The sequence below is a fragment of the Chromobacterium sp. Ag138 genome (assembly GCF_055181315.1).
This window is the reverse complement of sequence record NZ_JBUPWA010000001.1, coordinates 4,745,123-4,800,508: the sequence shown is the minus strand read 5'-3', so window position 1 is coordinate 4,800,508 and position 55,386 is coordinate 4,745,123. Positions and strand designations below refer to the sequence as shown.

Here is a 55,386-nt window from a genome sequence, read left to right as displayed (position 1 = left end):
TCAGCAACGTGCTGCCGGCCGGCAACCCCTCCAACCCCAACGCCTCGCCGACGCCGTTCACCGCCAACCTGTTCGACCTGGGCCAGCGCAACAAGACCGACAGCGTGTCGTTCCGCCGCCTGCTGCTGGGCGTCAAGGGCAGCGGCGACGCCTGGGACTGGGACGTGTCCGGCCTGTACTCCGACAGCCGGCTGCGCGAGTACGCCTACAACTTCGTCAACCGCTACGCCTACGAGCGGCTGCTCGCCAACGGCGGCTACAACTTCATCGATCCCTCGCGCAACAGCGAGGCAGTGCGCGACAGCCTGCGCATCAGCACCATGCGTCCGGCCTGGTACCGCGTCGCCAGCCTGGACGCCACCGCCAGCACCGAGCTGGCGCAGCTGCCGGCAGGCCCGGTGGGCTTCGCCGCCGGCTACCAGCTGCGGCGCGAGATGATGAACGCCGGCACCTCGGCTGAAGTGGCCAGCGGCGCCGAGCTGCGCCCGGCACTGGACCTGATCCGCGGCGGCCGCACCATACAGGCGGCTTACGGCGAATTCAACGTGCCGCTGCACAAGACGCTCAGCCTCAGCGCCGCCGCCCGCGCCGACCACTACAGCGATTTCGGCAACGCCTTCTCGCCCAAGCTGGGCCTGCGCTACCAGCCGCTGCAAAGCCTGACCCTGCGCGGCTCGGTGTCGCGCGGCTTCCGCGCGCCGTCGCTGCCGGAAATCACCAGCAGCACCGCCGTCAGCTACAGCTCGGCGCAAGACCCGTACGATCCGCTGACGCCCGGCCAGAACGTCGCCTTCACCCACCTGATCACGGCGAATCCGAACATCAAGCCGGAACGGTCCACAAACGCCAACCTGGGACTGGTGCTGGCGCCCAGCGCCGACACCAGCGTCAGCCTGGATTACTACCGCATCCGGCAACGCGACGTGATCGGCCTGGAGGACGTGGGCAACATCATCCGCAACCCCGGCGCCAATCCCGGCGCCATCGTCCGCGACGCCCAAGGCCGGCTGCAAACCATCACCCAGCACTTCACCAACCTGGGCGACCGCGAGACCTCGGGCTTCGACATCGAGCTGCGCCAGGGCTGGAAACTGCCAGGCGGCAAGCTGACCCTGGCCGCGCAATGGAGCCGGCTGCTGTCGTTCCGCCAACCGCTGCAACAGGGCGGCGACATGCAGGAAGGCGCCGGCAGCAACCTGCTGGGCGCGCTGCCGCGCTGGAAAGGACAGACCTCGGCCAGCTGGGACGCCGGCAACTGGTCTTCCACTCTCACCTGGTACCACACCGACGGCTACACCCAGACCGGCAGCGACACCACCCAACAGCGGGTGGACGGCCTGGACACCTTCAACCTGAGCGCCAGCTACGCCGGCATCAAGCGCACCACGCTGACCGCCGCCGTGCAGAACCTGACCAACCGCCGCCCGCCCTGGGACTCCAACGCCAGCCACTATTACGACGCCACCCAGTACGATCCCGGCGGCCGCGCCTTCACCCTGGGCGTGCGCTACAAGCTGGACTGAACCTCAAGCCACCGGCATGACGGCGCCCGCAAGCGGGCGCCGTTTTTATTGCCGCGGTATCAAAGATCAGTAAATCTACCTATTCTGTATTAATCTGCACTAGACAGTACCCATAAGACCGCCTGCCCAAGGACGGCTTGAACACGCTACTCGCCCTAGTTTTGATTGAAGGAATGCAGGAATGGTCTTTTTCACCCGATCTCTCACCCGACAGCTTGAAACCACCCAGCACAGTCTGGCGCAAGTCCACAGCAGGCTGGCCGCCATCGAGCGCTCAATGGCGGTGATCGAATTTTCCGCCAATGGCGACATTGTTCAGGCCAACGACAACTTTTTGAACGCAATGGGCTACCGCGCCGACGAAATCGTCGGCCGCAACCACCGCATGTTTTGCCCGCCCAGCTTTGCGAACAGCGCGGACTACCGGGAGTTCTGGCAGAAGCTAGGCCGCGGGGAATTCCAATCCGGCCACTTTCTCAGGCTGCGCAAGGACGGCGGCGAGATATGGCTGGAGGCCAATTACTCGCCCATCGTCGACGAGGCGGGCAAGGTGACCGGGGTGATCAAGGTGGCCTCCGACATCACCGCCCAAGTGCAGGCGGAGCAGGACAGCAAGGCGCTGCGCCAGGCGATAGACCACTCCATGGCCCGGATCGAGTTCGATCTGGACGGCAACATCCTGGACGCCAATGACAATTTCCTCAAAGTCTTCGGCTATCAGCGCGCCGAGGTGCTCGGCAAGCAGCACCGCATGCTGTGCGAGGCCGGCTACGCGCAAAGCCCTGAGTACGGCCAGCTGTGGCAGCAACTGCGGCAGGGGCGCTTCCTGGAAGGACAATTCCGCCGAGTGAACCGCAACGGCGACGTGATCTGGCTGCAGGCCACCTACAACCCGGTACTGGACCCGAACGGCCGGCCGGTGCGGGTGGTGAAGTTCGCCAGCGACATCAGCGAGCAGATGACGAAGCTGCGGCAGCAGGCGGAAAACGCCCAGTCGGCGGTGCACGCGTCGGAAAACACCGAGCAGCTGTCGATACAGGGCAGCTCGGTGCTGGAGCAAGCCACCACCGAGATCAACCGCGTGGCCGGCAGCGTGGAAACTTCGTCCGGCATCCTGTCCAAGCTGGGCGACAGCTCCGACCAGATCGGCAGCATCGTCAACACCATCAGCGACATCGCCGACCAGACCAATCTGCTGGCGCTGAACGCGGCGATCGAGGCGGCGCGCGCCGGCGAGATGGGCCGCGGCTTCGCGGTGGTGGCCGACGAAGTGCGGAAACTGGCCGAGCGCACCAGCCAGTCCACCGGCGAGATATCCGGCATCGTCAAGAGCATCCAGGACGATTCCCGCTCGGCCATCGACGCGATGCGGCAGATGCAGGAGCTGGCCGGCAACAGCCTGCAATTGGCCGACCAGGCGCGCAGCGCGATCCAGGAGATCCGCACCGGCGCGCGCGACGTGGTGCTGGTGGTGAAAGAAGTGTCGGAACTGCTGCAGCAAAGCTGAAACGCCGAAACGGCGAAAAAAAACGGGCCGCGATCATGCGGCCCGTTTTTTCATTCCATCCGGCTGCGCCGGAGGCGGCTCGGCATCAATAGCCGAGGCCCAGCGCGGCGCGCACGTCGTTCATCGTCTCGCGCGCCACCTTCTCGGCGCGGGCGCTGCCGTCGGCGAGGATTTCGGACACCAGCTTCGGATTGCTCAGGTATTTTTCCGCGCGCTCGAACATCGGCTGCTGCTCGCGCACCACGGCGTCGATCACCGGCTGCTTGCAGTCCAGACAGCCGATGCCGGCGGTGGTACAGCCTGCCTTCACCCACTCCTTGGTCTCGCCGTCGCTGTACACCTCGTGCAACTGCCACACCGGGCACTTGGACGGCGTGCCCGGATCGGTGCGGCGCACGCGGGCCGGATCGGTCGGCATGCCGCGGATCTTCTTGCTCACCGTCTCCGGCGCTTCGCGCATGGTGATGGTGTTGCCGTAGGATTTCGACATCTTCTGGCCGTCCAGGCCCGGCATCTTGGACGCGGCGGTCAGCTTGGCCTCGCACTCCGGCAGGATGGTCTTGCCCTTGTTCTCCAGCCAGCCGTGCAGCCGCTCGCGATCGGCGCTGCCCAGGTTCTGGCTGGCGGCCAGGATGTCTCTAGCCTGCATCAGCGCTTCCACTTCGCCGTCTTGCAAATAACGGTTGCGCAGCTGCTCGAACAGCTTGCCGGCCTTGCCGATTTTCTTCGCCGCGGCCTTCGCCAGCTCTTCGAAGTTGGGCTCTCGGCCGAACATGTGGTTGAAGCGGCGCGCCACTTCGCGCGTCAGCTCGATGTGCGGCACCTGGTCCTCGCCCACCGGCACCAGCCCGGCCTTGTACACCAGGATGTCGGCCGCCTGCAGCAGCGGGTAGCCAAGGAAGCCGTAGGTGGTCAGGTCCTTGTGGCTCAGCTTCTCCATCTGGTCCTTGTAGGTCGGCACCCGCTCCAGCCAGCCCAGCGGCGTCACCATCGACAGCGCCAGATGCAGTTCCGCATGCTGCGGCACCTTGGACTGGACGAATACGGTGGACTTCTCCGGATCGACGCCGGAGGCCAGCCAGTCGATCACCATCTCATTGATGGACTTGCCGATGATGGACACATCGTCGAAGTTGGTGGTCAGCGCGTGCCAGTCGGCCACCATGAAGAAGCACTCGTGGCTGTGCTGCAGCTCCACCCAGTTCTTGATCACGCCGTGGTAGTGGCCAAGGTGCAAGCTGCCGGTGGGGCGCATGCCGGAGAGAATGCGGTTGGCGGACATATTGTTATGCTCTCGGTTGCGCGGGAAATGAAAAGCCGCCGGCTCCATCCGGCGGCCAGGCCCGCTCAGGGTTCTAGAAAAACAATTGCAGCAGATGATACATCAAGACATACAGCGGCTGCAGGATGACGCCCAGCAGGCCGCTGGCCACCAGGATCAGCAGCAGCCACATGCCCCAGCCCTCGGTCTGCGCGTAGCGCCAGGCGACGCCCGGCGGCAGCAGGCTGTAGACGATGCGCCCGCCGTCCAGCGGCAGGATGGGCAGCAGGTTGAGCAGCATCAGCGAGATGTTGATGCTGATGCCCGCCTTGCTCATCAGCATCAGCGGATCGCGATAGGCGCCATCCATGCCCAGCGCCAGCTTCAGCAAGGCCACCCAGGCCAGCATCATCGCCAGATTGGCCAGCGGCCCGGCCGCCGCCACCCAGCGCATGTTCTGGCGCGGCTTGCGCAAGGCGTTGAAGTTGACCGGCACCGGCTTGGCCCAGCCGAACACGAAGCTGCCCAGCCAGATGGTCAACAGCGGCAGCAGCACCGTGCCTATCGGGTCGATGTGCTTGAATGGGTTCAGCGTCATCCGCCCCTGCAGATAGGCGGTGTCGTCGCCGAAGCGGCGCGCGGCGTAAGCGTGCGCCGCTTCGTGCAAGGTGATGGCCAGCAACACCGGCAAGGCATAAATCGTGACCTGCTGCACCAGCTGATTGGGGTCGAACATGTCCGCTCTCCGCGCTCTGCCACGCTATGAACATGACAGCCCCGCGCGGATTTGGCAAATCCGGCCGCAATCTCGCCGTTACAGCACCAGGCTCAGAATCAGCAGGTTGACCAGTTTCAGCAGCGGCATCAGCAGGCCGCCCAGCACGCCGCTGAACATCAGCAGCAGCAGGATCCAGAAGCTGTAAGGCTCCACCTTGGAAAACTGCCAGGCCGCGCGCGCCGGCAGCAGCGACTGCAGGATGACGCCGCCCGGCAGCGGCGGCAGCGGGATCAGCGTGAAGATCATCAGCGCCACGTTGACCTTGATGCCGATCAGCCCCATCCATTGCATAGGCGACCGGAAATAGTCCGGCGCGTAGGCGGAGGCGGCGATCGCGCTGGCCCACAGCAACGCCATGGCCAGATTGGCCAGCGGGGTGACCGCCGCCACCTTGGCCAAGGCGGTGCGCGGCTTGCGCATCGCGCCCGGATTCAGCTGCAGCGACTTGGGCCAGCCGATGATGAAGCCGCCCATCGCCACGCCTATCATCGGCAGCACGATGGAGCCGATGGGATCGATGTGGGCGAAGGGACTGAAGGTGCGCCGCCCGGTCATGTAGGCGGTGCGGTCGCCCAGGCGGTCGGCCATGAAGGCCTGGGCGCCGGCGGGCATGGTGATGGCGAACAGCACCGGCAGTATCGACACCGCCAGCGTCTGAATCAAAGAGAGTTCCTGCATGATTTCCTAACAGACAAAAAATGAATCAAAAACCGAACGGCGCGAGCGCGCCCTTGCCCTCGCGAACCAGTTCCACGCCGTCGGTCATGTCGATCACGGTGGTCGGCTCGGTGCCGCACCAGCCGCCGTCGACGACGGCGTCCACCCGGTGCTCCAGCCGTTCGCGGATTTCGTAAGGATCGGAAATCGGCGCGTCGTCGCCCGGCAGCATCAGGGTACAGGACAAGATGGGTCCGCCCAGCTCTTCCAGCAAGGCCAACGCCACCTTGTGATCGGGCACGCGCAGGCCGATGGTGGCCCGCTTCGGGTGCAGCGTGCGGCGCGGCACCTCCCGCGTGCCCTGCAGGATGAAGGTGTAGCTGCCCGGCGTGGCGCTCTTCAGCAGCCGGTACTGGCGATTGTCCACCTTGGCGTAGTTGGCCAGCTCGGACAGATCGTGGCACACCAGCGTCATCATCCGTTGCTTCAGGTCCACCCCGCGGATGTCCAGAATCCGCTCCATCGCTTCCTTGTCGCCGAGCGCGCAGCCCAGCGCGTAACAGGAATCGGTGGGATAAGCGATCACCCCGCCCTCGCGCAGGATCTTCACCGCCTCGCGGATCAGCCTGGCCTGGGGGTTGTCGGGATGGATCACGAAGAATTGCGCCATGTTATTGTCCTTGTTGTGTCAGCCCGCCGGCCTCAGGACGCGCGCTTCCAGCTCGCGCCAGATCGGCTTGCAGATGGGCGGCAAGTCCTCGGTGTGGCCGACGTCGCGCCCGCCCTCGCCTGGCGCGTGGAAATCGCTGCCGCTGCTGGCGTAAAGCCCGTGGCGGTCCGCGTGCAGCGCGAACTTGTGCATGTCGTCCAGGCTGTGGCTGCCGCAAGCCACCTCGATGCCCTGGCCGCCGGCGGCCTGGAAGTCCAGGATCAGCCGCTCGATCAGCGTCTTGCCCATATCGTAGCGGCCGGGATGGGCGATCGCCGCCATGCCGCCGGCGCCGACGATCCAGCCGACGGCGTCCGCCAGGCTGGCCCATTCGTGCGCGACGTAACCCGGCTTGCCCGGCGTCAGGTATTTGCGGAACACGGTGCGCATGTCCTTGACCATGCCGCTGTCCACCAGGTGGCGGGCGAAATGGGTTCGGCTGATCATTTCCGGATTGTCGCACCAGCGCATCGCGCCCTCGAAGCAGCCGGGAATGCCGGCGGCCTCGAGCGAGGCCCCCATCTGCCGCGCCCGCTCCAGCCGGCCGTCCCGTATCGATTTCAAGCCAACCGCCAGCGCCGGCTCGTCCGGATCTATCCCCAGGCCGACGATGTGCACCGTGTGCCGGCCCCAGGTCGCCGAGATTTCCACGCCGTTGAGAAAGGGGATGCCGTGCCGCGCGGCGGCGGCGGCGGCCTCCGCCAGGCCGGCGGTGCAGTCGTGGTCGGTCAGCGCCAGCAGCGCCGGCGCGCGCGCCGCCGCGCGGTCTATCACTTCGGTCGGCGTCAAGGCGCCGTCCGACGTGCGGGAATGGAAATGCAGGTCAATGTTGGCCATCGTCGCCTCCCGCCTCCTGTCGCTCCGCCCGGCGCTTCTCCCAGGCGGCCAGCCGCGCGCGGTAGGCGCGCAGCTCCTGCTGGTGGATATCCAGGATGCAGGGTTCGCAGCCGCTGCCGCAGCACATGTCGTCGCCCACGTCGAACGGCGGCTCCGGCATGATGTCGGCGGGGTCTTCCATGTCAGGCCGCCTCGACCGCGATCAGGAAGCCGTCGCCGCTGACCTGCTGTCCGGCGCGGATCTTGCAGGTCTTGCGCAGTTCGACCTGTCCGTCCACCGACACATTGCCCTCGGAGATGAAATGCTTGGCCGCGCCGCCGGAATGGCAGACGTTGCAGGCTTTCAGCAGATCGCACAGCGCGATGTACTCGCCGGGAAGTTGGTAAGTTTCCTTCATGTTTTGCACACTCGTCCTGGACAGGCTTGTGAGCGGCCTGTGGACAAGGCCGCCAAGCCCTTAATCTGTCAGATGTTTTCTTGGCTGCCTGTTTTTTAGGCAGCCCCGCCGGACTATCCACGCCGCCGGCGAACAATATTGTGGAGCCGTTGTGGACAAGCGCGGCAAACCGCTGATTCGCTTGCCCATTTCCGGACTGATTATTTTTTAGGCAGGCAACAGCGGCAAAAGTGCCGCCATCGCCCGCGCCAGCCGCGCCTCGTGCGCGCCGGCCAATTCCACCGCCGCGATGCCCTGCCGCGCCAGCTCCTGCCGATGCAGATCCAGCAGCCAGTCGCGCTGGGCAGGGTGGCTGCGCAGCGGGTCGGGCTCCCAGGGAATGTCGGGACAAGCGAGCACGGTCAGCGCGTAGTCGCGCGGCCGGTACAGGGCCAGCAACGCGTCCGACGCCTGCCCGTGCGCCACTTCGGCCCAGATCTTGCAAGTCAGCGCCGTGGTGTCGCACAGCAGGATGCTAGCCCCGGCCTCCGCCGCCCTCGCCTCCGCCGCCAGCTGTCCGGCGGCGATCGCCTCGATGTCGGCGAGGCTGGACACATAGGGCCTGTCCGCATAATAGGCCCGGGAGTACTCCTCCACCCACGCGGCGTTGATGCCCGACTCCCGCAATCGGCGCGACCAATCCCGCGCCAGCGTGCTTTTGCCGCTGGATTCCGGCCCGACGATCGCCACCCGGATAGGCCCGGCGGCCCTTTGCTGCCCCATCATCCGTCTTTCCTGGCCTTCGCCGGCCATTGTTCAGGCCAAGTCGGATATTATACCCCGACGGACCGCGCTTTCCCGGATTTTCACAAGCGCCGGGGACAGCCCTGTGAGCCGGCTGTGGACAAGGACCGCAAGACATTGAAAGCCTTGGTCTTTCCAGCAGCTGATTATTTTTTAATCATTCCAATATTTTTTTCCCCACCGCCGGTGCAGAGCCGTGTGGACCGGTTGTGGATAGGCGCGGCAAGCCGCTGTACGGGAAGGGAAAACCAGAGCTGCCTTTTTTTTAGGCAGTTTTGCGCGCCGGCGGCATGGAGCCATCCCCCGCGCCGGTATACAAAGCTGTGAGCGGCATGTGGACAAGTCCGCCAAGCGCCTGATTTTCCATGGCCTGCCGCCGATTGATTATTTTTTAAGCAGAAACGCCGCCCATTCCCCCTGAAGGCAAAGCCGGCTCAACGCGCGGGTTTCCCACATTCGCGGTGTAAAGCCATGTGGAAGCGTTGTGGACAAGCCGCGCAAGTCACTGAGCGCAAAGCATGAAAAAAGGCTGCCTGTTTTTTAGGCAGCCTTTCGTCGCGATGGAAAAACTCAAACCGTCATTTCGCCGCGCAGCGGACGAACCAGCTGCTTGCGCAGCTCGTCGCCGGACATCCCCGCCGACAGCAGCGCCTGCAGTTTGGCCAGCGCGGCTTCCGGCGTCAGATCCGCGCCCGGCAGCGCGCCGGCGCGGGCCAGCGGCTGGCTGGCGGCGTAAGCGCCCACCTCCACCGCGCCGCCGGGAGCCTGGGTCAGCGTCAGCACCGGCGCGCCCCGCGCCGTCATCGTCGCGATGCCTTGCAGCAGGATGGGGTCGGCCGGCGCGTTGCCGCTGCCGTAAGCCAGCAGGAGGGCGCCGTCCAGCCCGCCGTCGCGCAGCGCCTGCCCCGCCAGCGCGCTGCCGTAGCCCGGCGTCAGCATCAGCGCGGCCAGCTTCAGGTCCTCATTCATCCGCAGCGGCCGCCAGTCGCCGTCCGGCTTCAGCCAGCGCTCCTTGCGCCAGTGAGCGTGGATGGCGAACTCCGCCAGCGGTTCGGCGTTGGGGCTGTTGAAGCCGGCGAAGCGCTCGACGTCGATCTTGCGGGCGCGGCTGCCGCGCAGCAGCAGACGGTCGAAGGCGATCGCCACTTCATTGAGGTCGGGCTGGCAGGCCGCCTCCAGCGCATCGGCCAGATTGCTCCAGCCGTCGGAGCGCGGATGCACCAGCGGCAGCTGGGCGCCGGTCAGCACCACCGGCTTGGCCAGGCCCCGCAGCGCGAAGGCCAGCACGCCGGCGGTGTAGGCCATGGTGTCGGTGCCATGGATGACGACGAAGCCGTCGTAGTCGTGATAGCGGGAAACCAGCGCGTCCAGTATCTGGTTCCATTGGCGCGGCGTCAGCGCCGATGAGTCGATCAGCTGTTCGAATTCGACGATGTCGAACTCCAGGCCCGGACGGGCCAAACGCTGCAGCAGCCGCGGCAGCAGGCCCGGCACGGGGGCCAGGCCTTCGGGGGTGTGGTCCATGCCTATGGTACCACCGGTGTAGAGCACCAGGATTCGGCTCATTGCATACTCCATCGCACTTGGTCTGCGGACGATGGTAGCGCAAGCCTCAGCCGGCGTCACACGCCGGCGGAACAGGCGGGATCAGCGCAGCGCGTCTGACACCGCCACGTCGATGGCGCGGCGCGCCTCGTCGATGTGGTGGACGATGTCGCGCTGCAGCGAGCGCAGGTAGGGATCGTCCTCGCGGTGGGCGGCGTCCTGCCGGGCTTTGTCCAGCAGCATCTTGGCCTGATGGAAGCGGTCTTCCGGCCGCCAGCGCGCGTCCGGCGGCATGCGGTCGTAAATGTCCTTGCCGTCGTCGATGGCGGCGTCGCGCATCTTGCGCAGCGCCTTGTTGATTTCATCGACGGCATGGCGCTCGTCGTCCATCACCTGCGGATAGTCCGGACGGGCCAGCAGATCGCGCGCCTGGCGCAGATCGCTCATCGCGTGCAGATAGTAGGGATGCTCTTCCGGATGCCACTGGTGCTGCTGCCAGGTCCACGCATCGCCGTCGCGCCAGCCGTCGGCCAGCGCCGGCGCGCTCAGGATCGCGTTGCCGGCGGCGGCCAGCGCCAGAATGGCCAGAATTCCGCGCAGTTTCATGATTGTCTCCTCGTATGATCGAAAACGGTCCGGCGCTCAGCGCAGGGCGTCGTTGATGGCTTGCTGCACGGCATGGCGCGCGGCGTCGACGTGATGCAGGATGCGGCGCTGCAGATCGTGCACCCAGGGGTCGTCTTCCTGGTGGCTGGCATCGCGGCGCGCCGCGTCCAGCAGCTCCAGCGCCCGATGGAATCGGTCGGTCGGACTCATATGGGCATCCGGCTGCTCGTAGCGCCAGGGATCTTTGCCGTCCTCGAAGGCGGCATGCTGCATCTCGCCCAGCGCCGCGTCGATCTCGGCCACCGCGCGGCGTTCGTCGTCGGCGATCTGCGGATAATCCGGGCGCGCCAGATAAGCCCGGGCCTGCCTCAGATCGCTCATCGCGTGCAGGTAATACGGATGTTCCGCCGGGCGCCAGTTGCGCGGCGCCTCCACTTGCACCGTCACCGGGCGGTACGCCCCCGCCCGCGGCGGCGCCACCACGCAGGCGCTGAGCCCGCACACCGCCAGCAGCGGCGTCAACTTCATGACGCCGATAATCGTCGTTTTCACCATTCGTCTCCTGGATTTCGGGCCGGATCGGCTCAGCCGTCCGGCCTGCTGTATTCAGTTCCTTGCAAAACCGATTACAGCTTGACCGCTCCCGGAAATGAATTCAGCAGCATTCAGGTTTCGGTGTGTAAGCGTTTGTAGCCAGCCAGGCCTAGCTGCATAACCGCTTTTCCCGACGATGTCCGAATTTCCATTCTTGGTTAACGAACATGAAGCGCGTTTGGACTGCATATATACAGTCGGCAAAAAAGTAACAGACAGACTGTCTGATTGTCATTTTTATAGAGTTTAAATTCAAAAATTGACATGAGTTAAACAAATAGCAGTTTCATAATGCTAAAACGAACTTTGCTTGCACATAGCAAGTCCATATGCATCAAATGTGAAAATCATTTAGCCGACAAGCGAACAAAACCTGTATCGCGATCATGAACCGGAGCGATGGCGGAACCCCGGCTTCACGGTAAGAAACCGCCAGCTAGCCAAAACCAGCAAGGTGCACCATGTCCTTACACCGCAGTCACGATATCCAGGCATTGCAGGGGCAGACCCTGACCATACACATCAACGATCAACCGGTCGTAGCGGCCAGCGGCGAAACCGTGCTGAGCGTGCTCAGCGCCGTCGGCCTGCGCCAGCTCAGCCGCAACGACAACCAGCAGATCGCCGGCTCCTATTGCGGGATGGGCGTGTGCCATTGCTGCCTGGTCAAGATAGACGGCCGCCACAAGCGCCGCGCCTGCCAGACCGTGGTCAGCCCCGGGATGAAGGTGGAAACGGCCCATAACCGCCTGAACACGGAGGGCCTGAGATGAGCGCGAAACCGGTGATCGTCGGCGGCGGCCCGGCCGGCATGTCGGCCGCCATGGAACTGGCCCGCCACGGCGTGGACAGCGTGCTGCTGGATGAAGCCTCCCGCGTCGGCGGCGTGGTCTACCGCGGCCCGCTGCGCCAGGGCGTGGTGCTGGACTACCTGGGCGAGCGCTACCGCGAGAACATGCAGGCGCTGCACCGCGAATTCGAGCAATACCGCAGCCGCGTCGACATCCGGCTGAATACCCGCATCGTCGGCGGCGGCGACGGCGAACTGTTCGCCCTGACGCCGGACGAGCAGGTCGAAGCCATTCCCTACTCCCAGCTGTTGCTGGCCGCCGGCTGCCATGAGCGCAGCGTGCCTTTCCCCGGCTGGACCCTGCCCGGCGTGATCATGCTGGGCGGCCTGCAGCTGCAGATCAAAAGCGGCGTGGTCAAGCCGCTGGGCCGCACCGCGCTGGTGGGCACCGGCCCGCTGCTTCCGCTGGTCGCCTGCCAGCTGCACCGGGCCGGCGTGGAAGTGGCCGGCGTCTACGAGGCCAGCGCCTTCGGCCGGCTGGCCAAGGAGGCGATCGCCCTGCTCAACCAGCCGCAGCTGTTCCTGGACGGTCTGAGCATGGTGGCCTACCTGAAGCGCCACGGCGTCCCGCTGCACTACGGCTGGGGTGTGGTCGAGGCCCACGGCGACACCGAACTGGGCGAGGTGACCGTCGCGCCGTACGACGCCGAATGGCACGCCGACCTGACGCGCAGCCGCCGCCTGCAGGTGCAGACGCTCGCCGTCGGCTACGGCTTCATCCCGCGCACCCAGCTGACCCAGCAGATGGGCCTGGAACACCGCTACGCCGACGACGGCTACCTGAAGCCGGTCAACGACGACTGGCAGCGCAGCAGCCGCGGCCACATCCACCTGGCCGGCGACATCGGCGGCCTGCGCGGCGGCGACGCCGCCATCGTCACCGGCCGCATCGCCGCGCTGTCCATGCTGCTGCAGCTGGGCAAGCTGGACCAAGCGCAGGCGCTAAGCCGGCGCCAGGCCTGCCTGGACGAACTCGCCTCCATCCTGCGGTTCCGCAAGGGCATAGACAGCTTCACCCGCCGCGGCCGCGGCCAGCTGGCGCTGCCCGCGCGCGACACCGTGATCTGCCGCTGCGAGCACGCCACCCGCCAGGACATCGACACCGCGCTGGAACAGGGCGTCAACGACCTGATCAGCCTGAAGATGCGCACCCGCGTCAGCATGGGCGACTGCCAGGGCAAGATGTGCGTCGGCTATTGCAGCGATCGCCTGCGCGAACACACCGGCAAACGCGACGTGGGCTGGATACGCCCGCGCTTCCCGCTGGACCCGTTGCCGTTCTCGGCTTTCTCCGCAATCGACGCCCAACAGACTGAAGAGATTTGACATGAGCAAGCAATACGACATCGTGATCGCCGGCGGCGGCGTGATCGGCGCCTCCTGCGCCTACCAGCTGTCCAAGAACCGGGACCTGAAGATCGCGCTGATCGACAGCAAGCGGCCCGGCAACGCGTCGCGCGCGTCGGCCGGCGGCCTGTGGGCGATCGGCGAGTCGGTGGGCCTGGGCTGCGGCGTGATCTTCTTCCGCATGACCTCGGCCAAGCGCAAGCGCGACGCCGCCGGCGCCGCGGTGGCCGTGGACGCCACCACGCCGCACATCCTGCCGCAGAGCTTCTTCGACTTCGCGCTGGCCTCCAACGCCCTGTACCCGACGCTGCACCAGGAGCTGATGGAAAACCACGGCATGGACTTCAAGTTCGAACGCACCGGGCTCAAGTACATCATTTACGATGAGGAAGACCAGCTGTACGCCGAGCACATCGCCGCCCAGATTCCGCATCTGGCCAGCGAAGTGCGCTGGCTGGACCGCGCCCAGCTGCGCGCGGACGAGCCCTATGTCAGCGGCCAGGCGCAAGGCGCGCTGGAGTTCCTGTGCGACCACCAGGTCAGCCCCTTCCGCTTGACCGACGCCTACACCGAGGCGGCGCGCCAGAACGGCGTCGACGTGTTCTTCAACGTCAACGTCACCGGCGTCGCCCGCCAGGGCAGCCGCGTCACCGGCGTCAGCACCGCCGAGGCCGGCGACTTCTCTTGCCACACGCTGATCAACGCCGGCGGCTCCTGGGCCGCCGAACTGTCGCTCTGGGCCACCGGCCGCACCATCCCGGTCAAGCCGGTCAAGGGCCAGATCGTGCTGTCGGAGAAAATGCCCAAGCTCTTGCGCGGCTGCATCACCACCAGCGACTGCTACATCGCGCAGAAGGACAACGGCGAAATCCTGATCGGCAGCACCACCGAGGACAAGGGCTACGACACCGCCATCACCTATCCGGAAATCAACGGCCTGGTGCAGGGCGCGATCCGCTGCGTGCCCGAGCTCGCCAACGTCAACATCAAGCGCTGCTGGGCCGGCCTGCGTCCCGGCACCCCGGACGAGCTGCCCATCCTGGGGCCGGACGGCGTGGACGGCTATCTGAACGCCTGCGGCCACTTCCGCACCGGCATCCTGACCTCGGCCATCACCGGCGTGCTGCTGAACGGGCTGGTGCGCGGCGAGCCGCTGCCGCTGGACATCACGCCGTTCCTGGCCGGCCGCTTCCCCAACCGCACCGAAAAACAGATGGATTTCGCGCTGCACGCCTGATCAAGTTCCTCTCACTGAGCCGCCACGGCCCGATGGCCTGGCGGTTTTTTTTCGCCCGCGCGGGCGGACATCGACGCCTGAAACCGTTTTGTCATATTAATGACGTCGTTTTGTCATCAATCCCTCATACCATCGCATCAGTTTTTCGATAGATAGGCCACCGGCCGCAGAAGGGGAGCAATGATGAAGCACAAACTGGGTTACATCGCCGTCGCCGGCGCCTTGAGTCTGATCGCCAACGCGGCCAGCGCCGACAATCTCGCCGCCCTGGTCCAGGCCGCCAAGAAGGAAGGCGAGCTGAACACCATCGCCCTGCCTCACGACTGGTGCGGCTACGGCAACGTGATCGCCGGCTTCAAGGCCAAGTACGGCATCAAGGTCAACGAACTGAATCCGGACGCCGGCTCCGCCGACGAGCTGGAGGCCATCAAGGCCAACAAGAACAACAAGGGACCGCAGGCGCCGGACGTGATCGACGTCGGCCTGTCCTTCGGCCCGCAGGCCAAGGCCGCCGGCCTGCTGCAGCCGTACAAGGTGTCCACCTGGAAGAGCATTCCCGACAACGTCAAGGACAAGGACGGCTACTGGTACGGCGACTACTACGGCGTGCTGACCTTCCAGGTCAACCGCGACCTGATCAGCAAGGCCCCCGCCGACTGGTCCGACCTCTTGAAGCCCGAATACAAGAACGCCGTGGCGCTGGCCGGCGACCCGCGCGCCGCCAACCAGGCCATCCAGGGCGTGTTCGCCGCCGGCCTGGCCCAAGCCAAGGGCGACGTGGGCAAATCCGCCGACGCCGGCCTGAAATTCTTCTCACAGCTGAACAAGAACGGCAACTTCGTGCCGGTGATCGGCAAGGCCGCCTCGCTGGCCCAGGGCACCACCCCCATCATCGTGCGCTGGGACTACAACGCGCTGGCCGACCGCGACACGCTGAAGGGCAACCCGAAAGTGGACGTGATCGTGCCTAAGAGCGGCGTGGTGGCCGGCGTCTACGCCCAGGCCATCAGCGCCTACGCGCCGCACCCGAACGCCGCCAAGCTGTGGATGGAGTACCTGTTCTCCGACGAAGGCCAGGTGGCCTGGCTGAAGGGCTACTGCCACCCGATCCGCTTCAACGACCTGACCGCCCGGAAAAAGATCCCGTCCGAGCTGATCAGCAAGCTGCCGGACGCCGCCGCCTACAAGAAAGCGGTGTTCCCGACCATCGAGCAGCAGGAAGCCTACAAGGCCGGCATCACCAAGCAGTGGGACAGCGTGGTCGGCAGCAACGTGAAGTAACGCGATCACCCAGTCTCACCTCGGGGCCGCCGCTGGCGGCTCTCAGACTGTTGACAGCCTCTCTCTCGCCTCCACGAAGGCGAGGCTCCCTTGCAGGGCAAGGGCGGGGGGATTGGGATTCGACGTTCAGGCTGCGGACTCAAGCGCTTATGTCGACAGGCCCGGCTTTGCCGGGTCCTGTAGAGCCTGACCGAATCACTTTGCCAACAGCCTGAAGCCGCCGCTGGCGGCCCTTTTATCTGACGAGAAATATCGATGTCCGCATCCTCAGAATCCATGCCGACGCCCTCCTCCCGCACAGCCAGTCCCCCAAGCGCCGCCCGCGCCTTGCTGCTGTCGTGGGTGGGCGTCGCGCCCTTCCTGCTGTTCGCGCTGCTGTTCCTGATCCTGCCCACCGGCATGCTGATGGTGGGTGCCTTCCAGGACGCGCAGGGCCATTTCACGCTGAACAACATCGTCCGCCTGTTCGACGACAACATCCTCAGCGCTTACAAGATCAGCCTGCAGATCAGCGCCGCCTCGGCCATCCTGGGCACGCTGCTGGGCCTGCTGCTGGCGCTGGCGGCGATACGCGGCGGCTTGCCCGCCTGGATCCGCCCGACGCTGACAACCTTCTCCGGCGTCGCCTCCAACTTCGCCGGCATTCCGCTCGCCTTCGCCTTCCTGTCCACGCTGGGCCGGATGGGCCTGGTGACCATGCTGCTGCGCAAGTATCTGGACTTCGACCTGTACGCCAGCGGCTTCTCCATGCTCAGCTTCGCCGGCCTGACGCTGACCTATCTGTACTTCCAGGTGCCGCTGATGGTGCTGATCATCGCCCCGGCCGTGGAGGGGCTGAAGGATGAATGGCGCGAGGCCTGCGAGAGCCTGGGCGGCTCGGGCTTCGCCTACTGGCGGCACATCGCGTTGCCGGTGCTGTGGCCCAGCATGGTCGGCGCCGCGCTGCTGTTGTTCGCCAACGCCTTCGGCGCGGTGGCCACCGCCTACGCGCTGACCGGCAGCTCGCTCAACATCGTCACCATCCTGTTGTACGCGCAGATTCACGGCGACGTGCTGCACGACCAGAACCTGGGCTACGCGCTGGCGCTGGGCATGGTCCTGATCACCGGCAGCGCCAACGCCGGCTACATCTGGCTGCGCAAGCGCAGCCAAAGGGAGGCCGCATGAAACCCACCGCCACCTCGCGCCTGGGCGCCTGGCTCGCCATTCTGCTCGGCAGCGGCTACTTCCTGCTGCCCTTGATCGCCACCTTCGAATTCAGCCTGAGGATGAAGCGCGAAGGCTACAGCTTCGAAGCCTATAAAACGGTGCTGACCGACCCCGGCTTCCAGGCGAGCTTCGGCTACTCCGCGCTGCTGGCGCTGCTGACCATCGCCGTCGGCATCCTGCTGGTGGTGCCCACCGCCTTCTGGGTGCAGCTCAAGCTGCCGCAATTGCGTCCGCTGATCGAATTCATCACGCTGCTGCCGCTGGTGATTCCCGCCATCGTGCTGGTATTCGGCTACCTGCGCCTCTACGGCAGCGGCGGCTGGCTGCCGTTCACCGGCAGCGAGCGCGGCACCGACGCGCTGCTGGTGTTCGGCTACGTGACGCTGGCCCTGCCCTACCTGTACCGCTCGGTGGACACCGGCCTGTCGGCGATAGACGTGCGCTCGCTGACCGAGGCGGCGCAGAGCCTGGGCAGCGGCTGGTTCGACATCCTCAGGCTGGTGATCTTCCCCAATCTGAAAACCGCCATCCTGTCCGGCGCCTTCCTGACCTTCGCCATCGTCATCGGCGAGTTCACGCTGGCCAGCCTGCTGGCCCGCCCGGCCTTCGGCCCCTATCTGCAGCTGATCGGCGCCAACCGCGCCTACGAGCCGGCCGCGCTGGCCATCATCGCCTTCCTGGTCACCTGGGCGGCGATGGGGCTGATGCAGGTGGTCAGCCGCAACCGCGCCGCCTTCGGCGCCGACGAACATTGAATTGGAAACGGAAAGCATCATGGCATTTCTGCACATCGACCATCTGAACAAGCGCTTCGGCCAGCAAGCCGTGGTCCACGATTTCAACATGCAGGTGGAGGCCGGCGAATTCGTCACCTTCCTCGGCCCGTCCGGCTGCGGCAAGACCACGGTGCTGCGCATGATCGCCGGCTTCGAGACGCCCAGCGGCGGCGCCATCCGCCTGGCCGGCGACGACATCACCCTCCAGTCGCCGCAGAAGCGCGGCATCGGCATGGTGTTCCAGAGCTACGCGCTGTTTCCCAACATGAACGTGGCCGACAACATCGCCTTCGGCCTGAAGATGCAGAAGCGCTCCGCGGACGAAATCCGCCGCAAGGTGGGCGAGGTGATCGCGCTGGTGGAGCTGAACGGCCGCGAGAAGCACTTCCCGCACCAGCTGTCCGGCGGCCAGCGCCAACGCGTGGCTCTAGCCCGCGCGCTGGTGGTGGAGCCGCGCGTGCTGCTCCTGGACGAGCCGCTGTCGGCGCTGGACGCCCGCATCCGCAAGAACCTGCGCGAGCAGATCCGCGACATCCAGCGCCGCCTGGGCCTGACCACCGTCTTCGTCACCCACGATCAGGAAGAGGCGCTGACGATGTCGGACCGCATCTTCGTGATGAACCAGGGCAAGGTGGAGCAGGAGGGCGCGGCCGAGACCATCTACACCCAGCCGGCCACCGAATTCGTCGCCCGCTTCATGGGCAACTACAACCTGCTGTCGGCCGAGCAAAGCCACGCGCTGCTGGGGCTGGAAATCCGCGGCCATCTGGCGGTGCGGCCGGAATCGATCGAGCTGCTGGGCAACGATGACGCCGCCGACGATCAGGCGCTGCCGGCGGTGATCCGCCAGCACCAGTTGCTGGGCAACATCATCCGCTACCAGGTGGATGCCGGCGGCGCCACGCTGCAGGTGGACCGGCTCAACCGCCACGCGGCCGACCTGCTGCCGGGCGGCACGCCGGTGCGGCTGCGCTTCGACCGCGACAATCTGCGCGAAGTGCGCTGAGCGTCAATCCGCGGGGCGCTGCGCGCCCTGCTGGAAGTAATGCATCTGCTGGCGCAGGCTGTCGGCGCGCATCGCCACCTCCTGCGCCGCCGCCGACAGCTCCTCGCTGGCCGCGGCATTGTCCTGGGACAGCTGGTTCAGCCGCCGCATCGCCTGGTTGATATTGCCGACCCGCTCCGCCTGCGCGGTCGCCTCGCAGGAAATCCCCTTCACCAGATCCAAGGTCTGGCGGCTGGACTCGACGATATCGCTCAGTTGCTGGCCGGCGCTCTCCGCCAGCTCCACGCTGTCTATCGCCACCCGGCCGATCTCCTTGGCCGCGGTCTGGCTGCGCATCGCCAGCTTGCGCACCTCGTCCGCCACCACCGCGAAGCCGCGGCCGTGCTCGCCCGCCCTCGCCGCTTCTATCGCCGCGTTCAGCGCCAGCAGATTGGTCTGGTAGGCGATGTCGTCGATGATGTCGGTGCGTTTGGCGATCTGGCGCATCGCCGCTATCGTCTGCTGCACCACGCGGTTGCCCTCGGCCGCCTGCGCGCTGGCGGTGTCCGCCATGCCGCCCGCGTGGTTGGCGTCGCCGGCCATGCTGAACATGCTGCGGGCGATGTCGTCGATCGCGCTGCTGCTTTCCTCCGCGTCGGACGAGGTGCGCGCCGCCCCCTGCGACAGGCCCTGCGACGCGGCATTCAGCTCGATGGACGCATTGGCCACCGCGTCCGCGTCCTGTTTCACCTGCAGGATCACGCCGGACAGCCGCTCGCCCATCTGGCGGATGTGGGCGGCCAGGCTGTGGTCATCGCCGCGCCGCAGCGGCAGGAAGAAGTCCAGCCGGCCGGCGGACAACTCGCGCATGCCCCGCGCCACCTCGTCCGGCTCCGCGCCCAGGGTGCGGATGATGTTGCGGCTCACCAGCACGGCCAGGCCGATCGGCAACAGCAGCAGCAACAGCCCCAGCAGCACCAGGTAGCCGTACACCCGCGCGCTGCTCGCCTGCGCGTCCAGCTGGCCGCGGATCTGCTGCAACAGCTGGCCTTGCAGCTGGTACAGCTCCGCCACCCGCAGGCCGGCGACGCGGAACCAGTTATCCGGCGTCTCGCTCTGCATCGCGCCGGCGCCGCGCGCCAGCACCGCGTCGCGCGCCGACTCGAACTGCCGGCTGCGGTCCATCGCCGCCCGCAGCGCCGCCTCGTCGCCGCCGTACTGCCGGTACTGCGAGCGGCACAACTCCTCCTGCGACACCACGCCGCTGACCAGCCGGAAATTGGTGATGCTGAAGCTGCCCACGGTCAGCACGCCGGTCACCAGCCCGCGAGTGCGGCTGGTGAACTCCTTCTGGCAATTCACCGCCAACCACTGCAACAACAGCGCCTGCACCTCGGGGGTCTGGGCATTGAACAGGGTGATGATGCCGGATAGCTGCTCGATCATGTCCGAATAGCGGTTGAACTCCGGCGCGGGCGAGATATGGCGGGCGTCGATGTCGCGGCGCAGCTGGTCCAGCTCATTCTGCGGCGGCACGCTGTGGCCCAGATAGGCGCGCAGGCCGTCGGACAGCTCGTCCTGCGGCTGGGTCCGCAGCTTCTGCAGCACGGCATCGGCCGCCGCGCGCGCCTGGACCAGCTCGGAAGGCAGCGCCTGATGGCGGTTGAGATAGCCGTAGCCCAGCCCGCGCTCCACCTGCAGCTGCTGGATCAGTTGGCCGACCATCTCGATATTGGCGCTCAGCACCTGATCGCGGTCCAGCACCTGCAACAACTGGCGCTGATGCCAGGCGTAGCCTATCGCCACGCAGGACAGGGCCAGCACCAGCGGCGCGATCAGCAACACCAGCTTGTGGGCAACCGTGAAGCGAACCCGCATATCCGTCATCCACCCCGAGCCGGAACACTTCCCACTATAGGGGAGAACGGTTGCCAAGCGTAAATGCCAGGGCGCGGCGCTCAGCCGAGCGTCTGCAGGTCCTCCGGCATGTCGATGTCGATCAATACGCCCGGATCGTCCAGCTCCAGCCTCAGCGCCGCGCCCCAGTCCAGAACGTTCCTCGCGCCGGCATCGCCCCGCAAGTCGAGCAATGCAGGCAAGCAGTCCGCCGGCAATCCGCGCGGATGGCCGGGCTGGCCGTGGTAGCAGGGCAGCACCAGCCGGCCGTGCGACAGCGCCGCCGCCACCTGGCTGACGGTATGCGGCCGCACCGCCGGCATGTCCGCCAGCCCCAACACCAGGCCGCGGCAACCCTGCAGGCCCAGCGCCCAGGCGGCAGCGCAAGCCAGCGAATGCCCGATGCCGCCGCGGTTGAGCCGGCAGGCCAGCGGCTGCAGGCCCAGCCGGCCGCACAGCGCCAGCCCGAAGGCGTCGTCTTCCGGCAGCACCAGCGCCAACGGCTCGAGCCGGCCGATAAACGCCGCGGCGCTGGCCTCCAGCAGCGTGCGCCCGTCCGGCAGCCGCGCCTGCCGCTTGTCGGCGCCGAAGCGGCTTCCCTGGCCCGCCGCCAGCAGCGCGCCCGCCATCATGCCCGGCAGCTCCTTTCCTCGCCATGAACCCCCTCCCGGTGACAAGCGCTGCGGCTGGCGATCAGATCGGCGGCGATGGAGACCGCGATCTCGGCCGGGGTGCGCGAGCCTATCGCCAGCCCCACCGGCCCGTGCAGCCTGTCCAGCTCTGCCGGCGTCAGGCCGAAGTGCTCGGCCAGCCTCGCCTTTCGTTTCATGGTAGTCGTGGCCGAACCCAGCGCGCCGACATAATGGCAGGGCAGCCTGAGCGCCTCCATCAGCGCCAGGTCGTCCAGCTTGGGATCATGCGTCACCGCCACCACCGCGGTGCGCTCGTCGCAGCCGAAAGCCAGCACCAGGTCGTCCGGCATCTCGGCCGACAGCGCGACGCCGGCCGGCTCCCAGCCCGCCGCGTACTCCTCGCGCGGCTCGCACACCGTCACCGCGTAGTCCAGCGTCAGCGCGATCTGCGCCAGGTAGCGGCCCAGCTCGGCGCCGCCTATGATCAGCAGCCGCCAGCGCGGGCCGTGCAGCGCGAGGAAGCCCGCCTCATCCTCGGCGAAGCTTTCGGCAGGCCCGCTATCCAGTAAAGTGGCCGCGCCGTCCCGGTAGTCGACCCGCCGCCACAGGCAGCGGCGCTGCCGCACCGCGGCCAGCAGCGCCTCCAGCTGCGCCGGGTCCGGCATCGTTTCCACCGCCACCCTGAGGCTATTGCCGCAGGGCAGCCGGTAGCGCTGCCTTTCCTCCACGCTGGCGCCGAAGCTGCGCACCCGGGCCGAGGGCGCCGCGCCGAACACGCCGCCTTCGGCGATTTCCCGCCGCAGATCGTCCTCGACGCAGCCGCCGGACACCGAGCCGCAGATCACGCCGTCGTCGCGTATCGCCGCCAGCGCGCCCGGCGGCCTGGGGCTGGCGCCGTAGGTGCCCAGCACCGTCAGCAGCGCGACGCGGCGGCCCTGCCGCAGCCAGTCCAGCGTCTGCGCCAGCACGGTCTCGTCGTTGCCGCGCACCGCCGCGCTCATTTCGGACAGTAGGCGCCGGTGTCGGCCCAGCGCCCCACCGCGTCGTGGAAGTCGTTTTGCGACAAGGGCGGCAACGTGCGCCGCCCGCCCGGATGCCAGGCCCATTGCACCAGCGGGTCCGTGGTCATGTGGGCGACCAGCGCTGGAACGTCGCGGTTGCCGTTGCGCTTTTTGTCCACCAGCCTGCGGCACATCTGGCCGTCGCTCAGTCCCTCCCAGCCCATGCTCAGCGGCGCCAGATGCCAGTTGGGCGCGCCCGGCACCGCGCCGTCGGCCGAGTTGGCCGCCTGATGGCAGGCCAGGCACATCAGCGACGGATGGCCCATGCCGGCCGGGCCGCGCTTGATCATCTGCGCGTGCGGATGGCGGTCGTCGCCCTGGCGCGGAAAGTCGGTGACGGTGTGGCAATTCAGGCAGCGCGGCGATTGCAGCACCCTGGCCACGTCGCCGAAAGCCTGCCGCGACGCGGCCGGATCGTCCGCCGCCCATGCGGCCGGCAGCCAGGCGACCAGCGCCCAGCACAAAACAGTCGAGATTTTCATGTCCGCCTCCTCACACCATCTGGTAGCCGTGCCGGCTCAGCGGCAGCTCGCGCCGCCTTTGGCCGGAAGCCGCGTGGATGGCGTTGGCCAGCGCCGGCGCGACCACCGGCACCGCCGGCTCGCCGGTGCCGCCCGGCGCTTCTTCGCTGGCGACGATGGAAACATCCACCTTGGGTGCCTGGAACATCCTGACGATGGGGTAGCCGTCGAAATTCTTCTGCTCTACCTCGCCGTCCTTGAAGGTGATCTCGCCGAACAGCGCCGCGGACAGGCCGAACATGATGCCGCCCTCCATCTGCGCCGCCACTTGGTCGGGATTGACCACCACGCCGCAATCGATCGCGCACCAGACATGCACGACCTTGAGCTCCTTGCCCTTGAGCGCCACCTCCACCACCTGGGCGACATGGGAGCCGAAGGAAGTGTGCACCGCCGCGCCCAGACCGTGGCCCTTGGGCAGCTTGCGGCCCCAGCCGGCCATCCGCGCCGCCTCGCGCAACACCGCCTGCTCCCGCGGCGCCTTGTCCATCAGCGCCAGCCGATAGGCCACCGGATCCTGGCGCGCCAGTCGCGCCAGCTCGTCGATATAGCTTTCCTTGACGAAGGCGCTGTGGGAATGGCCGACCGAGCGCCACCACAGCACCGGCAGCGGGATCTCCGGCGTGTGCAGGTCCAGCGAGACCACCGGCAGCGCGTAAGGCATGTCGTCGGTGCCCTCCACCGATACCGCGTCGATGCCGTTCTTGATCATCATCGGCGCGAACGGCGTGCCGGCGATGATGGACTGGCCGACCCCGGTCTGCAGCCAGGCGGCAGGCTTGCCATCGGCGCCGATGCCGCCGCGCACGCGGTCCAGCCACATCGGCCGGTAGTAGGCGCCGGCCAGGTCGTCGTCCCGCGTCCACATCAGCCGGACGGGCACGCCCTGGCCGTGATGCTTGGCTACCTCCATCGCCTCCTTCAGCCAGTCGGAACCGACCGGCACCGCGCGCCGGCCGAAGCCGCCGCCCAGCAAGGTGGTGTGCAATGTGACCTGTTCCGGCTTCAGCCCCGCCATCGCGGCCGCCATGCCGGCGTCTATCGTCTGCGACTGGGTGCCGCTCCACACCTCGCAGCTACCGGGCTTCAGCCAGACCACGCAGTTGAGCGGCTCCATCGGCGAGTGCGACAGGTAAGGCACCTCGTACCAGGCCTCCAGCTTCTTGGCTGCGCCGGCCAACGCCGCCTTGGCGTCGCCCTCGCTTCGATAGACCTGCCCGGGCTTGGCCGCGCGGGCGCGGTAATCCGCCCGCTGCCGGGCCGAATCCAGCTCGGCGTTGGCGCCGCGGTCCCACTCCACCTCCAGCAGGTCGCGCGCCTTCTTGGCCGGCCAGAAGCCGTCGGCCAGCACGGCGACGCCATTGCTGATCGCGAATACGTCCCGGACGCCGGGCACCGCCCTGGCCGCGTCGGCGTTGAAGCCCTTGGGCTTGCCGCCGTAGCTGGGGCAGCGCTTGACCAGCGCGGTCAGCATGCCGGGCAGGCGCACGTCCATGGCGAACTGCGCGCGGCCGTCCAGCTTCTCGTCGCCGTCCACCCGGTGCACGCGGGTGCCCAGCAGCTTCCAGCGGTGGCGCGGCTTCAGCTCCACCGTGTTAGGCACCGGCAGCTTGCCGGCGGCCTCGGTCAGCTCGCCGTAGCCCAGGCTGGCGCCGTTGGCGTTGTTGAACACCCGGCTGTTTTCGGCGCGGCATTGCGAGACCGGCACGCGCCAGCGCTGCGCGGCGGCCGCGATCAGCATGTCGCGCGCGGCGGCGCCTATCTTGCGGTACTGGTCATAGCTGGACAGCGTGCTGGTGCTGCCGCCGGTGATCTGGATATGGAAGGCGGTATGGACGTAGATGGGCGCCGCCGGCGCCGACACCACCTTGATCCGGTTCCAGTCGCATTCCAGCTCCTCGGCGATCAGCATCGCCAGCGAGGTGTAGATGCCCTGCCCCATTTCCGACTTGTTGCTGACGATGGTGACGCCGCCGTCCTTTTCGATGCGGACGAAGGCGTTGGGAGAGGGAATGGCGTTCTTGGCATCGGCGGCCTCGGCCCTGCGCCCGCCCTCGCTCAGAACGAAACCCAGGCACAGGGCGCCGCCGACCGCGCCGCTCATTTTCAGGAAACTGCGGCGGGACACTCCAGTAGTCGTCATCCTGGTCTCCTACAGCAGCTTGGCGGCGGCGTGGATGGCCGCGCGAATGCGGGGATAGGTGCCGCAGCGGCACAGGTTGCCGCTCATCGCCTGATCGATGTCCTGATCGGAAGGATGGGGGTTGGCGCTGAGCAAGGCGGTAGCGGCCAGCACCTGGCCGCTCTGACAGAAGCCGCACTGCACCACGTCCAGCTCATGCCAGGCCTGCTTGACCGCCTGGCCCACCTTGTCGGCGTTGCCTTCCACCGTGGTGATGCTGTCGTCCGCCGCCAGCGTGGAGATCGGCGTCACGCAAGAGCGGATCGGCAACCCGTTCTTCAACACCGTACAGGCGCCGCACAAGGCCGCGCCGCAGCCGAACTTGGTGCCGGTCAGGCCCAGTTCGTCGCGCAATGCCCACAGCAGGGGCGTATCGGGGGAGGAGCCGAGCTCCACCTCCTTGCCGTTGATGGAAACCTTCATGCCTTGCCTCCCGAGCCGAGAAACAGAAGACGACGGCCATGCCATGGCCGCCGTCCGGATGCGTGTCGGCGCCCAGGCGCCGCTGCAATCACTATAGGCGCTATCGGTTCAGACTCAAGCCGGCGGGCCGCTCAGCCTCCCCGCTGCAGGCAGCGCTGGTAGCGGCCGTCGACGCGGCGCGCGAACCACTCGGTGGTCAGCTTGTGGGTGAACTTGGGGCTGACCAGCACGATCTGCGGGATGATTTCGCGCGGAGCCTTGGGGCCGGCCAGCGCGAACACTTTCTGGTACAGCGGACTCTGGCTGAAGCCGGACAGCTTCTCCAGTCGCAGGTCGCGCATCATGTCGGCGTCGCTGATGCCCAAGCGGCCGGCGATGGACTGCAGCGCGCGCTGGGTGTCGCTGGTTTCGCCGGACAGCACGCGGTTCATCTTGTCGCTGTACAGCATGATGTCGCCGTCCAGCGCCAGCTTGCGGCCGGACAGGCGCGCCACCGCCTGCTGGAAGGCGGCGTTGCGGCTGGCGTAGCGGCCGGCGTTGTAGTCGGCGAAGCGGTACACCATCTCGTGGTACGGCGCCGGGTACTGCAGCAGGATGGCGGTGCCGAAGTAGACGCTGCCGCGACGGCCGAACACCTCGTCGCGCAGGCTGGAATAGCTGTACGGATACGGCCAGGCGCGGATGTGGGTCTCGGCGAAGGCGACGCTGACCTGCATCGGCCCGCCGTCGCGGATCGGGTTCTTGTGTTCGAAGATGGTCTGGCCGAACGGCAGCTCGCGCACCATGTCCTCGTACAGCGCGTTCATCTCGCGCTTGGTGCGCAAGGCGTCCACCCGCTGCTTGAAGGTGCGGCCGTCCGGCGACTTCTTGCTCATCGCCGCATCGACGACGAACTGCGGAATCAGGTATTTCTGCCGACGCTGCTCGATCTCGCCCCAGACGATCTTGGACAGGCCGGGCACCACCGGGTCCGGACTGAAGCCGGACTCCTGCTCCGCCACCGCCAGCACCGCGCAGAAGAACTGCGGCGTGTACGGGATCTTCAGATGGCTGAACGCCCCCATCACGTCATTGCTCCAGCCCTTGCGGTCCGGGATGCCCGGCGGCAACAGGCGGTCCAGCAAGGCGCGGCCCTGGCTGTCGGAAATGGCGGCCGGCGGCTGCACCGGCCGGGCGACCGGGCGCGGCGGCAGCTCGGCGGCGGGCGCGGAAGCCGGTTGGGACGGCGGCACGTCGACGGCGGGAGCGGAGGCCGGCTCCGGCGCGACGATGGGGGCCGGCGCGGAGGCCGGATTGGGCGGCGTGGCGCAGGCGGCGACAAGCAGGCTGCCTGCCAGCAGGGTCAGACGGGCTTTCAACGGTGTCTCGCAAACGGGCAAAAACGGCAGTGTAGCCCAGGGCGGGCCCAATTGGCATGCCTGCCGTCAGCGCAGGTCGAAACGAGCCATGCTGCCGTCGGCGCGCATCGACGCGATGGCGCGGTCCAAGCGGGCGATCAGCGCGTCGTCTGCCTGCCGGTTGCAGGCAAAGGCGACATCCAGGTTATCCATCACCCAGGCCACCCTGGGCGGCGGCATATCCAAACGCTTGGCCAGCGACGAAATGCCGACGTCCAGCATCGCCCACAGGTCCAGCCGGCCCAGCCGCAGCTTCTCCAGCCCGCTCAGGTAATCGGCGCTTTCCTCCACCACCACGCCCCGCTCTTTAAGCCGCGCCGCCGCCATGGTGCCGCGCATCGCGCCCACCCGCAGCGACTGCGCCTGATCCAGGCCGCTCAGTTGACGGCCGTCGTCCGCCCTGGCCAGCAACACCAGGCGCATGTGCAGCAGCGGCGCGGTCCATTTGTACTTCGCCTGCAATTCGGGCAAGCGCCCGACAGGAAAGCAGGCGTCGGCCTGCTGTTCCACCAGCAGGCGGGCGCGCGCCTGGGGATAGGCCTCGAAGCGCAGCGCCACGCCGGCCCGGCGCCCCACTTCCTTCATCAGGTCGACGCCGGCGCCCCGCATGGACGCGCCATCCGGCGCCAGCTCGATGACGCCGGGAATCTGCGTCAGCAGCATGCGCAGGGTTTCCGCTTGCGCGCTCCCCGCCTGCAACGCGCCCAACAATACCGCCGCCGCCCGCCATCCAGACATCGTCTCTCCAGGCCATCCTGCTGTCTGAACCATAGCAAAACGGGGAGCCATCGCTCCCCGTCTTCTCATGCCGGCATCAGATACCGGCCACCATGATCCAGCCGATCAGCAAGGGCGCCAGCGCCATGCAGAAGCCGCGCATGCATTTCATCGCCCGCGGCGAGCGGCCCGACGACAGCTCGGCCTTCACCACCGGCCAGGCTTTCCAGCCGACGAACAACGCCAGCAGCAATTCGCCGGCCGGCATCAGCAGCTTGGAGGTGACGAAATCCAGCAGATCGAAGAAATTCATGCCGCCCAGCTGGTAATCGCCCCACACGCCCAGCGACAGCGAGGCCGGAATGCCCAGCAGGAAGGTGCCGGCGGCCATCAGGATGGCGGCGGCGCGGCGCGACAGGCGCAGTTCGTCGATGGCGAAGCTGGTCACCACCTCCAGCAGCGACACCGACGAGGTCAGCGCCGCCAGCAGCAGCAGGCAGAAGAACATCACCGCGAACAGCTGCCCCAGCGGCAGATGGGCGAACACCGCCGGCATGGTGATGAAGGTGAGACCGGGGCCGGCGGACGGGTCGAAGCCGAAGGCGAACACCGCCGGCAGCACCATCAGGCCGGCCAGGAAGCAGGTGGCCACCGTCAGCGCGATCACCCACAGCGCCGAGCTCACCAGCTTGGATTCGCGGCCGACGTAGGAGCCGTAGGTGATCATGATGCCCAGGCCCAGCGACAGCGAGAAGAAGGCCAGGCCCAGCGCATCCACCAACATGGCGGCGCTCACCTTGGAAAAGTCCGGCGCGACGAAGTAGCTGACGCCCTCCAGCGCGCCCGGCAGCGTCAGGCCGCGCGCGATCAACACCAGCATCAGCACGAACAGCGCCGGCATCAGGAACTTGGACAGCGCCTCGATGCCCTTCTGCACGCCGCCGACCACCACCGCCAGCGTCAGCAGCGCGAAGCCGCCGTGGTAGAGCACCGGCTGCACCGGGTCGCTGATGAAGCCGGTGAAAATGGCGCCCAGCGCCTTGGGATCGGAAGTCATGATGCTGCCCTGCAGCGACTTGACGATATAGGCGACGGTCCAGCCGCCCACCACGCTGTAGAACGACAGAATGAGGAAGCACACCAGCACGCCCATATAGCCGATCACCGGCCAGAAACCGCCCGCCAGCTTGCGGAAAGCGCCGACGGCGCCGGCGTTGGCGGCGCGTCCCAACGCCATCTCCGACACCATCAGCGCCAGGCCCAGCGTCAGGCAGATGCCGAGGTAAATGAACAAAAACGCCCCGCCGCCGTTGGTGGCGGCGACATAGGGAAACTTCCAGATAGCGCCCAGCCCGATGGCCGAGCCGGCTGCCGCGAGAATGAAACCGAGGCGCGAGCCCCATTGAGATCTAGCCATGTCCTGTAAATCTTTGTCGTGTAATAGGTTTTATGTGTGCCGCCACGCGCGTTCGGGCACGCGCCATCGCCCCGCCGAAACGGAGCCGATCCAACGTGCACGGGAAGCGCGCGATGCCGCGGCGTCGCCGAACGTCCGCGCCTGCCTATGCGGCAAACCGCGGAGTCGAGATGTCCGTCGCGCGCGTCGCGGCCGCTGCGCGGACCGCGTCCGCCTGCGCGGCGGAACCGGGGGAGGAAGCCGTCTGTTGAACGGTTGCTACTGGCGCCCCGGGGTGGTGGAGCCTGCCAGTCCTCGCGATGCATCTTGCAGATGCGTTTCAGAATGTAACACGATTGCGAGCAGTCTCTAATTCATGCCCGTGTAAATAGTCGTTTACATGATATTTCGAAGATAGATCAACCCCGCCAGCGATCCGCCACCGGCAGGGCCAGGCCGCTCGATTCCAGCCTTTTGTTCCGCCCATCGCCGGCACCGGAGCACCCGCTTAACACTTTATTCACCATTGCAAAACAAACACATCACTTTTATTGCGATTGAAACATAAGCCTTATCCATCATCACTAGAATGACCATCGCATTACAACAATGTCATTAAAACTGCAAAGGTCATGAATATGAAGAAACTTGCTTTGGCCGCCTGCCTGCTGGGCGTTTCCTTCGCCGCGCTGGCGGACGCCAAATCCGACTGCCGCGCCGCCGCCGGCAGCTATCTGACCGGCACCGTGGTGAGCGGGCCGACTTTCGCCTCCGGCCAGTCACTCAACGGCGTCGAGCTGTCGCATACCCACGTCCGCCTGCGCGCCGACCAGGACGGCCGCACCTACGACGTGGCGATGGACAATGTGTACGCTTACGGCTACGACTACGCCGGCGAGGACGTTCCCTCCCCGCTGAACACCATCCAGCGCGGCGACCGCCTGCAGCTGTGCGGCCAGCTTTACACCAGCGGCGTCGGCATCCACTGGGTGCACCCCAACTGCGGCGCGCAGCCGACCAGCCGCCAGCCCAACGGCTGGGTGAAGAAGATCTACAACGACGGCACGGTCAGCGACAACTACGAAGCGAACACCGAGTACTGCCAACTGTGGCAATAAGCCGCCATCGCCATGAAGAAGCGCGCTCTCGGGCGCGCTTTTTTCATGGTTCAGCCGCTTTCCCGAGCCGACTGGCCGGCCGGCTCTTCCATGCGCGCGAAACGATGCGCCGCCGAAGCCGCGCTATCCCGGCGAAAAGCCCGCCCAGCCTGGAGCACAGATATCCAATTGAAAATTAAGCAGTTAATCTTCATCAAACAACGTGAAAATAGCCAAAACTATGAATAAACTAAGTAGAAGAACGTAGTGTGCTGCGACGCCTCCTCCAGGTGCCCGAGCCGCGTCATTACCTTCGGCAGCCACGGGAGGCGGAGAGATGGTTACATTGCAGGCATTCCAGCCATTGATAGACACGGTGCAAGGCAGCCTGCTGCTGGCCTCGCCCGAGGATGGCCGCATCTACTGCGCCAACCAGCTGGCCTGCATCCTGCTTGCCAGCCCCCACAGCGAACTGCTCAAGTCGTCGGTCTACGACTTTCTGCCGGACAAGACCGAGGCCTACAACATCTGCCGCGAGCTGGCCGGCAACAACATGATCTACAACCGAGCCATGCAGCTGAGCACCGGCGGCGGACGGCTGTTCGACGTCCAGCTGTCGGCGCGGCGCATTCTGCTGGACCAGGTGCCGCTGCTGGTGGTCAGCTTCTCCGACCGCACCGAGGCCAAGGTGCTGGGGCAGCTGCTGGATTTCGAGCGCCAGCTGGTGGAGCGCTCGCTGAGCATCGTCAAGACGCTGAAGGAAGAAGGCCGGCAGGACGAAGACGAAGACAAGCTGACCGGCGTGGTGGGCATGCACAGGCTGATGTCCAGCGCCAATGCCGAAACCAGCCGCGCCAAACGTTATGGCGGCAATCTGTCCAGCCTGGCGCTGGAGCTGGTCAACATCCCAGAGATGGTTCCGCGCGAGGACGACGGCTCCGCCTACAGCCATCTGATCCGGCTGGCCGGCAGCCTGTGCCTGCAAAGCAGCCGCGACAGCGACCTGGTGGCGCGCCGCAGCGCCAACACCTTCGTCATCCTGCTGCCGCAGACGCCGATCGGCGGCGCCCATGAGATGGGACGGCGCCTGATCAAATCGCTGCGCCAGCTCACCTTCCTGTACCAGGGCGCCGAAAACCAGGCGGCCGCCTGCATCGGCATCAGCACGCTGCGGCCGGAGGAAACCAGCCCCGCGCCAATGCTGGAGCGGTTGGAAGATGCCTTGGCCAAGGCCCGCGCGGGCGGCGCCAATTACATCATCGAACTGCCCTGACCCGGCGCGCTTGGCCTAGCGCCTGGAGCGAGGCGGAGCCTCGCTTGCCGCGCGGATGGCGGCTCAGGCCAGCCGATCCAGCAGCTTCTGGTGGATGCCGCCGAAGCCGCCGTTGCTCATCACCAGCACATGGTCGCCCGGCTTGGCCTCGGCGACGATGGCGTCGATCAGCGCGTCGAAATCGCTGAAGGTCTGCGCCTTGGCGCCCATGACTTGCAGTGCCTCGCCCGGATTCCAGTTCAATCCCGCCGCCGAGCAAAACACCCGGTCGGCCAGCGCCAGCGAACCCGGCAGCGCGTCCTTCATCGTGCCCAGCTTCATGGTGTTGGAGCGCGGCTCCAGCACCGCCAGGATGCGCGCGGGGCCCGCCTTGCGGCGCAGGCCTTCCAGCGTGGTGGCGATGGCGGTGGGATGGTGGGCGAAATCGTCATACACCGTGATGCCGTTCACCGTGCCCCTCACCTCCATCCGGCGCTTGACGTTTGCGAAGCGGGACAGCGCGGCTATGGCGTCTTTCACCGCCACGCCGGCGTGGCGGGCGGCGGCGATGGCGGCGATCGCGTTCAGGCGGTTGTGCTCGCCCATCAGCGCCCAGCGCACCGTACCCTGCGTCTCGCCGTTCAGCAGCACGTCGAAGCCGCCGTCCTCATGCAGCGCGCCCAGTTGCCAGCCGGCCTCTACGCCGAAGCGCTCCACCGGCGTCCAGCAGCCGCGCGCCAGCACGCGGTCCAGATTGGCCTCGCGGCCGTTGCTGACGATGCGGCCGTTGCCTGGGATAGTGCGCACCAGATGGTGGAACTGGGTTTCGATGGCGGCCAGGTCGGCGAAGATGTCGGCGTGGTCGAACTCCAGGTTGTTCAGGATGGCGGTGCGCGGCCGGTAGTGAACGAACTTGGAGCGCTTGTCGAAGAAGGCGGTGTCGTACTCGTCGGCCTCGATCACGAAGAAGGGGCTGACGCTGTCCGAGTCCAGCGCCGGCCGGCCGGGCAGGCGCGCCGACACCCCGAAGTTCTCCGGGATGCCGCCGATCAGGAAGCCCGGCGCCAGGCCGTCGTCTTCCAGGATCCACGCCAGCATCGAGGTGGTGGTGGTCTTGCGGTGGGTGCCGGCCGCGGCCAGCACCCACTTGTCCTGCAGCACGTTCTCGGCCAGCCACTGCGGGCCGGAGATGTACGGCAGGCCGCGGTTGAGGATTTCCTCCATCAGCGGCTTGCCGCGCGTCACCACGTTGCCGATCACGTACACGTCCGGGTTCAGGTCCACCTGCTCCGCGCCGAAGCCCTGAGTCAGCTCTATGCCCATCGCCTCCAGCTGGGTGCTCATCGGCGGATAGACGTTGGCGTCGCAGCCGGTCACCTTGTGCCCGGCCTGTTTGGCGATGGCGGCGATGCCGCCCATGAAGGTACCGCAGATACCCAGGATGTGGATGTGCATATCGGTTCAGCGCAGGAAAAACAGACGAAACCGCAAGGATACCGGAAAGCCGGCCGAGCCGACACCGACGCTCCTCGGCGCGCGGCCGGATATTCCCGCCTGACGCCCCTTGTGCTACACCCAAATCAGCAAGCGCCATCCGCGCGCAAGGCGCGGGACAGCGCCTGAGACAACCGGGAACCGCCATGATCGCGCCGAAAACGCTTTGCCTGCCGCTGACCCTGTGCGCCGCGCAGGCCTTCGCCTGCAACGGCACCGCCACGCCGGAAACCGCGTCCCGGGTGGATGCGCCCGATCTGCGAGGCATCGCGGTGTTCCTGCCGCAGGTTCTGGAAAGCAGCGAATCAGGCCCCTTCGCCGACTTGCTCAAGACCATCGCCCGTCATTATCCGGAGGGGAAAATCAGCTTCGAGATCAAGCCGGTCAAACGCGTGTACCTGGATACTGACGACCAAGGCGCCGACTTCCGCTTCCCCATCATGAAAGTGCGCGACAACGCCGACAGCGCGACTCCCTACCAGTTTTCCCACGAGATGATGGGCAAGGTCGCCTTCGTGCTCTACACCAACAAAGCCAGGCCGCTGCGCAAGATCGACATCCTGCGCACCGCCAATCTAGCCCGCTATACGGTGGAAGCGCCGCCGGTGAACTGGGGTTTTCCGAGCAAGAGCGTGGTCAACCTGGAATTGTCGCTGAAGCGGCTGAACCTGGGCCGCGTCGACGCGGTGCTGTGGGCGCAGGAAGAAGCGGACTACCTGGTGCGCAAGTACCAGCTGACCGCCATCCACCGCGAGCATTTCGACGATTTTCCCGACGTGCTGTTCATGTCCTGCAACCGCCGCGGCGACTTCGTCAACCAGGCGCTCAGCCGCGCGATACGGGCCGCGCGCGCCAGCGGCGAGCTGCAAAAGGCCTACGCCCGGGTGCACCTGCCCTATCAGGACTGGCAGCCCGGCCCATGACCGCTCGCGGGCAGCGTCTGGAGCCCTCTTCCCCACAAAAAAGCCCATCGCGAACGCGATGGGCTTGTTGCCTGCGGGCCGAGCCCGGGTCAGAAGTGGAAGAACACCAGCGTCAGCAGCAGGAAGCACGGCAGCAGCACCGCGCCCGACCACAGCATGTAGCCGAAGAAGCCCGGCATCTTGACATGGCGGTGCTCGGCGATGGCCTTGACCATGAAGTTGGGCGCGTTGCCGATATAGGTCATCGCCCCCATGAACACCGCGCCCATCGAGATGGCCAGCAGGGTGCTGGCGAACGGGCCCATCAGCTCGGCGGCGTCGCCGGACGCCAGGTTGAAGAACACCAGATAGGTCGGCGCGTTGTCGAGGAAGCTGGACAGGATGCCGGTCATCCAGAAGTACATGCCGTCCAGCGGCTTGCCATCGGGACCCGATACCATCTGAACCAGGCCGGCCAGCGCGCCGTGGTCGCCGGCGCGCAGGATGGCGATCACCGGCGCGATGGTGATGAAGATGCCTGCGAACAGCTTGCCCACCTCCAGAATCGGCAGCCAGTTGAACTCGTTGCCGGCGCGCACCTGCTTGGGCGTGATCCACAGCGAGGCGAAGGCCAGCAGCAGCAGGGCCAGGTCGCGCAGCAGGTTCTGCAGCTCGAGATGGACGCCGGGCAGTTCGAAAACGATGCCAGGCTTCCACAGGCCGGACATCAGCACCGCGCCCACCACGCCGGCCAGCAGCCAGAAGTTGCGCTTGCCGTGCAGCTTCAGCGGCTTGTCATGGCTGGTGTCCACCGGCTTGAGCGTGCCCTCCTTCGCCTCCTTGGCGAACATGTGGCGGTCCAGGAAATAGAAGATGGCCAGCAGCAGCGCCGACAGCAACAGCACCGGCATCAGCATGTGCTGGAAAGTCCAGCCGAAGGTCACGCCCTTGAGAAAGCCCAGGAACAGCGGCGGATCGCCCAGCGGCGTCAGGCCGCCGCCGACATTGGCCACCAGGAAGATGAAGAACACCACCACATGCACATTGCGCTTGCGGCCCTCGTTGGCGCGCAGCAGCGGCCGGATCAGCAGCATCGCCGCGCCGGTGGTGCCCATGATGGACGCCAGAACCGTGCCGATGGCCAGGATGAGAGTGTTCAGCCGGGGCGACGCGTGCAGCGAGCCCCAAACCAGGATGCCGCCCGACACCGTGTACAGCGCGAACAGCAGCACGATGAAGGGGATGTATTCGGTGAACAGCGCGTGCAGCACCAGCGCGCCGGTGTGCCCCAGCCCGAAGGCGGCGGCGAAAGGCAGCAGGAACAGCGCGGTCCAGAGCGCGGTGATCTTGCCGAAATGGTGGTGCCAGATGCCGGGAGCCAGCATGGGAAACAGCGCGATGGACAACAGGATGCCGGCGAACGGCACGCCCCACCCCAGGCCAAGCGTGGCGCCGTCCAGATCGGCGGCGCCGGCGAACGCGGGGAGCAGCAACCCTCCCGCCAGTGCAATCAGTTTTTTATTCATCAGTCCTTCCCGAACGAGCAGGTGCCCGTGATGCCAAAACGCAGCCGCGGCTGCCGGAACATTCCCGGTTGTTATTGGAAGCGGACCGGCTTCCGGGTGCCAGTCCGCCTGGGCGGCCCCTCCCGCCCATGGCCGGCCGCGTCGAAACGGCCGGCGAGTTCGGCAAGACGCCCGCGCCGGGCATCCCGCCGGCAGCGCTTAGCGGCTGCCTTTCTGGATGAACTCGATCTTGTAGCCGTCCGGATCCTCGATGAAGGCGATCACGGTGGTGCCGTGCTTCATCGGGCCGGCCTCGCGCGTCACCTTGCCGCCCTTGGCGCGCGCCATGTCACAGGCGGCGTAGGCGTCTTCCACCTCGATGGCGATGTGGCCGTAGCCGTTGCCCAGGTCATAGGATTCGGTATCCCAGTTGTGGGTCAGCTCCAGCACGGTGTGGGCGGCCTCGTCGCCATAGCCGACGAAGGCCAGCGTGAAACGCCCATCCGGAAAGTCGTTGCGGCGCAGCAGCTTCATGCCCAGCACCTCCTGGTAGAAGGCGATCGAGCGATCGAGGTTGCCGACGCGCAGCATGGTGTGGAGCATTCTCATGGCGTTTTCCTTTTAAAGATCAGTCTAAGACAAACAAGCCGCCGCCGTGCTGGCGCAGCCAGCGGCGGGCATCGCGCCAGCCCGGGCAGAGACGCTCGGTCTCGGCCCAGAACGCCGGCGAGTGATTCATGTGTTCGAGATGGGCCAGCTCGTGGGCAGTCACGTAATCGACTACCGCCAATGGTGCCTGCGCCAGCCGCCAGTTCAGGCGGATGCGGCCGTCGGCGCTGCAACTGCCCCAGCGGGTGCGCGCCGACGACAGCTGCAGCCCGCTCGGTTTGCGGCGGCAATGCGCGGCCAAAAGGGAAAGGCGGCCGGGAAACAGCATAGCCGCCTCGCGTTTCATGAATTTGGCCAGAACGGCTTTCAGCGCGGCGGCGTCGCCGTCGGCGATGCCCGCCACCAGCAACTCGCCGCCCTCGCGCCGCGCCGCCTTGCGCGCGCCGCCAGTCAGCCTGATCGCCAGCGGCTCGCCCAGCAGCGTCAGGCTGCCCAGCGCTTCGCCGGCCGCCAGATGGCTGCGCTGGCGCAACACGTGGCCCACTATCCAGTCGTAGCGCTGCTGCAATACCTGGTGCAAGCGCTGTTGACTGACACCGGGCGCGGCGATCAGTTCCACCACCCCGCCGCGGACCTTGATGCCTATGCTCTGGCGCGCGCGGCGCGTCAGCAGCACAGGCACCTCGCCGTCAGGCAGAGGCAGGCGGTGCCAGACGCTGGCGTTTTTCATCGGGATGGGCGAAGGGGCCGACACCGCCGATTTCGCGCTGACGGGCCTCGATCCAGGCCTCGGCCTCGGCCATCATCGCCTCGGGGCCGGTTTCTTCGCCGGGATGGATGGCGGGGCCGATCACCACGGTGATCTCGCCGGGATATTTCAGGAAGGCGTTGCGCGGCCAGAACTCGCCGGCGTTATGCGCCACCGGCACCATCGGCATGTCGAACTGCTTGGCCATGCGCGCGGCGCCCAGCTTGTACTTGCCGCCCACGCCCGGCTTGGTGCGGGTGCCCTCCGGGAACACGGTGATCCAGAAACCGTGGCGCTTGCGCTCCAGGCCCTGGTCCAGCAACCGCTGGTTGGCGCGGGCGCGGTCGGAGCGGTTGATGATGATGGGGTTCATCAGCACCAGGCCCCAGCCGAACAACGGAATCCAGGTCAGCTCGCGCTTGGCCACATACACCTGCCACGGGAAGATCTTTTGCAGCGCCAGCGTTTCCCAGCCGGACTGGTGCTTGGACGTGATCACCGACGGCACCGACGGAATATTCTCCGCGCCGATCACCTTGTATTTCAGGCCGATCACATGCTCAAGCATCCACAGCAGGGTCATCGCCCAGCTCACGCCGAAAACGTGGCGGCTGCGGCGCGGCAGCGGCGCGGCCAGCATCAGCAGCAGGAAAAACACCGGCGTGGCGATGATCAGCACCACCCAGTACAGCAAGTTGCGTATCCACAAACCAATCATGCTTTCAGTCTCTGCCTCAATGATGGTTGATCAGATGCTCGGCGGCATCGTACAGGTCGTTGAACACCAGCGTGCTTTCCGGCAGCCCGCCCTTGGCCAGCGTGTTGGCGCCCTTGCCGGTCTTCACCAGCATCGGCTGGCCGCCGACTGCGGCGATCGCCTCCAGGTCGCGCAGGCTGTCGCCTATCATCGGCAGGCCCTCCAGCTTGACGTTGAAGCGTTCGGCGATCTCCAGCACCATGCCGGGCAGCGGCTTGCGGCACTCGCAGCCGTGATCCGCGCTGTGCGGACAGAACACCACCGCGTCGATGCGGCCGCCGGCCTGGCCGACCAGCCGGTGCATCTTCTCATGCATCGCGTTCAGCGCGTGCATGTCGAACAGGCCGCGGGCGATGCCGGACTGGTTGGTCGCCACCACCACGCGCCAGCCGGACTGGGTCAGGTTGGCGATCGCCTCCAGGCTGTGCGCCAGCGGCACCCATTCGATGGTGTTCTTCACGAAATCGTCGCGATCCTCGTTGATCACGCCGTCGCGGTCCAGAATGACTAGCTTCACCCGATATTCCTTTCACCCAGCCATCTTGTCAAAACGGGAGGCCGGCCGCGTCGCCGCGGCCTCCTCCCATCCATGCGCCTGCCTGCCGCTTATTCCGCCAGCAGCGAAATATCGGCCACGCGGTTGAACAGCGCGGCCAGGCTGGCCAGCAGCGCGACGCGGTTGGCGCGCACCTTGGCGTCGTCGGCCATCACCATCACGCCGTCGAAGAACGCGTCCACCGGCGCCTTCAGGCTGGCCAGCTGCGACAGCGCGCCGGCGAAGTCGTGGGCGGCGAACTTGGCTTCCACCGCCGGCGCCAGCTCCCGCACCGCGGCGTACAAGGCCTGTTCGGCGGCTTCCTGCAGCAGCGCAGCGTCCACCGCGCCGATCTCGCCCTCGGCCTTCTTCAGGATGTTGTTGACGCGCTTGTTGGCGGCGGCCAGCGCGGCGGCTTCCGGCAGCGACTTGAACGCGGCCACGGCGGCCAGCACCGCGCGCACTTCGTTCAAGCGGCTGGGCGCGAGCGCCAGCACGGCGTCGATCTCATCGCCCTTGTAGTCGGCGGCCAGGAAGTTCTTCAGGCGGTCCATCATGAAACCGAACACTTCCTCGGCGACCTTGGCGGACAGCTTGCCGGCCGGGAAGGCCTCGGCGACGACCGCCAGCAGGCGCTTCAGGTCCAGATCGGCCTCCAGCGCCATCCGCACCACGCCCAGCGCGGCGCGGCGCAGCGCGAACGGGTCTTTGTCGCCGGTCGGGATCAGGCCGATGCCCCAGATGCCGACGATGGCTTCCAGCTTGTCGGCCAACGCCACGGAGGTGGCGATCTTGCCTTCCGGCAGCGTGTCGCCGGCGAAGCGCGGGTGGTAATGGCCCTCGATGGCGGCGGCCACTTCGGCGTGCTCGCCGTCGTGCTGGGCGTAATACATGCCCATGATGCCCTGCAGCTCCGGGAATTCGCCGACCATGTCGGTCACCAGATCGGCCTTGGCCAGATAGGCGGCGCGGGCGGCCAGCGCGGCGTCGGCGCCCAGCTCATGGGCGATGGCGCCGGCGATGCTCTGCAGGCGCTCGACGCGCTCCAGCTGGGAGCCGATCTTGTTGTGGTAGACCACGTTGGCCAGGCGCGGCAGGCGGCTGTCCAGGCGGTGCTTCTTGTCCTGCTCGAAGAAGAACTTGGCGTCGGACAGGCGGGCGCGCAACACGCGCTCGTTGCCGCCGACGATGAAGGATGGATCGGCGGTCTCCACATTGGACACCAGCAGGAAGCGGTTCATCAGCTTGCCGCTCTTGTCCAGCAGCGGGAAGTATTTCTGGTTCTGCTGCATGGTCAGGATCAGGCATTCCTGCGGCACTTGCAGGAACTCGGCCTCGAAACCGGCCTCCAGCACCACCGGCCACTCCACCAGCGCGGTCACTTCGTCGAACAGCTCGTCCGGCGCGGCGATGGTGGCGCCGAGCTTGGCGGCGGCCTCGGCCAGCTTGTGGCGGATCAGTTCGCAGCGCGCGTCGAAGCTGGCGATCACCTTGCCCTGCTCGTGCATCGCGCGGGCGTAGGCGTCGGCATTGGCGATGGCCACGTCGCCCTGCGACAGGAAACGGTGGCCGCGGGTGGCGCTGCCGCTCTTCAGGCCCAGCACCTGGCCGTCAATCACCTGGTCGCCGTGCAGCATGATCAGGCCGTGCACCGGACGGACGAACTGCACGTCGGAATCGCCCCAGCGCATCAGCTTGGGCACCGGCAGCTTCTTCAGCGCCAGCGACACCACGTCGGCCAGCAGCGCGGACAGCGCCTCGCCCGGCTTGGTGCTGGAATAGGCGTAGACGTCCTGCTTGCCGTTGCTGACGATGGAGAGCTCGGACACGTCCACGCCGCAGGAGCGGGCGAAGCCGGCCAATGCCGGCGTCGGCTGGCCATCCTTCATGCCGGCGGCGGCGGCCGGGCCCTGGCGGGTGATGCGTTGTTCCGGCTGCACCGCGAGCACGCCGGGCAGCTGCACCGCCAGGCGGCGCGGCGACGCGTACACCACCGCCTCGGCGTCGGCGGCGGCGAACTGCATCTTCTTCAGTTCTTCGGCGATGGTCTGGGCGAAACTGGCGGCCAGACGCGGCAGGGCCTTGGGCGGCAGCTCCTCGGTCAGGAGTTCGATCAACAGGGTCGCGTTCATTCTCTCAAGCTTCAATTATCGGGATGCGGATCCCGCCGCCTCGCAAATCACCTTCATCATGGCGTGGGCGACCGAATCCTCGTTCACCGGCTGCCACTTCCAGGCATAGCGCGGCACCGGGAACATGGTGGAAAACAGGTGCTTGTTGTTCTTGTCGAAATACTCGGAACCGACAAACACGTACTGGTACTGCTTGCAATCGGCGTAGCCGGTGGTGCGGCGGATATAGAAGCTCAGCCGGTACGACTTCTCGTAGCGTTGCTTGGCGAAGCGCTCCTGGTTGATGAAGTGCACCAACCCGTCCTTGCCCAGCCACAGCGAGTTGCCGTCTATCGCCAGCTGCATCTGGCTGCCGTCCTGGTACACCACCCAGTCGGCGGCCGGCTGCGCCCAGGCCGGCAAAGCGAACAACAGCCAAAATGCGGCTTTGACTCTCATATCCACCCCCTGTCAGGCGCGACGACGATTGCCGCCGCCCCTAACAGCATAGACCTCCCGAGGATCAGTCCTTGCGGCACATCGGGAAGCCCAGCGCCTCGCGGGCGTCGTAATACGCCTGCGCCACGCCGCGGGACAGATTGCGGATGCGGCCGATGTAGGCGGCGCGCTCGGTCACCGAGATGGAGCCGCGGGCGTCCAGCAGGTTGAAGGCGTGGCCGGCCTTCAGGATCATCTCGTAGGCCGGCAGCGGCAGGCTGGCGTCCAGCAGCGTCTTGGCTTCGGCTTCGTAATCGTTGAACTGGCGGAACAGCAGCTCGACATTGCTGTGCTCGAACGCGTACTTCGACTGCTCCACCTCGTTCTGGTAGAACACATTGCCGTAGGTGACCGGCTGGCCGTCCGGCAGATGGGTCCAGATCAGGTCGTAAACGTTCTCCACGCCCTGCAGATACATCGCCAGGCGCTCCAGGCCGTAGGTGATCTCGCCCAACACCGGCTTGCAATCCAGGCCACCCACTTGCTGGAAATAAGTGAACTGGGTCACTTCCATGCCGTTCAGCCACACTTCCCAGCCCAGGCCCCAGGCGCCCAGCGTCGGGTTTTCCCAGTTGTCTTCCACGAAGCGGATGTCCTGCACCGTCGGGTCCAGGCCCAGCTCGCGCAGCGAACCCAGGTACAGCTCCTGGATGTTGGACGGCGACGGCTTCAGCACCACCTGGAACTGGTGGTGCTGGAACAGGCGGTTCGGGTTCTCGCCGTAGCGGCCGTCCTTCGGCCGGCGGCTGGGCTGGACGTAGGCGGCGTTCCAGGGCTCAGGCCCCAGCGCGCGCAGGAAGGTGGCGGTATGGGAGGTGCCCGCGCCCACTTCGGTGTCGTACGGTTGCAGCAGCGCGCAGCCCTGGCGGTTCCAGTAGTGCTGGAGCGTGAGGATGATTTCCTGGAAGGTAAGCATAAAGGTGGTGTTGGAAAATTGAAGAAACAGGGGTCGATTCTACCCCCTGCGGCCGCTCACGCAAAGCCGGGCGCCCTCGCCGCCAATTGCCGCGCCAGCCGGCGGCCCTTCGACAGGCAATCCGGCAGCGACGCGCCATCCAGCCAGTTGGCGCACAAATGCAGCCCCTTGCCGTTCCACGGCGCCGCCGCGCCGCGCAGCCTGCGCTGCAAGCCGGTGCCTTGCGGCAGCGCCTGCGGCCAGCGGGCCAGGTATTGCGCCAGCGGCTTGCCGCGCATGCCGAACAACCTCTCCAGCTCGGCGTTGAGTCCATCCAGCAGCGCGTTGTCGCTCCTCTGCAGCGCTTCCGCATGCTTGCGGCCGCCGATGAAGCTGGTCACCAGCCGGGTGCCTGCCGGGCAAACGTGCGGGTAAATGTTGCTGACGGTCAGGTGGCCCAGCGTCAGCGCCCCCTCGCCGCTCGGATGCAGCGCGCCGTAGCCGGCCAGCGGCCGATCCATCGCCTCGCCGTCCAGCAGCGTGGAGACCACCGCCAGCGGCGCGTAGGGGATGCGCCGGCAGATATCGGCCATCTCCGGCGCCAGCGGGTGCAGCAGTTCGGCCGCGGCGTCGGCCGGCAGGGCCAGCACCACCCGCTCGGCCCGCGTCCACCCCTCGCGGGTGCGCAGCCGCCAGCCCTCGCCGTCGCGGCGCAGCGCGGTCACCGGCGAGCCCAGCCTCACGTCCAGGTCTTGCGCCAGCCGCTGCGGCAGCTGTTGCAGCCCGCCTGGCAGCGTGCACATCCGGGCGCGCGCCGTCCGTTGCCGCCACAGCCCTCGCCACAAGGGCAGCGGCTGCGCCGCCGCCCGCGCCAGCCTCGGCAGCGTCTCATCCAGCGCCAGCTCTTCCGGATCGCCGGCGAACACGCCTCCGGCCAGCGGGTCCAGCAGCTTGTCCAGCACCTCCTGGCCGAAGCGGCGGCGGCAGAACTCGGCCAGACTGGCCTCGGCCTCCTCCGGGGCGCCAGGCGCGAGCAGGCCGCGCAGCAAGGCCCACTTGGCCGGCCAACTCAAAAAGCTTCCCGCCAACAATTGCCATGGCCCGGATGGCAGCGGCCGGTATCGCCCGCTGCGCAGCACATGCCGCAAGCCGCAGCCCTGCTCCGGCCACAGCGGCGACAGCCCCAGCTCCGCCAGCCACTGCTGAAGCTCATCGTCCAATAACAACATATTGGGCCCCTGCTCGCACAAGGCGTCGGCCGCCAGCGTGCGCACCTTGCCGCCGACGCGCTCCGCCGCCTCGAACACCCGCACCGTCACGCCCTGCCGTTGCAGCCACCAGGCGCAGGACAACCCTGAAACGCCCGCGCCGATTATCGCGATCATCATCGTCTCCAGAAATCCGTTCCATCACGATTATCCTTGCCCCCGCCCCGCCCTCATTGACTGCCGTCAACCGCCGCCGGCATCCAGCGGGCGCGAAGACTCGATCGCGACAGGCTATACCGATAGCAACCCGCCCGATGCGAAGAAATGCCGATGCGACAAGCCCTCAGCATGAAAACCAGGCTCTGGCTCCTGGCCCTGGTCAACCTGGCCGTCCTGCTCCTGCTCTCCCTGTCTTGCCTGAGCCAGCTGCGCGACATGGCGGAAAACACCCGGCGGGAGCTGGAGCAGGTCAGCCGCGGCAGCCGGATCAACCACGCGATGCAGCTGGCCAATCTGCACTTCAAGGTGCAGGTGCAGGACTGGAAAGACATGCTGTTGCGCGGCAACAATCCGGCCGACTACCAGCGCTACCTCGCCGCTTTCGAGTCCGAGCGCGCCATCGTCGAGCAAACGCTGGCCCAGGCGTCCGCCGCGCTGCGCGACGGCGGCGAGTCCAGCGCGGCGATAGACGCGGTGCGCGACGAGCATCTCAGATTGACCGTCCGCTACCGCGCGGCGCTGGCCGGCTTCCGCCAGCAAGACCCGCTATCCGGACAAGCCGTCGACAAGCAGGTCCGCGGCATGGACCGCCCGATGACCGATCAGCTGCTGCGGCAGAGCGCCCAGGTCCAGGACGGATTCGAGAAGATGCTGGCCGATCGGATCGCGGAAGCCGATCGCGGCTACCGCCAGACTCTGAACCTGTTCATCGCCGTCGCCGTTCTCAGCCTGCTGGCTCTGGCCGGAGCCATCGCCCACATCGGCCGGGGCCTGTTCCGCCAGGTGGGCGGCGAGCCGGCGGCGGTGGCCGAGATCGCCCGCCGGGTGGCCGGCGGCGATCTGACCGCGAGGCCGCTGCTGCGCGACGGCGACGATCGCAGCGTGCTGGCGGCGATGCAGCACATGGTGAGCCGGCTGACCGAGGTGGTCGAGCAATTGCGGCTGGACGCCGAGCAATTGAACGCCACCTCGTCCGAGGTCGCGGCCTCGGCGCAGGCGTTGAGCCAGAACGCGTCGCAGCAGGCCGCCAGCCTGGAGGAGACCAGCGCCTCGGTGGAAGAGATCGCGGCCACGGTGGCGCAGAATTCGGAAAGCGCCCGCCTCACCGATGCCATGGCCAGCCAGGCGGCCGAGAGCGCCGGCGGCGGCGGCGAGGCCGTCGCCCGCACCGTGGCGGCGATACGCGACATTTCCAACCGGATAGAGGTGATAGACGACATCGCCTATCAGACCAATCTGCTGGCGCTGAACGCCGCCGTCGAGGCCGCGCACGCCGGCAGCCACGGCAAAGGCTTCACCGTGGTGGCCGCCCAGGTGCGCAAATTGGCCGAACACAGCCAGGCGGCGGCGCGGGAAATCGGCACGCTGGCCGGCGGCAGCGTGGACATGGCGGAACAGGCGGGCGCGGCGCTGGACGAAATGCTGCCCGCCATCCGCAAAACCGCCAGCCTGGTGCAGGAGATCGCGCTGGCCTCGCACGAACAGAGCGAAGGCCTGCAGCAGATCAACGCCGCGGTCAACCACCTGTCGCTGGCCACCCAGATGAACGCCTCCACCTCCGAGCAGCTGTCCGCCGCCTCCGACCAGCTGAACACCCAGGCAGAGCATTTGCAGCGGATGATCGCCTATTTCAAAACCGCCTGAGCGGGCATGAAAAAAGCGGCCCCTCGCGGAGCCGCTTCGGATGCGGTCGAACCGGGACGACGCTCAGCGCCAGTCCAGGATCACCTTGCCGCTCTGGCCGGACAGCATGGCGGCGAAGCCCTGCTCGAACTCGTCCACCTTGAAGTGGTGGGTGATGATGGGGCTGATGTCCAGGCCGGACTGGATCAGGGCCACCATCTTGTACCAGGTCTCGAACATCTCGCGGCCGTAAATGCCCTTGATTTCCAGACCCTTGAAGATCACCTGGTTCCAGTCGATGGCGGTATTGGACGGCGGAATGCCCAGCAACGCCACCTTGCCGCCGTGGTTCATCGTTTCCAGCATCTGGCGGAAAGCCTGCGGATTGCCGGACATTTCCAGGCCCACGTCGAAGCCTTCGGTCATGTGCAGCTCCTGCATCACCGCCTTCAGGTCTTCGCGGGCGACATTGACGGCGCGGGTGGCGCCCATCTTCTTCGCCAGATCCAGCCGGTAGTCGTTGACGTCGGTGATCACCACGTGGCGCGCGCCGACATGCTTGGCGATGGCCACCGCCATGATGCCGATCGGACCGGCGCCGGTGATCAGCACATCCTCGCCCACCAGGTTGAAGCTCAGCGCGGTGTGCACGGCGTTGCCGAACGGGTCGAAGATGGAAGCCAGATCGTCGGAGATGTCGTCCGGGATCGGAAAGGCGTTGAAGGCCGGAATCACCAGGTATTCGGCGAACGCGCCCTCGCGGTTGACGCCCACGCCGGTGGTGTTGCGGCACAGGTGGCGGCGGCCGGCGCGGCAATTGCGGCAATAGCCGCAGGTGATGTGGCCTTCGCCGGACACGCGCTGGCCGATCGTGAAGCCCTGCACTTCCGAACCCATGCCGGCGACGACGCCAACATATTCATGGCCGACGTGCATCGGCACCGGGATGGTCTTTTGCGACCATTCGTCCCAGTTCCAGATGTGGATGTCGGTGCCGCAGATCGCGGTCTTGACGATCTTGATCAACAGATCGTTGTGGCCGACTTCCGGCAGCGGAACGTCGGTCATTTCCAGGCCGGGAGCGGCCTTCAGCTTGGCAAGCGCCTTCATGTCTCTATCCTTGGGCGCGCGGGCGTCTTGCCCGCGCCGCCTGTCATGCGGTCAATCAGATTACGCCCAGCTCGCGGCCCACCTTGGTGAACGCGGCCACGGCCTTCAGCACCTGCTCTTCGCTGTGCGCGGCGGACATCTGGGTGCGGATGCGCGCCTTGCCCTTGGGCACCACCGGGTAAGAGAAGCCGATCACGTACACGCCTTCGGCCAGCAGCTTGGCCGACATTTCGCCGGCCAGGCGGGCGTCGCCCAGCATCACCGGGACGATCGGGTGCTCGCCCGGCACCAGGGTGAAGCCGGCGGCGGACATTTCCTTGCGGAACAGCTCGGCGTTGCGGCGCACCTTGGCGCGCAGCTCGGCGCCCTCGCCGCTCTTCAGGATGTTCAGCACTTCCACGCTGGCGGCCGCGATGGCCGGGGCCAGCGTGTTGGAGAACAGATAGGGGCGCGAGCGCTGGCGCAGCAGATCGACGATGGGCTTGTGCGCGGCGACGTAGCCGCCGGACGCCCCGCCCAGCGCCTTGCCCAGCGTGCCGGTGTAGATGTCGACGCGGTCGGACACGCCGCAATATTCCGGCGTGCCGGCGCCGGTCTCGCCGATGAAGCCGACCGCGTGCGAATCGTCCACCATCACCAGCGCGTCATGGCGCTCGGCCAGATCGCAGATGCCCTTCAGGTCGGCGATGATGCCGTCCATCGAGAACACGCCGTCGGTGACGATCAGCTTGAAACGGGCGCCTGCCGCCTCGGCGGCGAGCAGTTGCGCCTCCAGATCGGCCATGTCGTTGTTTTTGTAGCGGAAGCGCTTGGCCTTGGACAGGCGCACGCCGTCGATGATGGAGGCGTGGTTCAGCTCGTCCGAGATCACCGCGTCCTCTTCGGTCAGCAGGGTTTCGAACACGCCGCCGTTGGCGTCGAAACAGCTGGAATACAGGATGGTGTCGTCGGTGCCCAGAAAATCGGAGATCGATTTTTCCAGTTGCTTGTGGATGGACTGGGTGCCGCAGATGAAACGCACCGACGCGCAACCGTAGCCGTACTGGTCCATGCCGGATTTGGCGGCCAGCACCAGGCGCTTGTCGTCGGCCAGGCCCAGGTAGTTGTTGGCGCAGAAATTCAGCACATGCTCGCCGCCGGCCAGCGCGATGCCGGAGCTTTGCGGCGTGGCGATCACGCGCTCCGGCTTCTCGAAGCCGTCAGCCTTGATCTGGGCCAGCGTCGCCTGCAGGTGGGCAAGATAGGTGTGGTTCATGGCAGTCCTTTGAATTGGACGGACGCGGGAATCGAACCGGCGTCCGCAGGCACCGCGCGCCGCCCATGGCGGATGCGCGCCGAAAACTGTCGCCATTCTAGCCCAGCCGCATGCGCGCTAGCAGTGACAGTTATCAGTATTTTGGCGGCTCTCTGTCACCGTCATGCAACTTTTCCGGAACATCGTCCTGCTCGTCCCAGCCCAACGGCTGGACGCCGGGCGGCAGCTTGACCGGCGGCTCGCGCCGGGCGAGCCGAGCCAGCGTGCCAATCACGAGGATGGCCGGCGCGGCGATCACCGCCAGCCAGAACCAGGTTGAATGCAGCACATCCATATATTGCCCTTAGAGCGGCTAACAAAAATCAGTTCGACCACTGATGCAAGGCGCGCCGACGCAGACAGTACTTGGGTACGGCAAGTCGGCGCAACGCAGCATCGGGAATTTTTTTAGCCACTCTTAGATAGACAAACACCCCTCGCCGCGATCTTGGCCAGGGGTGCGGCTCTTACATCTATTATCGGCTATCCGCGCTGGCGCAGCAGGCGGGCGGCGTCCATCGCGAAATAGGTGAGGATGCCGTCGGCACCGGCGCGCTTGAACGCCAGCAGGCTTTCCATCATGCACTTCTCTTCGTTGAGCCACCCGTTCTGGAACGCCGCCTTCAGCATCGCGTACTCGCCGGAAACCTGGTAGGCGAAGGTCGGCACATGGAAGGCGTCCTTCACACGGCGGATCACGTCCAGGTAGGGCATGCCGGGCTTGATCATCACCATGTCGGCGCCCTCCTCCAGATCCTGCGCCACCTCCTGGATCGCCTCCTCGATATTGGCCGGGTCCATCTGGTAGCTGTTCTTGTCGGCCTTGCCCAAGTTGGCGGACGAACCCAGCGCGTCGCGGAACGGGCCGTAGAAACCGGACGAGTACTTGGCGGAGTAGGCCAGGATCTTGGTATGAATGAAGCCCTCTTCCTCGAACGCCTCGCGGATGGCGCCGATGCGGCCGTCCATCATGTCGGACGGGCCGAACACGTCGACGCCGGCCTCGGCATGGCACAGGCCCTGCTTGATCAGGATTTCGGTGGTCTCGTCGTTCAGCACGTAGCCGTTGGCGTCGATGACGCCGTCTTGCCCGTGGATGGTGTAGGGATCCAGCGCGCCGTCGGTCATCACCCCCAGCTCCGGGAAGCGCTTTTTCAGCTCGCGCACCACGCGCGGAATCAGCCCGTCCGGGTTGTAGGCCTCGCTGCCTTCATTGTCCTTGTTGCCTGTGATCACCGGAAACAGCGACAGCATCGGAATGCCCAGCTCCAGCGCCTCTTCGGCCACCGGCAGCAGCTTGTCCAGCGTCAGGCGCGGCGCGCCCGGCATCGACGGCACGCCCACCACCTGATTGCTGCCCTCCATCACGAAGACCGGGTAGATCAGATCGTTGGTGGTCAGCACGTTCTCGCGCATCAACCGGCGGCTGAACTCATCCTTGCGCATCCTGCGCATGCGGGTCACCGGGAAATAGCGATTAGCAAAAATCATGACGACAGCCCCCTAAAAAAGACATCGGCAATTGTACGCCCAATCCCCACGATGCGGCAGCGGGCTTTACGCATCGCCCCGATGCATCCGCGCAGCATTCGTCGCTCCACCGCGCTCCGGCCGCGGCGGCGTTGGACATCCGCGGTTCATAGTAGAAAAGCAAAACCATCCATTTTTCAAATTCATTTAAGCATCCATCAGCTTTTTCAATGCCTGGCCTCACATTTTCCCATCCCGCGCGCCCAATCCGATCTAGCAGCCATGCCCCCGCAAGCGCCTCAGCAAACGACAGGCGCGGCCGAGGCAAGCTGCGCGGCCAACAAAGATATCCGCTCGACAAACGGCCTGCGGCTCAGATCCGGCGGCCGGTTAGCGCCCACACCGGGCTGAGGCTGGCTGCCAGCCAATCCAGCGGCATTCCCAGGCCATGGAATTGCATGACAAAAACTCAATCATCATTAATTGTGCAATTGCAACAAAATGCAAAAAAGCAACAAACATTATCATTATCGGCTGAAATTTTTATATTCCATACAAATCAAGGCTTACGTAAGGATAGGGAATCCAGCACAGCAAGCACAAATAAATCATTGAACAAAAAGAAAATAATTAAAACAACTCAGGATAATTTCATTAAAAATCAAAAGTCATTAAAGTCAGCCTTCTTGATATGTTAACAAGTATGTCTTGACGAAAAACTCATCCCTCACACACACTGCCGAACCTATCACGACGGAATAAAAACAACACCGTCGGAAGGCGCCTCTGGGCAAAAAATCGAAACAAAGGGTTTTAGAGAAAATGAAGAAAATCGCACTCGCCGCCGCCATCGCAGCGGCCATCCCGGCATTCGCTCAAGCCGATGTCAATATCTACGGCTCGCTGCGTGCCGGCGTTTCCGTCACCAAGAACAGCACCAACAACTACAGCTCCACTTTCGGCGTCGACGACTTCGGCAGCCGCATCGGCTTCCGCGGCAATGAAGACCTGGGCAACGGCCTGAAAACCATCTGGCAGGTGGAAACCGGCTTCGCCATGGATGGCGTCTCGGGCGGTGGTTCTGCATCCGGCACCTTTGCCAACCGCGAAAGCTACGTTGGCATTGACAGCAATTACGGCAAGCTGCGCGTAGGTTACTTGACTGACGTGCTGGGCGACAGCGAAGCCACCGACAACCTGTACGGTCCGCGCCGCGATGGCATGGGCACCAACTTCCCGTTGTACGAGGCAACCGACCTGTTCTCCTACGGCGACAGCCGCTTTAAGAACAGCATCCGTTACGACTCCCCTACCTGGAATGGCCTCAACCTCACCCTGCAATACGGCGCGGGCGAGAACTCCGCAGCAGGCCAAATGAAACAGGGCGAACAATACGGCGCACGTTTGGCCTATCAGAACTCCGGCTTCTTCGGTGCCTGGGCCTACGCCGGCGTGCTGAATACCAAAGGCGGCAGCAACAGCTCCACCAACCGCCTGGAAGGCGGCTACAGCGCCAACGACCTGTACCTGGCCGCCACCTATCAGTGGCTGACCACCTACGGCAACGCTCTGGCGCAAACCAAGAATGCCAACGGTCAAACCGTCTACGTTCTGCCTGGCATCAATCAATTGAGCCCGACTATCGGCAGCGGCATCAACAAGGTGGAAAACACCGGCTGGGCCATCAACGCCGCCTACACTATCGGCAACTTCAAGCCATCCATCGTTTACTCAAAGCGCGGCGACGCCAAGATCGACGGTGTACGCTACAGCCTGGGCGCCAGCCAGTGGGCCGCCGCTCTGGACTACACCATGAGCAAGAGAACCATGGTGGAAGTCGGCTACGGCCAAGTGAAGGAAAACAAGGATGCCCAAACCATCAATCAGCACAGCAAGGACACCTCCTCGCTGACTTGGGCCATGATCAAGCACAACTTCTAAGTCTTCCCGGTTTCAGGAATGTGCGAACGGCCGCCCGATGGGCGGCCGTTTTGCTTTGCGGCGCCCAAGCAAAAACGCCAGCCCTGAGGCTGGCGTTTTACGGGGTCGGCGAAAAGCGGCTTATTCGAAGAAATCGCGCAGCTTGTCCATGAAGGACTTGGAGCGCGGATTGTGCGTCGCCACATCACCCTGGCTGATCGCCTCGAACTCGCGCAGCAGCTCTTTCTGGCGCTCGGTCAGCTTGACTGGGGTTTCCACCACCACATGGCAATGCAGGTCGCCGAATTCGGCTCCGCGCACCGCTTTCACGCCCTTGCCGCGCAAGCGATAGACGCGCCCGCTCTGGGTTTCCGGCGAGATCTTCACTTTCGCCATGCCGTCCAGCGTCGGAATTTCCACCTCGCCGCCCAATGCCGCGGTGGAGAAGGAAATCGGCATCTCGCAGTGCAGGTCCATGCCGTCGCGCTGGAACACCGCGTGCTGCTTGATGTGGGTGACCACGTACAAGTCGCCCGCCGGGCCGCCATTCTGGCCCGGCTCGCCCTCGCCGCCCAGACGGATGCGGTCGCCCTCGTCGACGCCTGCCGGGATCTTCACGTTCAGCGTCTTGGTGGTCTTCTTCTGTCCTGCGCCGTGGCAGCTGGTGCACGGATCGGTGATCTGCTTGCCGCTGCCGTGGCAGGTCGGGCAGGTCTGCTGGATCGAGAAGAAGCCCTGGCTCATCCGCACCTGGCCGTGCCCGCCGCAGGTGGCGCAGGTCTTGGGTTGGGTGCCGGGCTTGGCGCCGGTGCCGCTGCAGGTGGAGCAGGATTCGTGCGACGGAATGCGGATCTGCTTCTCGCAGCCGCGCGCCGCCTCTTCCAGCGAAATCTCCATGTTGTAGCGCAGGTCAGCGCCGCGGTAGACATTGGAGCGCCCGCCGCCGTTGCCGCCCCGGCCGCCGCCGAAAATGTCGCTGAAGATGTCGGCGAAATCGCCGAAGCCGCCGAAGCCTTGGCCGCCGCCCGCGCCGGCCTGCGGGTCAACCCCGGCGTGGCCGAACTGGTCGTAAGCGCCGCGTTTCTGGCTGTCGGACAGGATCTCGTAGGCTTCCTTCACCTCCTTGAACTTGTCCTCGGCCTCCTTGCTGTCCGGATTGCGGTCCGGATGGTACTTCATCGCCAGCTTGCGGTAGGCTTTCTTGATGTCGTCGTCGGAGGCGTCGCGGTTGACGCCGAGCACGTCGTAGTAGTCTCGTTTGGACATCTTGCTGTCACTCTCAAATTCTGGTTGCCGCAGCAACAGGGCCCACGCTCAGCGCGGCCGGTTGTCGCCCCATCTGTTTCAAAAAGCGGAAATGCGCCCTCATCGCCGACCACACCGACCGGAACGACTGATAGGGCATGCCATGCTCGCGACAGGCTTCGGCGACTATCCTGCTCAGCGCCGGATAGTGGACATGGCTGGTCTTGCGGAACAAATGATGCTCGACCTGGAAATTCAGCCCGCCCATGTAAAAAGTCACCAGGCGGTTATCGCAAGCGAAATTGGCCGTGGTTTTCAACTGGTGCACCGCCCACTCGTCCGCCATCTTGCCGTCGTCGCCCGGCAGCGGAAACGCCGCGCCTTCCACCGTGTGGGCCAGCTGAAACACCACCGACAAGGTCAGGCCAAACAGCAGGTGCACGCCCAGAAAGGCCAGCAACACATGCGAAAACGGATGGTACAAAGCAGGCAGAACCAGCGCATAGCCGATATACAGCAGCTTGGTGGCCACAAAATAAGGCCATTCCCACCAGGCCCGCTTCGGCAGCGGCGTGTCGCCGATCTTGCCGCGTATCATCTTGTGCCAATCGCTGAACAGCAACCAGAACAGCGTCAACAGGCTATACAGGACCACCGCGTACCAGTGCTGCAGCCGGTGCCAGGGCCGCCACGGCGCGGAGGGCGACAAGCGCATCAGGCTGCCCAGCGCGATGTCGTCGTCCTTGCCGTCGACATTGGTGTAAGTGTGGTGCAGCACATTATGCTTCTGCTGCCACATGCTCTGGCTGCCGCCCAGCACTTCCATGCTGGAGCCCATCAGCCAGTTCACCCAGCGCTTGCGCGAATAGCTGCCGTGGGCGCCGTCATGCATCACGTTGAAGGCGATCAGCACCAGGCCCTGCGTCAGGCCGAACCCGGCCAGCAGCGCCGACCACAGATGCTCCGCGCCCCACACCAGCATCGCGTAGCTGAAACCAGCCAGCGCGTAGGAAAACACGGTCTTGAAATGCAGTAGCCGGTTGCCGGTGTGGCGCTGGCCGGTTTGCTGAAAGTAGGCGTCAACCCGGGACTTCAGCGTTTCGAAAAACGGCCCGCGGGCCGAAAAGGTGATACGGGAAGACATGCACTCTCCAAAAGACCGGACCTGAAGGCAGTCACGCAAACGCCGATGACCGGACCAAGCCCCGGGGCTTCCCGGAGGGCTTGGCCCGGTCATCTGGCGCTGTCATGACAAGACGGCTATCAGGCCTTGTCTTTCTTCACTTCTTCGAACTCGGCGTCCACTACGTTGCCTTCGTCCTTCTTGTCGCCGGCGGCGGCTTGCGCGCCTTCGGCGCCGCCTTCCGCCTGGGCAGCCTGGGCGTACATGATCTCGCCCAGTTTCTGGCTGGCCTTGGCGAGTTCTTCGGCCTTGGCTTCGATGGCATCCTTGTCGTCGCCCTTCACCACTTCCTCGGCCGCCTTGATGGCGTCTTCGATCTTGGCCTTTTCATCGGCGCCGATCTTGTCGCCGTGCTCGGACAGCGATTTCTTGATGCTGTGGATCAGGCCTTCCGCGTGGTTGCGCGCGGTCACCAGCTCGTGCAGCTTCTTGTCTTCCTCGGCGTTGGCTTCGGCGTCCTGCACCATGCGCTCGATCTCGGCTTCGGACAGGCCGGAGGAGGCCTGGATGGTGATGTTGGCCTGCTTGCCGGAAGCCTTGTCCTTGGCGGACACGTGCAGGATGCCGTTGGCGTCGATGTTGAACTCAACCTCGATCTGCGGAATGCCGCGCGGCGCCGGCGGGATGTCGCCCAGATTGAACTGGCCCAGCGACTTGTTGGCGGCGGCCTTCTCGCGCTCGCCCTGCAGCACGTGGATGGTCACCGCGGTCTGATTGTCGTCGGCGGTGGAGAAGGTTTGCGACGCCTTGGTCGGGATCGTGGTGTTCTTCTGGATCAGCTTGGTCATCACGCCGCCCAGGGTTTCGATGCCCAGCGACAGCGGAGTCACGTCCAGCAGCAACACGTCCTTGCGGTCGCCCGACAGCACCGAGCCCTGGATCGCGGCGCCGACGGCCACGGCTTCGTCCGGGTTCACGTCCTTGCGCGGCTCCTTGCCGAAGAATTCCTTGACCGCGTCCTGCACCTTGGGCATGCGGGTCTGGCCGCCCACCAGGATCACGTCGGTGATGTCGGACAGCGACACGCCGGCATCCTTCAGCGCCACGCGGCACGGTTCGATCGAACGGGCGATCAGGTCGTCCACCAGGCTTTCGAACTTGGCGCGGGTGATCTTCATCGCTAGGTGCTTCGGACCAGTGGCGTCCATGGTGATGTACGGCAGGTTCACTTCGGTCTGGGTAGCCGAGGACAGCTCGATCTTGGCCTTCTCAGCCGCTTCCTTCAGGCGTTGCAGCGCCATCACGTCCTGCTTCAGGTCGACGCCCTGCTCCTTCTTGAACTCGGTGACGATGTAGTCGATCAGGCGCTGGTCGAAGTCTTCGCCGCCCAGGAAGGTGTCGCCGTTGGTCGACAGCACTTCGAACTGGTGCTCGCCGTCCACGTCGGCGATCTCAATGATGGACACGTCGAAGGTGCCGCCGCCCAGGTCGTACACCGCGATCTTGCGGTCGCCTTCCTGCTTGGCCAGGCCGAAAGCCAGCGCGGCCGCGGTCGGCTCGTTGATGATGCGCTTCACTTCCAGGCCGGCGATGCGGCCGGCGTCCTTGGTGGCCTGGCGCTGGCTGTCGTTGAAGTAAGCCGGCACAGTGATCACCGCCTCGGTGACTTCTTCGCCCAGGTAGTCTTCGGCGGCCTTCTTCATCTTGCGCAGCACTTCGGCGGAGATTTGCGGCGGAGCCAGTTCCTGGTCGCGTGCCTTCACCCAGGCGTCGCCGTTCTTCGCCTTCAGGATTTCGAAAGGCATCAGGTCGATGTCCTTCTGCACTTCCTTGTCTTCGAAGCGGCGGCCGATCAGGCGCTTGGCGGCGTAAATGGTGTTCTTCGGATTGGTCACCGCCTGGCGCTTGGCCGGCGCGCCCACCAGGATCTCGCCGTCTTCTACGTAGGCGATGATGGACGGGGTGGTGCGGTTGCCTTCGGCGTTTTCGATGACTTTCGGGTTGCCGCCTTCTACGACTGCCACGCAGGAGTTGGTGGTGCCCAGGTCGATACCAATGATTTTACCCATGATGTATTCCTTTTCTCTATTCGTTCCGGCTTTGGCTTGTCTGATAGCCAGAGCCTGTTGTCTCAATAAATATTGGCTATGCCGCGCTTTTCAAGAGGGCGGCATCCGCCTTTTTTATGCTTTGGCCTTGGCCACCACCACCATGGCCGGGCGCAGCACGCGGTCGGCCAGCAAATAACCCTTCTGCATCACGCGCACCACGGTGTTCGGCTCGGCGTCGGACTCTTCCGCGCTCATGGCCTGGTGCTGGTGCGGGTCCAGCTTGTCGCCGGCCTTGGGCGCGATGTCCTTGATCTGCGCCTTGTCGAAGGCGGAGACCAGCTGTTTCAGCGTCATGTCCACGCCCATTTTCAGGGTGTCGATCTGGCCGCTCTGGTCCAGCAGCGCCATTTCCAGATAATCCTTGACCGTCACCAGCTCGCCGGCGAACTTGCCGATCGCATATTTGTGCGCGGCAGCCACCTCTTCCTGCGCGCGGCGGCGCTGGTTCTCCAGCTCGGCGCGGGCGCGCAGCAGGGTGTCGTTCAGTTCGGCGATTTCGGCTTCCAGCCCGGCGATGTGCTGCTCGGGAGTCTGCTCCAGCTCGGTATGCGC

53 protein-coding genes and 2 pseudogenes (2 of these 55 only partly in view) are annotated in these 55,386 nt (G+C 65.8%); 17 read left to right on the top strand and 38 right to left on the bottom strand.

Going from position 1 to position 55,386, the window contains the following annotated elements; all coding sequences use genetic code 11:
- The 3 genes and pseudogenes from ACY3GB_RS22280 to ACY3GB_RS22270 all read left to right on the top strand — a co-directional run.
- Positions 1–1,523, top strand: the 3' portion of a protein-coding gene (locus ACY3GB_RS22280; protein WP_463090661.1) for a TonB-dependent receptor plug domain-containing protein. 1,054 nt of this gene lie to the left of the window's left edge; the window shows 1,523 of its 2,577 coding nt (coding positions 1,055–2,577); its start codon lies beyond the left edge, outside the window; it ends in the stop codon at positions 1,521–1,523.
- Between the two features lie 181 nt (positions 1,524–1,704).
- Positions 1,705–2,469: pseudogene (locus ACY3GB_RS22275) on the top strand (PAS domain-containing protein); the annotation flags it as partial.
- 219 nt (positions 2,470–2,688) lie between these two features.
- Positions 2,689–3,030: pseudogene (locus ACY3GB_RS22270) on the top strand (methyl-accepting chemotaxis protein); the annotation flags it as partial.
- 85 nt (positions 3,031–3,115) lie between these two features.
- Here the strand turns inward: ACY3GB_RS22270 and ACY3GB_RS22265 are convergent.
- The 11 genes from ACY3GB_RS22265 to ACY3GB_RS22215 form a co-directional block, all read right to left on the bottom strand.
- A complete protein-coding gene (locus ACY3GB_RS22265; RefSeq protein WP_463090660.1) occupies positions 3,116–4,312 on the bottom strand; it encodes a tryptophan--tRNA ligase in 1,197 nt (398 codons plus the stop codon).
- A gap of 73 nt (positions 4,313–4,385) precedes the next feature.
- Positions 4,386–5,027, bottom strand: coding sequence for a site-2 protease family protein (locus ACY3GB_RS22260; protein WP_463090659.1), 642 nt, complete (start codon positions 5,025–5,027; stop codon positions 4,386–4,388).
- Between the two features lie 78 nt (positions 5,028–5,105).
- On the bottom strand, positions 5,106–5,747 hold the full coding sequence (locus ACY3GB_RS22255) for a site-2 protease family protein (protein WP_463090658.1): 642 nt from the start codon (positions 5,745–5,747) through the stop codon (positions 5,106–5,108).
- A gap of 25 nt (positions 5,748–5,772) precedes the next feature.
- Complete coding sequence (locus ACY3GB_RS22250) at positions 5,773–6,396, bottom strand: L-threonylcarbamoyladenylate synthase (protein ID WP_463090657.1); 624 nt, start codon at positions 6,394–6,396, stop codon at positions 5,773–5,775.
- A gap of 18 nt (positions 6,397–6,414) precedes the next feature.
- A complete protein-coding gene (locus tag ACY3GB_RS22245; protein WP_463090656.1) occupies positions 6,415–7,272 on the bottom strand; it encodes a 3',5'-nucleoside bisphosphate phosphatase in 858 nt (285 codons plus the stop codon).
- Positions 7,259–7,453: an oxidoreductase-like domain-containing protein gene (locus tag ACY3GB_RS22240; RefSeq protein WP_463090655.1), complete on the bottom strand. Its 195-nt coding sequence runs from the start codon at positions 7,451–7,453 to the stop codon at positions 7,259–7,261. Before ACY3GB_RS22240 ends, ACY3GB_RS22245 begins: the two co-directional genes overlap by 14 nt.
- Before the next feature lies 1 nt (position 7,454).
- Positions 7,455–7,670: an RNA-binding S4 domain-containing protein gene (locus ACY3GB_RS22235; protein ID WP_463090654.1), complete on the bottom strand. Its 216-nt coding sequence runs from the start codon at positions 7,668–7,670 to the stop codon at positions 7,455–7,457.
- A 207-nt stretch (positions 7,671–7,877) separates the two neighbouring features.
- Positions 7,878–8,435, bottom strand: coding sequence for an AAA family ATPase (locus ACY3GB_RS22230; protein ID WP_463090653.1), 558 nt, complete (start codon positions 8,433–8,435; stop codon positions 7,878–7,880).
- A gap of 588 nt (positions 8,436–9,023) precedes the next feature.
- On the bottom strand, positions 9,024–10,019 hold the full coding sequence (locus ACY3GB_RS22225) for an asparaginase (RefSeq protein WP_463090652.1): 996 nt from the start codon (positions 10,017–10,019) through the stop codon (positions 9,024–9,026).
- Positions 10,020–10,100: 81 nt separating this feature from the next.
- Positions 10,101–10,604, bottom strand: coding sequence for a hypothetical protein (locus tag ACY3GB_RS22220; protein WP_463090651.1), 504 nt, complete (start codon positions 10,602–10,604; stop codon positions 10,101–10,103).
- 36 nt (positions 10,605–10,640) lie between these two features.
- Entirely contained in the window at positions 10,641–11,156 is a 516-nt protein-coding gene (locus ACY3GB_RS22215) for a hypothetical protein (RefSeq protein WP_463090650.1), read from the bottom strand.
- 503 nt (positions 11,157–11,659) lie between these two features.
- Between ACY3GB_RS22215 and ACY3GB_RS22210 the strand changes: the two genes are divergently transcribed.
- The 7 genes from ACY3GB_RS22210 (at position 11,660) to ACY3GB_RS22180 (ending at position 18,904) form a co-directional block, all read left to right on the top strand.
- On the top strand, positions 11,660–11,971 hold the full coding sequence (locus ACY3GB_RS22210) for a (2Fe-2S)-binding protein (RefSeq protein ID WP_031296427.1): 312 nt from the start codon (positions 11,660–11,662) through the stop codon (positions 11,969–11,971).
- Positions 11,968–13,374, top strand: coding sequence for an FAD/NAD(P)-dependent oxidoreductase (locus ACY3GB_RS22205; RefSeq protein ID WP_463090649.1), 1,407 nt, complete (start codon positions 11,968–11,970; stop codon positions 13,372–13,374). The genes ACY3GB_RS22210 and ACY3GB_RS22205 overlap by 4 nt, the downstream gene beginning before the upstream one ends.
- A 1-nt stretch (position 13,375) precedes the next feature.
- Complete coding sequence (hcnC, locus tag ACY3GB_RS22200; protein ID WP_463090648.1) at positions 13,376–14,632, top strand: cyanide-forming glycine dehydrogenase subunit HcnC; 1,257 nt, start codon at positions 13,376–13,378, stop codon at positions 14,630–14,632.
- A 180-nt stretch (positions 14,633–14,812) separates the two neighbouring features.
- On the top strand, positions 14,813–15,913 hold the full coding sequence (locus tag ACY3GB_RS22195; RefSeq protein WP_463090647.1) for an ABC transporter substrate-binding protein: 1,101 nt from the start codon (positions 14,813–14,815) through the stop codon (positions 15,911–15,913).
- A 255-nt stretch (positions 15,914–16,168) separates the two neighbouring features.
- Complete coding sequence (locus tag ACY3GB_RS22190) at positions 16,169–17,080, top strand: ABC transporter permease (protein WP_463090646.1); 912 nt, start codon at positions 16,169–16,171, stop codon at positions 17,078–17,080.
- Positions 17,077–17,877 (top strand): ABC transporter permease, encoded by an 801-nt coding sequence (locus tag ACY3GB_RS22185; protein WP_463090645.1) that lies wholly within the window; start codon positions 17,077–17,079, stop codon positions 17,875–17,877. Before ACY3GB_RS22190 ends, ACY3GB_RS22185 begins: the two co-directional genes overlap by 4 nt.
- Positions 17,878–17,896: 19 nt before the next feature.
- Positions 17,897–18,904 (top strand): ABC transporter ATP-binding protein, encoded by a 1,008-nt coding sequence (locus tag ACY3GB_RS22180; protein ID WP_463090644.1) that lies wholly within the window; start codon positions 17,897–17,899, stop codon positions 18,902–18,904.
- Positions 18,905–18,907: 3 nt separating this feature from the next.
- Here the strand turns inward: ACY3GB_RS22180 and ACY3GB_RS22175 are convergent, their stop codons facing one another.
- The 9 genes from ACY3GB_RS22175 to ACY3GB_RS22135 form a co-directional block, all read right to left on the bottom strand.
- Positions 18,908–20,761, bottom strand: coding sequence for a methyl-accepting chemotaxis protein (locus ACY3GB_RS22175; protein WP_463090643.1), 1,854 nt, complete (start codon positions 20,759–20,761; stop codon positions 18,908–18,910).
- 80 nt (positions 20,762–20,841) lie between these two features.
- Positions 20,842–21,411: a nucleotidyltransferase family protein gene (locus ACY3GB_RS22170; protein WP_463090642.1), complete on the bottom strand. Its 570-nt coding sequence runs from the start codon at positions 21,409–21,411 to the stop codon at positions 20,842–20,844.
- On the bottom strand, positions 21,408–22,400 hold the full coding sequence (locus ACY3GB_RS22165; protein WP_463090641.1) for an XdhC family protein: 993 nt from the start codon (positions 22,398–22,400) through the stop codon (positions 21,408–21,410). Before ACY3GB_RS22165 ends, ACY3GB_RS22170 begins: the two co-directional genes overlap by 4 nt.
- Before the next feature lie 8 nt (positions 22,401–22,408).
- Positions 22,409–22,954, bottom strand: coding sequence for a hypothetical protein (locus ACY3GB_RS22160; protein WP_463090640.1), 546 nt, complete (start codon positions 22,952–22,954; stop codon positions 22,409–22,411).
- Positions 22,955–22,964: 10 nt separating this feature from the next.
- Entirely contained in the window at positions 22,965–25,136 is a 2,172-nt protein-coding gene (locus ACY3GB_RS22155) for a xanthine dehydrogenase family protein molybdopterin-binding subunit (RefSeq protein ID WP_463090639.1), read from the bottom strand.
- A 9-nt stretch (positions 25,137–25,145) separates the two neighbouring features.
- The gene (locus tag ACY3GB_RS22150) at positions 25,146–25,598 is read right to left on the bottom strand and encodes a (2Fe-2S)-binding protein (protein WP_463090638.1); all 453 of its coding nucleotides are present in this window, start codon (positions 25,596–25,598) and stop codon (positions 25,146–25,148) included.
- A gap of 131 nt (positions 25,599–25,729) precedes the next feature.
- Positions 25,730–26,956 (bottom strand): DUF1615 domain-containing protein, encoded by a 1,227-nt coding sequence (locus ACY3GB_RS22145; RefSeq protein ID WP_463090637.1) that lies wholly within the window; start codon positions 26,954–26,956, stop codon positions 25,730–25,732.
- A gap of 66 nt (positions 26,957–27,022) precedes the next feature.
- Positions 27,023–27,733 (bottom strand): substrate-binding periplasmic protein, encoded by a 711-nt coding sequence (locus ACY3GB_RS22140; RefSeq protein ID WP_463090636.1) that lies wholly within the window; start codon positions 27,731–27,733, stop codon positions 27,023–27,025.
- 76 nt (positions 27,734–27,809) lie between these two features.
- Positions 27,810–29,129, bottom strand: a complete 1,320-nt coding sequence (locus ACY3GB_RS22135) for a sodium-dependent transporter (protein WP_463090635.1) — start codon at positions 29,127–29,129, stop codon at positions 27,810–27,812.
- Positions 29,130–29,746: 617 nt separating this feature from the next.
- On the opposite strand from ACY3GB_RS22135, the gene ACY3GB_RS22130 reads away from it, so the two are divergent.
- The 3 genes from ACY3GB_RS22130 (at position 29,747) to ACY3GB_RS22120 (ending at position 31,478) form a co-directional block, all read left to right on the top strand.
- Entirely contained in the window at positions 29,747–30,226 is a 480-nt protein-coding gene (locus tag ACY3GB_RS22130; protein ID WP_463090634.1) for a hypothetical protein, read from the top strand.
- Positions 30,227–30,238: 12 nt separating this feature from the next.
- Positions 30,239–30,454 (top strand): hypothetical protein, encoded by a 216-nt coding sequence (locus ACY3GB_RS22125; RefSeq protein WP_463090633.1) that lies wholly within the window; start codon positions 30,239–30,241, stop codon positions 30,452–30,454.
- An 88-nt stretch (positions 30,455–30,542) separates the two neighbouring features.
- Complete coding sequence (locus ACY3GB_RS22120) at positions 30,543–31,478, top strand: GGDEF domain-containing protein (RefSeq protein ID WP_463090632.1); 936 nt, start codon at positions 30,543–30,545, stop codon at positions 31,476–31,478.
- A gap of 63 nt (positions 31,479–31,541) precedes the next feature.
- Here the strand turns inward: ACY3GB_RS22120 and mpl are convergent, their stop codons facing one another.
- On the bottom strand, positions 31,542–32,912 hold the full coding sequence (gene mpl / locus ACY3GB_RS22115) for a UDP-N-acetylmuramate:L-alanyl-gamma-D-glutamyl-meso-diaminopimelate ligase (protein ID WP_463090631.1): 1,371 nt from the start codon (positions 32,910–32,912) through the stop codon (positions 31,542–31,544).
- Positions 32,913–33,097: 185 nt separating this feature from the next.
- Here mpl and ACY3GB_RS22110 point away from each other — a divergent pair, with 185 nt between their 5' ends.
- Complete coding sequence (locus ACY3GB_RS22110; protein ID WP_463090630.1) at positions 33,098–33,874, top strand: type 2 periplasmic-binding domain-containing protein; 777 nt, start codon at positions 33,098–33,100, stop codon at positions 33,872–33,874.
- An 89-nt stretch (positions 33,875–33,963) separates the two neighbouring features.
- On the opposite strand, the gene ACY3GB_RS22105 is transcribed toward ACY3GB_RS22110, so the two are convergent.
- The 9 genes from ACY3GB_RS22105 to hemG all read right to left on the bottom strand — a co-directional run bounded on the left by ACY3GB_RS22105 (position 33,964) and on the right by hemG (position 42,899).
- Positions 33,964–35,379, bottom strand: coding sequence for a sodium:proton antiporter (locus ACY3GB_RS22105; RefSeq protein ID WP_463090629.1), 1,416 nt, complete (start codon positions 35,377–35,379; stop codon positions 33,964–33,966).
- A 198-nt stretch (positions 35,380–35,577) separates the two neighbouring features.
- Positions 35,578–35,967, bottom strand: a complete 390-nt coding sequence (gloA, locus tag ACY3GB_RS22100) for a lactoylglutathione lyase (protein ID WP_021475767.1) — start codon at positions 35,965–35,967, stop codon at positions 35,578–35,580.
- A gap of 19 nt (positions 35,968–35,986) precedes the next feature.
- Positions 35,987–36,697, bottom strand: a complete 711-nt coding sequence (locus tag ACY3GB_RS22095) for a M48 family metallopeptidase (RefSeq protein ID WP_463090628.1) — start codon at positions 36,695–36,697, stop codon at positions 35,987–35,989.
- Entirely contained in the window at positions 36,657–37,433 is a 777-nt protein-coding gene (locus tag ACY3GB_RS22090; protein ID WP_343481679.1) for a lysophospholipid acyltransferase family protein, read from the bottom strand. Before ACY3GB_RS22090 ends, ACY3GB_RS22095 begins: the two co-directional genes overlap by 41 nt.
- Positions 37,434–37,449: 16 nt before the next feature.
- Complete coding sequence (gene gmhB / locus ACY3GB_RS22085) at positions 37,450–37,989, bottom strand: D-glycero-beta-D-manno-heptose 1,7-bisphosphate 7-phosphatase (protein WP_463090627.1); 540 nt, start codon at positions 37,987–37,989, stop codon at positions 37,450–37,452.
- An 89-nt stretch (positions 37,990–38,078) separates the two neighbouring features.
- Positions 38,079–40,139 (bottom strand): glycine--tRNA ligase subunit beta, encoded by a 2,061-nt coding sequence (glyS, locus tag ACY3GB_RS22080; RefSeq protein ID WP_463090626.1) that lies wholly within the window; start codon positions 40,137–40,139, stop codon positions 38,079–38,081.
- 15 nt (positions 40,140–40,154) lie between these two features.
- Entirely contained in the window at positions 40,155–40,577 is a 423-nt protein-coding gene (locus tag ACY3GB_RS22075; RefSeq protein WP_463090625.1) for a surface-adhesin E family protein, read from the bottom strand.
- A gap of 64 nt (positions 40,578–40,641) precedes the next feature.
- On the bottom strand, positions 40,642–41,532 hold the full coding sequence (glyQ, locus tag ACY3GB_RS22070) for a glycine--tRNA ligase subunit alpha (protein ID WP_046157480.1): 891 nt from the start codon (positions 41,530–41,532) through the stop codon (positions 40,642–40,644).
- 56 nt (positions 41,533–41,588) lie between these two features.
- Positions 41,589–42,899 (bottom strand): protoporphyrinogen oxidase, encoded by a 1,311-nt coding sequence (hemG, locus tag ACY3GB_RS22065; RefSeq protein WP_463090624.1) that lies wholly within the window; start codon positions 42,897–42,899, stop codon positions 41,589–41,591.
- Between the two features lie 168 nt (positions 42,900–43,067).
- On the opposite strand from hemG, the gene ACY3GB_RS22060 reads away from it, so the two are divergent.
- On the top strand, positions 43,068–44,582 hold the full coding sequence (locus ACY3GB_RS22060; protein ID WP_463090623.1) for a methyl-accepting chemotaxis protein: 1,515 nt from the start codon (positions 43,068–43,070) through the stop codon (positions 44,580–44,582).
- Between the two features lie 63 nt (positions 44,583–44,645).
- On the opposite strand, the gene tdh is transcribed toward ACY3GB_RS22060, so the two are convergent.
- The 4 genes from tdh to hemB form a co-directional block, all read right to left on the bottom strand.
- Positions 44,646–45,671 (bottom strand): L-threonine 3-dehydrogenase, encoded by a 1,026-nt coding sequence (gene tdh, locus ACY3GB_RS22055; protein ID WP_463090622.1) that lies wholly within the window; start codon positions 45,669–45,671, stop codon positions 44,646–44,648.
- A gap of 55 nt (positions 45,672–45,726) precedes the next feature.
- Positions 45,727–46,926, bottom strand: coding sequence for a glycine C-acetyltransferase (locus tag ACY3GB_RS22050; RefSeq protein WP_463090621.1), 1,200 nt, complete (start codon positions 46,924–46,926; stop codon positions 45,727–45,729).
- A 133-nt stretch (positions 46,927–47,059) separates the two neighbouring features.
- Positions 47,060–47,260 carry a hypothetical protein gene (locus tag ACY3GB_RS22045; RefSeq protein WP_463090620.1) on the bottom strand — a complete coding sequence of 67 codons (201 nt, stop codon included), beginning with the start codon at positions 47,258–47,260 and terminating at the stop codon, positions 47,060–47,062.
- 188 nt (positions 47,261–47,448) lie between these two features.
- The gene (hemB, locus tag ACY3GB_RS22040) at positions 47,449–48,456 is read right to left on the bottom strand and encodes a porphobilinogen synthase (protein ID WP_463090619.1); all 1,008 of its coding nucleotides are present in this window, start codon (positions 48,454–48,456) and stop codon (positions 47,449–47,451) included.
- A gap of 437 nt (positions 48,457–48,893) precedes the next feature.
- Here hemB and ACY3GB_RS22035 point away from each other — a divergent pair, with 437 nt between their 5' ends.
- Together ACY3GB_RS22035 and ACY3GB_RS22030 are read left to right on the top strand one after the other, a co-directional pair.
- The gene (locus ACY3GB_RS22035) at positions 48,894–49,133 is read left to right on the top strand and encodes a hypothetical protein (protein WP_463090618.1); all 240 of its coding nucleotides are present in this window, start codon (positions 48,894–48,896) and stop codon (positions 49,131–49,133) included.
- 124 nt (positions 49,134–49,257) lie between these two features.
- A complete protein-coding gene (locus ACY3GB_RS22030) occupies positions 49,258–50,376 on the top strand; it encodes a porin (RefSeq protein ID WP_463090617.1) in 1,119 nt (372 codons plus the stop codon).
- Between the two features lie 120 nt (positions 50,377–50,496).
- On the opposite strand, the gene dnaJ is transcribed toward ACY3GB_RS22030, so the two are convergent.
- From dnaJ to grpE, 4 genes are all read right to left on the bottom strand, one after another.
- Positions 50,497–51,621, bottom strand: a complete 1,125-nt coding sequence (gene dnaJ / locus ACY3GB_RS22025) for a molecular chaperone DnaJ (protein WP_463090616.1) — start codon at positions 51,619–51,621, stop codon at positions 50,497–50,499.
- Positions 51,622–51,634: 13 nt separating this feature from the next.
- Positions 51,635–52,744, bottom strand: coding sequence for a fatty acid desaturase family protein (locus ACY3GB_RS22020; RefSeq protein WP_463090615.1), 1,110 nt, complete (start codon positions 52,742–52,744; stop codon positions 51,635–51,637).
- A 119-nt stretch (positions 52,745–52,863) separates the two neighbouring features.
- A complete protein-coding gene (dnaK, locus tag ACY3GB_RS22015) occupies positions 52,864–54,792 on the bottom strand; it encodes a molecular chaperone DnaK (RefSeq protein ID WP_463090614.1) in 1,929 nt (642 codons plus the stop codon).
- 114 nt (positions 54,793–54,906) lie between these two features.
- Positions 54,907–55,386, bottom strand: partial view of a nucleotide exchange factor GrpE gene (gene grpE / locus ACY3GB_RS22010; RefSeq protein WP_463090613.1) — the 3' portion only. Its footprint extends 66 nt past the window's final position; the window shows 480 of its 546 coding nt (coding positions 67–546); the start codon falls outside the window, past its right edge; it ends in the stop codon at positions 54,907–54,909.

What these genes read in the sequence shown, in the direction of transcription:
- ACY3GB_RS22265 (WP_463090660.1), bottom strand. Translation starts at nt 4,312, where the DNA reads ATGTCCGCCAACCGCATTCTCTCCGGCATGCGCCCCACCGGCAGCTTG.
- ACY3GB_RS22260 (WP_463090659.1), bottom strand. Translation starts at nt 5,027, where the DNA reads ATGTTCGACCCCAATCAGCTGGTGCAGCAGGTCACGATTTATGCCTTG.
- ACY3GB_RS22255 (WP_463090658.1), bottom strand. Translation starts at nt 5,747, where the DNA reads ATGCAGGAACTCTCTTTGATTCAGACGCTGGCGGTGTCGATACTGCCG.
- ACY3GB_RS22250 (WP_463090657.1), bottom strand. Translation starts at nt 6,396, where the DNA reads ATGGCGCAATTCTTCGTGATCCATCCCGACAACCCCCAGGCCAGGCTG.
- ACY3GB_RS22245 (WP_463090656.1), bottom strand. Translation starts at nt 7,272, where the DNA reads ATGGCCAACATTGACCTGCATTTCCATTCCCGCACGTCGGACGGCGCC.
- ACY3GB_RS22240 (WP_463090655.1), bottom strand. Translation starts at nt 7,453, where the DNA reads ATGGAAGACCCCGCCGACATCATGCCGGAGCCGCCGTTCGACGTGGGC.
- ACY3GB_RS22235 (WP_463090654.1), bottom strand. Translation starts at nt 7,670, where the DNA reads ATGAAGGAAACTTACCAACTTCCCGGCGAGTACATCGCGCTGTGCGAT.
- ACY3GB_RS22230 (WP_463090653.1), bottom strand. Translation starts at nt 8,435, where the DNA reads ATGATGGGGCAGCAAAGGGCCGCCGGGCCTATCCGGGTGGCGATCGTC.
- ACY3GB_RS22225 (WP_463090652.1), bottom strand. Translation starts at nt 10,019, where the DNA reads ATGAGCCGAATCCTGGTGCTCTACACCGGTGGTACCATAGGCATGGAC.
- ACY3GB_RS22220 (WP_463090651.1), bottom strand. Translation starts at nt 10,604, where the DNA reads ATGAAACTGCGCGGAATTCTGGCCATTCTGGCGCTGGCCGCCGCCGGC.
- ACY3GB_RS22210 (WP_031296427.1), top strand. Translation starts at nt 11,660, where the DNA reads ATGTCCTTACACCGCAGTCACGATATCCAGGCATTGCAGGGGCAGACC.
- ACY3GB_RS22205 (WP_463090649.1), top strand. Translation starts at nt 11,968, where the DNA reads ATGAGCGCGAAACCGGTGATCGTCGGCGGCGGCCCGGCCGGCATGTCG.
- hcnC (WP_463090648.1), top strand. Translation starts at nt 13,376, where the DNA reads ATGAGCAAGCAATACGACATCGTGATCGCCGGCGGCGGCGTGATCGGC.
- ACY3GB_RS22195 (WP_463090647.1), top strand. Translation starts at nt 14,813, where the DNA reads ATGATGAAGCACAAACTGGGTTACATCGCCGTCGCCGGCGCCTTGAGT.
- ACY3GB_RS22190 (WP_463090646.1), top strand. Translation starts at nt 16,169, where the DNA reads ATGTCCGCATCCTCAGAATCCATGCCGACGCCCTCCTCCCGCACAGCC.
- ACY3GB_RS22185 (WP_463090645.1), top strand. Translation starts at nt 17,077, where the DNA reads ATGAAACCCACCGCCACCTCGCGCCTGGGCGCCTGGCTCGCCATTCTG.
- ACY3GB_RS22180 (WP_463090644.1), top strand. Translation starts at nt 17,897, where the DNA reads ATGGCATTTCTGCACATCGACCATCTGAACAAGCGCTTCGGCCAGCAA.
- ACY3GB_RS22175 (WP_463090643.1), bottom strand. Translation starts at nt 20,761, where the DNA reads ATGCGGGTTCGCTTCACGGTTGCCCACAAGCTGGTGTTGCTGATCGCG.
- ACY3GB_RS22170 (WP_463090642.1), bottom strand. Translation starts at nt 21,411, where the DNA reads ATGATGGCGGGCGCGCTGCTGGCGGCGGGCCAGGGAAGCCGCTTCGGC.
- ACY3GB_RS22160 (WP_463090640.1), bottom strand. Translation starts at nt 22,954, where the DNA reads ATGAAAATCTCGACTGTTTTGTGCTGGGCGCTGGTCGCCTGGCTGCCG.
- ACY3GB_RS22155 (WP_463090639.1), bottom strand. Translation starts at nt 25,136, where the DNA reads ATGACGACTACTGGAGTGTCCCGCCGCAGTTTCCTGAAAATGAGCGGC.
- ACY3GB_RS22150 (WP_463090638.1), bottom strand. Translation starts at nt 25,598, where the DNA reads ATGAAGGTTTCCATCAACGGCAAGGAGGTGGAGCTCGGCTCCTCCCCC.
- ACY3GB_RS22140 (WP_463090636.1), bottom strand. Translation starts at nt 27,733, where the DNA reads ATGTCTGGATGGCGGGCGGCGGCGGTATTGTTGGGCGCGTTGCAGGCG.
- ACY3GB_RS22135 (WP_463090635.1), bottom strand. Translation starts at nt 29,129, where the DNA reads ATGGCTAGATCTCAATGGGGCTCGCGCCTCGGTTTCATTCTCGCGGCA.
- ACY3GB_RS22130 (WP_463090634.1), top strand. Translation starts at nt 29,747, where the DNA reads ATGAAGAAACTTGCTTTGGCCGCCTGCCTGCTGGGCGTTTCCTTCGCC.
- ACY3GB_RS22125 (WP_463090633.1), top strand. Translation starts at nt 30,239, where the DNA reads ATGAAGAAGCGCGCTCTCGGGCGCGCTTTTTTCATGGTTCAGCCGCTT.
- ACY3GB_RS22120 (WP_463090632.1), top strand. Translation starts at nt 30,543, where the DNA reads ATGGTTACATTGCAGGCATTCCAGCCATTGATAGACACGGTGCAAGGC.
- mpl (WP_463090631.1), bottom strand. Translation starts at nt 32,912, where the DNA reads ATGCACATCCACATCCTGGGTATCTGCGGTACCTTCATGGGCGGCATC.
- ACY3GB_RS22110 (WP_463090630.1), top strand. Translation starts at nt 33,098, where the DNA reads ATGATCGCGCCGAAAACGCTTTGCCTGCCGCTGACCCTGTGCGCCGCG.
- ACY3GB_RS22105 (WP_463090629.1), bottom strand. Translation starts at nt 35,379, where the DNA reads ATGAATAAAAAACTGATTGCACTGGCGGGAGGGTTGCTGCTCCCCGCG.
- gloA (WP_021475767.1), bottom strand. Translation starts at nt 35,967, where the DNA reads ATGAGAATGCTCCACACCATGCTGCGCGTCGGCAACCTCGATCGCTCG.
- ACY3GB_RS22095 (WP_463090628.1), bottom strand. Translation starts at nt 36,697, where the DNA reads ATGAAAAACGCCAGCGTCTGGCACCGCCTGCCTCTGCCTGACGGCGAG.
- ACY3GB_RS22090 (WP_343481679.1), bottom strand. Translation starts at nt 37,433, where the DNA reads ATGATTGGTTTGTGGATACGCAACTTGCTGTACTGGGTGGTGCTGATC.
- glyS (WP_463090626.1), bottom strand. Translation starts at nt 40,139, where the DNA reads ATGAACGCGACCCTGTTGATCGAACTCCTGACCGAGGAGCTGCCGCCC.
- ACY3GB_RS22075 (WP_463090625.1), bottom strand. Translation starts at nt 40,577, where the DNA reads ATGAGAGTCAAAGCCGCATTTTGGCTGTTGTTCGCTTTGCCGGCCTGG.
- glyQ (WP_046157480.1), bottom strand. Translation starts at nt 41,532, where the DNA reads ATGCTTACCTTCCAGGAAATCATCCTCACGCTCCAGCACTACTGGAAC.
- hemG (WP_463090624.1), bottom strand. Translation starts at nt 42,899, where the DNA reads ATGATGATCGCGATAATCGGCGCGGGCGTTTCAGGGTTGTCCTGCGCC.
- ACY3GB_RS22060 (WP_463090623.1), top strand. Translation starts at nt 43,068, where the DNA reads ATGAAAACCAGGCTCTGGCTCCTGGCCCTGGTCAACCTGGCCGTCCTG.
- tdh (WP_463090622.1), bottom strand. Translation starts at nt 45,671, where the DNA reads ATGAAGGCGCTTGCCAAGCTGAAGGCCGCTCCCGGCCTGGAAATGACC.
- ACY3GB_RS22050 (WP_463090621.1), bottom strand. Translation starts at nt 46,926, where the DNA reads ATGAACCACACCTATCTTGCCCACCTGCAGGCGACGCTGGCCCAGATC.
- ACY3GB_RS22045 (WP_463090620.1), bottom strand. Translation starts at nt 47,260, where the DNA reads ATGGATGTGCTGCATTCAACCTGGTTCTGGCTGGCGGTGATCGCCGCG.
- hemB (WP_463090619.1), bottom strand. Translation starts at nt 48,456, where the DNA reads ATGATTTTTGCTAATCGCTATTTCCCGGTGACCCGCATGCGCAGGATG.
- ACY3GB_RS22035 (WP_463090618.1), top strand. Translation starts at nt 48,894, where the DNA reads ATGACAAAAACTCAATCATCATTAATTGTGCAATTGCAACAAAATGCA.
- ACY3GB_RS22030 (WP_463090617.1), top strand. Translation starts at nt 49,258, where the DNA reads ATGAAGAAAATCGCACTCGCCGCCGCCATCGCAGCGGCCATCCCGGCA.
- dnaJ (WP_463090616.1), bottom strand. Translation starts at nt 51,621, where the DNA reads ATGTCCAAACGAGACTACTACGACGTGCTCGGCGTCAACCGCGACGCC.
- ACY3GB_RS22020 (WP_463090615.1), bottom strand. Translation starts at nt 52,744, where the DNA reads ATGTCTTCCCGTATCACCTTTTCGGCCCGCGGGCCGTTTTTCGAAACG.
- dnaK (WP_463090614.1), bottom strand. Translation starts at nt 54,792, where the DNA reads ATGGGTAAAATCATTGGTATCGACCTGGGCACCACCAACTCCTGCGTG.